Genomic DNA, 55749 nt, shown 5'->3' with positions numbered 1-55749 from the left:
ACGCGGCGGCCGTCGCCGAGCACTGGAAGGGTTCCGCCACCGAGTCCGACGACATCGTGATGGTGCTGGCAGGGCTGAGCCCGGGCGCCGGTTCCCTGATCGGCGGTCGGCTGCACCGGGGGTACGGCGGGGCGGCCGGGGAGATCGGCGCGCTGCATCTGCTGGGCCGTGAGGTGACTCCGGAGACCCTGTTGTCCACGACGGACCAGCCGCTGCACCCATTGGACGAGCAGGCGGTCGCCAAGGTCTTCGCGCAGGCCCGCGAGGGCGACCAGCGGGCCCGGGCAGCCGTCGACCGCTTCATCCAGCGGCTCGTGCACGACGTGGCGGCGCTGGTGCTGGCCCTCGACCCGGAGCTGGTCGTCGTCGGCGGCTGGGCGGTCGGGCTGGACGGCGTACTGGAGCCGCTTCGCCAGGAGCTGGCCCGCTACTGCCTGCGCCCCCCGAAGGTCACCCTCTCCCTCCTCGGTGAGGCAGCCGTGACGACCGGTGCGCTACGGCTGGCGCTCGACCACGTGGAGGAACAGTTCTTCGCGGTGGAGGGGACGGTCACGGCACGCCGCTGAGGGGACGCGGCCCGAGCGAGGTACAGGGCGGGCGCGGCGTGGGCGGCTGCGGCGTCGTCGTGGTTGTTCGCGCAGCTCCCGCGCCCCGAAGGGGCGCGGGGAATCTGCTGGTCAGGACGCCTGGCGTTCCGGACCGTGGGTGATCTCGACGCCGCCGGACGCGCCGAAGGTGAGTCGGCAGGTGTCCGCGCGGTAGGTGGCGACGGAGAGCGCCGCGGTGCGGCCCTCGGCGAAGAAGCGGGTGGTGACGACCAGGACGGGCGCCCCCGGGAGCCGGTCGAGCTCCTTCGCGTCGTCCGCGCGGGCCGAGCCCAGTTCGACGGCGCGGTCCTGGCCCTCGAGCTCCAGACGCTGCAGCTCGCGCAGGACGGAACGCGCGCGTGCCACCGAGGACGGGGCGTCGATGGCAGAGAGGTCGGGCACCGACGCCTCCGGGATGTAGAGGAGCTCGGCGGCGACGGGCTGACCATGGCTCATCCGGGAGCGGCGCACGGTGTGTACGGCCTCGTCACGGCCGGTCTCCAGCGCGTCGGCGACGGCCGCCGGCGGAACCGCCTCGGCACAGTCGACGGGCTGCCACGCGTCACCGGCCGCCCCCGGCCAGGCGTGCGACTCCGTGCCCACGGCCACGCCCATGCGGGGCGGGGCGACCGTCGTGCCGACTCCGCGACGGCGCTGGAGCCTGCCTTCCAGTTCGAGCTGTTCCAGGGCCTGACGGAGCGTCGCGCGGGCGACCCCGAACCGGGCGGCGAGATCGCGTTCGTTGGGCAGGATCTCGCCCACCGCGAACTCCGAGTCCAGTGCCTCGCTGAGCACGGTCTTGAGGTGCCAATACTTCGGTTCCGGCACCGTTTCCAACTGCGTGGTCCCCACCCTGTCCTCCGCAATCGCCGTGATCCGGCGGCCTTTTAGCGCCCTTGTTTATTAAAGGTTGTTGCACTTGTCTGCGACCATAGGGCGGCCCCCACCCTTGGTCAAGACCAATGCTCGAGCGCCCCGCGCGGGCGGTGGTCCACGCGTCCAGTACGGCTGGACCACTCATCCGTGCACCCGAGTCGGCGTGGTGGTGACAGCGACTCCAGGTCGGCAGCCACCGTCTCATCCCATCCGACACGCTCAGCCGTGTCCAGGCGAACCATGCCGTTCCGGCGCAGAATGGCCGGGAAGCCGGGGGTGACCCGAACCACGAGAGGACACGCATGCGGTACGCGGTGCTGGGCACGGGCGAGGTCGGCCGCACACTCGGCGGAAAACTGGTGGAGCTGGGGCACGAGGTGACGCTGGGCTCACGGACCGCGGACAATCCCGTCGCCCTGGAGTGGGCCCGAGACGCGGGTGAGCGGGCCGGCGTCGGCACGTTCGCGGCGGCGGCCTCGGGCGCCGAGGTGGTCGTGAACGCGGTCGGCGGCCGGGTGGCACTGACCGCGCTGCGGGACGCCGGGGCCGAGAACCTGGCCGGGAAGGTGCTCATCGACGTCTGCAACCCGCTCGCGTTCGAGGACGGCCGGCTGCGGCTGTCCCCCGTGGAGTCGGACAGTGTGGGCGAGCAGATCCAGCGGGCGTTCCCGGACGCGCGCGTGGTGAAGGCCCTCAACACGGTGAATTGCCGGGTGATGGTGGCTCCGCACCTGGTGCCGGGGGACCACGCCCTCTTCTTGTGCGGTCAGGACCCGGACGCCAAGGAGCTGGTGACCGCGCTGCTCGGGGAGTTCGGCTGGCCGCGCGGGCGTGTGATCGACCTGGGTGACATCGAGGGGGCCCGTGCGATGGAGATGCTGATGCCGCTGTGGATCCGGCTGTTCCAGGGTTTCGGGCACGCGGAGTTCAACTACGAGCTGCGCCGGGCGCGCTGACAGCCGTACGGGCGCGGTCCTGGCGGCAACTTGGGGCTACCCGTCGGTAGTAATTGCTGACAAGCTGTCTTGCACGCGTCCGCCGCGAGTCGGCGAACCGGTCGATCGGCCATCCGGCGACCAGGCGAACCGGCGAGTCCCAGACGAGGAGCACCCATGTCCGACACCGTCTCCTTCAAGGTCCCCTCTCCGCACGGCCCGCAGAGCGTGACCGTCTCCTACACCCGTGCGGGCACCGGCGACCCGCTGCTCCTGTTGCACGGCATCGGCCACCACCGCCAGGCCTGGGACCCCGTGGTGGACATCCTCGCCACCGAACGCGACGTGATCGCGGTGGACCTTCCCGGCTTCGGCGTCTCGCCGGGCCTGCCGGACGCCCTCGCCTACGACCTGCCCACGACGACCGCCGTGTTCGGCGCCTTCTGCGAGGCTCTGGGGCTGGAACGACCGCATGTGGCGGGGAACTCGCTGGGCGGCCTGCTGGCCCTGGAACTCGGCCGTGAGAAGCTCGTACGGTCCGTCACGGCCCTCTCTCCTGCCGGATTCTGGTCCGAGGCCGAGCGGCGCTACGCCTTCGGTGTCCTGCTGGCGATGCGGCACATCTCCCGGCGGCTGCCGCTGCCGCTGGTCGAGCGGCTGTCGCGGACCGCGGCCGGCCGTACGGCACTGACGAGCACGATCTACGCCCGGCCCGGCCGCCGTTCACCCGAGGCCGTGGTCGCCGAGACGCTCGCGCTCGCGCGGGCGACCGGATTCGACCAGACGCTGCGGGCCGGCGCGACCGTCCAGTTCACCGACGACATCGTCGGACTGCCGGTCACCGTTGCCTGGGGCACCAGGGACATGCTGCTCGTGCGCCGCCAGGGCCTCCGCGCCAAGCGGATCATCCCGCAGGCCCGACTGGTACGGCTGCCCGGCTGCGGCCACTGCCCGATGAACGACGACCCGGCGCTGGTCGCGCGCGTCATCCTCGACGGCAGCCGCTGAGAGACCGCTCCGCCCGGACGGTCCCCTGCCCAGGCGCAAGGCGCCCGAGCCGAGGGCGACTCCGGCGCCCACCAGGGCGCTGCCCGCGACCTGGTGGGCAGCGCCGTAGGAGCCGGTGCCGACGAGAGGGGCTGTGCAGGCGGCCGCGACGGGGATCAGACCGGAGAAGAGGGTGGCGCGTTCGGCGCCAATGCGCTGCATGCCCCTGTACCAGCACACGAAGCCGACGACGGTGACGACGGCGGCCTGCCACAGCAGCGCGGCGGCCTCGCCGGCGTCGGGCAGCCGCAACCACCCGGCGCCGTCGACGAGCAGACCGGCCGCCGCCGACTCGAGTGCGGCGAGGCCGCACACCGTGGCCGACAGCAGCCGGGGACCGAGCGGCCGCAGCACGGGCACGGCGAGGACCGCGAAGCCGACCTCGCCGGCCAGCGCGCACACCGAGAAGGCGATGCCCGCACCGTCCGTACGCCCCCACCCCTGAACCGCGCAGGCGCCGGCGGCGACGAGCAACGCCCCGTACAGGACCATGCGTCGGGGACGGCGGCCGTCCAGGGGGACGGTCCCGTACGCCTGGTCCTCAAATACGCACATCTGTCACCGGCGCGGATACGGGACGGGGTGGGCCTGATGGCGGAGGCCACGAGCGGCTGACGTGACCTCCGAAGCGCAGCTTCCCCGGTCAGTTGTTCACCCGTGGTTTCCGTGTGCGCCGCGCCGCCCCAGTAGGTGTGGGAGTGCACACTGGCCGGTTCCCGTCCCTGGAGGCGCACCCATGTCACACCGTCCGTTCCCGGGCCGCCGCAGCGTTCTGCGCGGCTCGCTGGCCGCGTCGGCGGCCCTCACCGTGCCCGTCGGCCTCGGCGCGGCACCGGCGTTCGCCCGCTCTGGGCGCCCCCGGGCGAGCTGGGGCGCGCAGTCCGGGGACGTGACGACCGACTCCGGTCTGGTGTGGGTGCGTTCCGACCGCCCGGCCCGGATGATCGTCGAGACGTCGGCGACGGAGTCCTTCCGCGACCCGCGCCGATGGCACGGCCCGCTGCTCGGCTCGGATACCGACTTCACCGGCACGACCAGGCTGCGCGGGCTGCCGGCCGGCGAGCAGATCCACTACCGCGTGCTGCTCTCCGACCCGGACGACCCGCGCCGCACCGGCGAACCCGTCACCGGCACCTTCCGGACGGCGTCCGCACGGCGGCGCGACGGCGTGCGGTTCGTCTGGTCCGGCGACCTGGCCGGGCAGGGCTGGGGCATCAACCCGGAGCTCGGCGGCTACCGGATCTACGACGCGATGGCCGCCCTCGACCCCGACTTCTTCCTGTGCAGCGGCGACAACATCTACGCCGACGGCCCGCTCACGGAGACCGTGGCCCTGCCCGGCGGACGGACCTGGCGGAACGTCGTCACGGAGGAGAAGTCGAAGGTCGCCGAGACGCTGGCGGAGTTCCGCGGCAACTTCCGCTACAACCTGCTGGCGGAGAACCTGCGCGCCTTCAACGCCAGGGTCCCCTCGATCATCCAGTGGGACGACCACGAGGTCACCAACAACTGGTTCCCGGGCGAGATCTTCGCGGACACCCGGTACACCGAGAAGAACGTCGACGTGCTCGCCGCGCACGCCCGGCAGGCGTTCTCGGAGTACTTCCCGATCTCGACGCTGCGCCGTCCCGACGGCCGGATCTACCGGGTGCAGCACCACGGCCCGCTCCTCGACGTCTTCGTCCTGGACATGCGCACCTACCGCGACGCCAACTCCCCCGACGACCAGGCCTCCGACCCGGTGGGCATCCTCGGCCGCGAGCAGCTGGAGTGGCTCAAGCGCGAGCTGGCCCGCTCCCGCGCGGTGTGGAAGGTGATCGCCTCCGACATGCCGCTCGGCCTGGTCGTGCCGGACGGCACCGACGGCAGGCCGAACATCGAGGCGGTCGCGCAGGGCGACCCGGGTGCCCCGCTCGGCCGTGAGCTCCAGATCGCCGAGCTGCTGCGGTTCGTCAAACACCGGCGGATCACCGGCACGGTGTGGCTGACGGCGGACGTCCACCACACCTCGGCCCAGCACTACGACCCGTCCCGGGCCGCGTTCAAGGACTTCGAGCCGTTCTGGGAGTTCGTCTCCGGTCCGCTCAACGCGGGCGCCTTCCCGGCGAACGCGCTGGACGGCACGTTCGGTCCGGACCGCGTCTTCGTCAAGGCGCCCACCACGGCCAACGTCTCACCGGCGGACGGCTTCCAGTTCTTCGGCGAGGTCGACATCGACGGTGACAGCGGGGAGCTGACGGTGCGGCTGCGCGAGCAGGACGGCACCGTACTGTTCACTCAGGTGCTGCAGCCCGGGCGCGTGGGGCAGTAACTCCCGTAGGCTTGACGGGGCCGCGTGCCGGAGTCATCCCTCGGCGCGCGGCACACCCGTCAAAAGCGCAATAATATAGGGCAGAAGCATGCTTTACCCATCAGTCACAGAGCGTTCGTGATCACGCAACACGCTTCCTCCACAGTGGCTGCATGACTCACGATCTGTCCCGTGTGGCCCTGCTGATGATCTCGGCCGTTCTCCTGACCGCCGCGGTGGCCTTCTTCACCTGGTGGTCACGCCGCCACGGCCACGCCCCGCCCGCGAGTGATACCGACACCCGGCCGCCGGCCGGGGAGAGCGGCCTGTGGCGGATGCGGGCCACCGTGAAGGACGAACCGGGCTCGCTGGCCGCGCTGTGCACGGCCCTCGCCGGACACCGGGTCGACATCCTCAGCCTGCAGACGCATCCGCTCGGCGCTGACACCGTCGACGAGTTCCTGCTGCGCGCCCCCGGCGAACTCTGCGGGGACGACATCGCCCGGGCGGTGTCCGCGGCGGGCGGCACCGGCACCTGGATCGAGCGGGCCGACGCCCACGACCTGGTGGACGCGCCCACCCGGGTCCTTGGCCTGGCCACCCGCACCGCGCTGGACGCGGCGGAACTCCCGATGGCGCTACGGCAGTTGCTCGGTCGTTGCACGATCCGCTCGGTGCCCGCGCGGCCCCCGGGCGGCGGCCGCGCGACGGAGAGCGTCCCGGTCGAGGGAGCCCTGGAGGACACCGTGATGCGGCTGCGCGCGCCGGAAGGCGGAGTGATCACGGTGGAGCGGCCCTATCTGCCGTTCACCCCGACCGAGTTCGCGCGGGCACGCGCCCTGGTGGAACTGGACGCCCGCCTCGGCCCGCGCGTCCCGCGCAGCCACGACGTGCTGACCCTGCCCGAGGGCAACGACATCACCATCCGCCGGGCCGACACCGGCGACCTGGCGGCCGCGAAGGCGATGCACACGCGGTGCTCCCCCAGGACCCTCGGGATGCGCTACCACGGGCCGGTCGGCGACGCGGACCGCTACCTCAACCACCTGCTCAGCCCGCGTTTCGGCCGCACCCTCGCGGCCCGGACCGCCTCGGGCCGGGTCGTCGCACTCGGCCACCTGCTGTGGGACGGCGACGAGACGGAGGTCGCCCTGCTCGTCGAGGACGACTGGCAGCGGCGGGGCCTCGGCAGTGAACTCCTCGCCCGGCTGGTCGCGATGGCCGAGGAGGCGAACTGCGCGAGCGTGTACGCCGTGACGCAGTCGTCCAACACGGGCATGGTCGCGGCGATGCGTGGCCTGGGGCTGCCCCTCGACTACCAGATCGAGGAGGGCACCCTCGTCGTCACGGCCCGCCTGGACGCGGCGCCGGCAGAACGGGGGCACGCGGCGGGGGTTGCGAGGCGGTTGTCGAGTGCGGGTGAGTGAGGGGCGACCGGAGCGCCGTGGGAGCTGAGGGCGACTGGCGACTGCGGGTACGTCGTGGCTCTTCGCGCCCACGCGGCGGAGCCGCAGATGTCACAGCCCCGCGCCCCTATCGGGGCGCCGCCAACGCGCCGTCCAGATCGGCCCACAGGTCATCGACGTCCTCCAGGCCCACCGACAGGCGCAGCAGGCGGTCGCTCACCCCAGCGCCCCGGCGGTCCGCCGCGTCGACGATGCGGTGGCTGATCGAGGCGGGGTGCTGGATGAGGGTGTCGACGCTGCCGAGGCTTACGGCGGGCGTGATCAGGCGGACGCTCGCGATGACCTCGTGCGGGTCGCCGGCCACCTCGAAGGCGATCATCGCGCCGCCGATACGCGGGTAGTGGACTCGGGTGACCCGGGGGTCGGCGGCCAGGCGGCGGGCGAGTTCCGCGGCGTTCGCGGAGGCGGCCCGCACCCGGACCGGCAGCGTCGACAGGCCCCGCAGCAGCAGGTAGCCGGCCAGCGGGTGCAGCACCCCGCCGGTGGCGAACCGCACCTGCCGCAGCCGCCCGGCGAACTCCTCGTCGCAGGCCACCACCCCGGCCATCACGTCCCCGTGCCCGCCCAGGTACTTGGTGGCGCTGTGCAGCACCAGCCGCGCGCCCTGCTCGGCGGGACGCTGGAGCACGGGCGTGGCGAAGGTGTTGTCGGCGAGCAGCGGCACGCTGCCGCAGGCGTGGGCGACCGCCCGCAGGTCGAGTTCGGCGAGGGTGGGGTTGGCCGGGGACTCGACCATCACCAGGCCGGTGTCCGGCCGCAGCGCGTCCGCGATCCCGGCAGGGTCGGTCCACGTGACCTCCGAGCCGAGCAGCCCGGCGGTCAGCAGGTGGTCGCTGCATCCGTACAGCGGGCGTACCGCCACCACGTGGCGCAGGCCCATCGAGGCCCGTACCAGAAGTACGGCGGTCAGCGCGGCCATCCCGCTGGCGAACGCGACCGCGCTCCCGGTGCCCTCCAAGCGGGCCAGGGCCGCCTCGAAGCGGGCGACGGTCGGGTTGCCCAGGCGGGCGTAGACCGGCGGGCCGTCGGGTTCGGCGCCGGTGGTGGCGAAGGCGTCGATGCGGGCGGCCTCGCCGCGGCTGTCGTAGGAGGGGTAGGTGGTGGACAGGTCGATCGGCGGGGCGTGCAGGCCCTGCCCGGCCAGGTCGTCCCGCCCGGCGTGCACGGCCTCGGTGGCCAGTGCGCGGGGTGCTCTCGCCGCGGTGCGGCGTACGTCGTCGTACGCGTGCGTGGTCGCTGAGTCCATGGTCGGAAAGGGTGAACACCGACCGGGTCGGATCGGGGCACAGCCGTGTTACGTTCGGCCGGTGACCGAATCCGTCGTACTGGATCCGGTGGATCTCCAGCTGCTGCGGCTGCTGCAGAACGACGCCCGGACGACCTACCGTGACCTCGCCGCCCAGATCGGGGTGGCGCCCTCGACCTGCCTGGACCGCGTGACCCGGCTGCGCCGGGCCGGCGTGATCCTCGGGCACCGGCTGCGGGTCGATCCGGCCAAATTGGGGAGGGGGTTGGAGGCGCTGCTGTCCGTGCAGGTCAGGCCGCACCGGCGGGAACTGGTGGGACCGTTCGTGGAACGGATCCGGGCGCTGCCGGAGGCACGGACCGTCTTCCACCTCACGGGTCCCGACGACTACCTGGTCCATGTGGCGGTCGCGGACATGGCGGACCTGCAGCGACTGGTCCTGGACGAGTTCACCGCCCGGCGCGAAGTGGCCCGCGTGGAGACCCGGTTGATCTTCCAGCAGTGGGAGTGCGGGCCGCTGCTGCCACCCGCTACGCCGTCGGCGCAATCCGGGTGACGTGCCGCGGGCCCCGTACCAGGATGGTCCGCATGTCTGAGACGAACATCCCGCTGCCCCGCGAGGTCGCCGACGCCTACGTCGACGAGCTCATCGCCCTCGATCCGGTCACCGGTACCTACCTCGGCGTACGGGAGAGTTCGAGCCGTCTCCCCGACCTCTCGCCGGCCGGTCAGGACGCGCTCGCCCAGTTGGCGCGGACCACCCTCGCGCGGCTCGACGAGGCGGAGCGCCGGCCCGGCGCCGACAGTGACATCGAGCGGCGCTGCGCCCGCCTGTTGCGTGAGCGGCTGACCGCGGAACTCGCGGTGCACGAGGCCGAGGAGGGCCTGCGCGCGGTCGGCAACATGGCGACCCCCGCGCACCACGTCCGCGAGGTTTTCACGGTGACGCCCGCGGAGACGGACGAGGACTGGGCGGCGATCACCGAGCGGCTGCGCGCGGTGCCGGCCGCGCTGGCGGGCTACCGCGCGTCCCTGACCGTCGGCCTGGAGCGCAAGCTGTACGCGGCGCCCCGCCCGACCGCCACGTTCGTCGAGCAGCTCGCCGAGTGGGCGGACACGGGGGCGGGGCGCGGCTGGTTCGAGGACTTCGTGTCCGTCGGTCCCGAGTCGCTGCGCACGGAGCTGGACGAGGCCGCCCGTACGGCGACCGCCGCCGTCGGGGAGCTGCGCGACTGGATGCGTGACGTCTACGTACCGACGATCGAGGGCGCGCCGAACACGGTGGGGCGGGAGCGCTACGCCCGCTGGGCGCGCTACTTCAACGGCACGGACCTCGACCTGGACGAGGCGTACACGTACGGCTGGGCGGAGTACCACCGCCTGCTCGCCGCGATGAAGGAGGAGGCCGAGAAGATCCTGCCCGGTGCCGCCACGCCGTGGGCCGCGCTCGCGCACCTCGACGAGCACGGTCGGCACATCGAGGGCGTGGACGAGGTCCGGACGTGGCTGCAGGGTCTGATGGACCAGGCGATCGAGTCCCTCGACGGCACCCACTTCGACCTCGCCGAGCGGGTCCGCAAGGTGGAGGCGCGCATCGCCCCGCCGGGCGGCGCGGCGGCCCCGTACTACACGCCCCCGTCGGTGGACTTCGCCCGGCCCGGCCGCACCTGGCTGCCGACGATGGGCGAGACCCGCTTCCCGGTCTACGACCTCGTCTCGACCTGGTACCACGAGGGTGTCCCCGGCCACCACCTCCAGCTCGCCCAGTGGGTGCACGTGGCGGAGGACCTCTCCCGCTACCAGGCCACCGTCGGCATCGTCAGCGCGAACGCCGAGGGCTGGGCGCTGTACGCGGAGCGGCTGATGGACGAGCTCGGCTTCCTCACCGACGCGGAGCAGCGGCTCGGTTACCTGGACGCGCAGATGATGCGGGCGGTGCGGGTGATCGTCGACATCGGCATGCACCTGGAGCTGGAGATCCCGGCCGACTCCCCGTTCCACCCGGGCGAGCGCTGGACCCCCGAGCTGGCCCAGGAGTTCTTCGGGGCGCACAGCAGCCGTCCGGCGGACTTCGTCGAGAGCGAGCTGACCCGCTACCTCACGATCCCGGGCCAGGCGATCGGCTACAAGCTCGGCGAGCGGGCCTGGCTGCTGGGCCGGGAGAAGGCGCGCGAGCGGCACGGCGACGCGTTCGACCTGAAGGCCTGGCACATGGCGGCCCTCTCCCAGGGGTCGCTGGGCCTGGACGACCTGGTGGACGAGCTGGCGGCTCTCTGACCGGTCGTTCCCTCATCCGCGCCGGAACCCGCCCTCCGAGTCGATCACCTGCCCCGTGACCCAGCCCGCCTCGTCCGTCGCCAGCCAGGCGATGAGGCGGGCCGGGTCGTCGGGCCTGCCCCAACGGCCTGCGGGGAAGCGGGCCGCGACGGCCGCGTGGACCTCGCCGGTCAGGTAACCCGTGTCCACGGGGCCGGGGTTGACCGTGTTCACCGTGATGGCGTGCTCGGCGAGCGTGGTGGAAAGGGAGCGAGTGATCGAGGCGAGGGCCCCCTTCTGCAGGGCGTACGCGATCTCGCCGGGCATGCCGCCCGCCTTGTCCTGCCCGGACGTCATCATCACCACGCGCCCGCCCGGCCCGGGCGATGCGGCGCGCGCCCTGGCGTACGCCTGCACGAGCAGCACCACCGAGCGGGTGTCGACCGCCCAGTGGGCGTCGAGCATCGCCGCGTCGATCTCGTCGAGGGTGCCGTCGGAGCCGCTGCGGGCGTGGTTGGCGACCAGGATGTCGAGCCGTCCGCCGAGGGCCGCGGACGCGGTGGCCACCAGCTCGGCGGGCGCCGCCGGGTCGGACAGGTCACCAGGGCCCGCGACGACCAGCGCGTCGGGGGCGCCCTGGGCAGCACGGACGGAGGCGGTCACCTCCTCGGGCCGGTCGGCGCCCCAGGGCATCTCGGCGTCGTGCGGCACGTGGTGGTGCAGGTACACGCTCGCCCCGTAGGCGACGAGCCGCCGTGCCACCGCGTGTCCGATTCCGGCCCGTCTGCTCGCGCCGGTGACCAGAGCGGTCCGGCCGCGCAATGGCAGGGGGTCACGGCGGAGGTCTTCGGGCGTGGGGTGCGGAAGGTGGGACATGGTCGTCCATGATGGGGAGGCGGGTGCGGGCGACGCACTTGGTTTTCACGGCGCCCGTCCTCGCCACGACTCAGTCCGCCAGCTTCCTCACCTGCACCAGACCCAGCCAAGTCTCCGGCCCCGGCTGCACGTTGGCCGCGCGGACGGCGTAGTGACCGGGCGTCAGCGCGATCCTGACATGGTCGGTACCGGCGGAGTCGTTGCCGGGCCAGGCCGCGTCGAACAGGAGCACCGGGCCGGGGACGGTCCAGCGGACCTCCGGCTCCCACAGGGCCGTTTCGAGTGCCGTCTGCACCTCGGCGAGGAGTTCCTCCTCGGAGTCGGCGGCGGACCACCGTACGAAGGTGCCGTGGTCCGGAAGGTACGTGGTGGAGGCCGGTTCGTCGCCGAACACCAGAGCCGCGCTGTCCCCGACGGGCAACAGCCCGATGAAGCCGTCCACCTCGCAGGCCCGGTCGTAGTCCGAGGCCGTCTCCTCCCCGTCGGCACCCGTCCAGAACGGCAGCACCGCCTCGGGTACCGCGATGAGCGGGCCGCCGCCCGACTCCACCCATTCCGCCGCGCCCGGTTCCGCGTATCTCACCATGGCGCAAAAACCTACAGGCGAGGCGGGCGCACCCGGCAACCGGGCGGAACCGGGCCGGGTCAGGCGGGTTGCGCCCACTCGACGAACTGGACGACGACACCGTTGGGGTCGGTGACCTGGAAGAGCCGCTCGCCCCAAGGCTCCTCGCGCAGGGGCATGGTGATGGCCACACCCTGCTTGTGCAGTCGCTCTTCCTCGTCCGCGAGACCGGTGACGGTGAACGCCAGGATGAGCCCCGACGCACGCTGGTTGCGCTGCTCGGCCGGCAGGACGTCGGTGCCCCGGCGCAGCAGAACGATGTCCGCAGCGGCATCCTCGCGGCTCAGCGAGGCGAATCCGTCGGCGGCGGCCACCTCGGTGTAGCCGAGGTGGGTGGTGAAGAACGCGTGGGACGCGGCCACGTCGTCGACGGTGAGCGAGACGGTTGAGGCGGTGATCTGCAAGGTGCCCTCTCCAGAGAACGAAGGAAAACTTATGACGGACGTAAAATTACACGCAGCGCACCATGGCGGTCAACATATTTTTACTACGAGCGTAAGATTGCCATCATGGCTATCGACACGACGGGACTCCGAGAGTCCAAGAAGCGCGAGACACGGCAGCTGATCTCGGACCATGCGACCCGGCTCTTCCTCGACCAGGGCTTCGAGCAGACGACCATCGCGGAGATCGCCGCCGCCGCCCGGGTCGCGAAGAAGACGGTCACCAACTACTTCCAGCGCAAGGAGGATCTGGCCCTCGACCACCAGGAGGAGTTCGTCGCCGGCCTGGCCGAGGCCGTGGCGGGCCGCGCGACGGGAGAGTCCGCGCTGAGTGCGCTGCGCGGCGGATTCCTCGCCGCGGTCGAGGAGCACAATCCCGTGGCAGGCTTCAGCGGCCCGGACTTCTCCCGGATGATCGCCGAGAGCCCCACCCTCACCGCCCGGCTGCGCGACCTACACGACCAGCGAGAGCACGCGCTGGCCGAGACGCTCACGGAGGCCACCGGCGCCGCCGACGACGACATCACCCCCCGCGCCGTCGCCGCCCAACTCGGCGCCGCCCACCGACTGCTGTTCCGACGCATCCAGGACCTGACCCTCGCCGGCCACGACAACACCCACATCGCCGCCGTGATCACCCGCGAAGCCACCCAGGTGTTCGCCCTGCTGGAACCGGCCCTCGGCGACTACGCCATCGCCCCTTGAGCCCTCGGTGCAACGAAGGAGCCCGGATTCAGCAGCCGCAGTCCGCCGCGTCCACGGGCGCCGTCAGCGGATCGGCCGCACGCCGCTCGCGGCCCTGCCAGGTCTCGAACTCGAAGCCCTCACGCACCCAGTACTCGAACCCGCCCAGCATCTCCTTGACCTGGTAGCCGAGTTCGGCGAGGGCGAGCGCTGCGCGGGTGGCGCCGTTGCAGCCGGGGCCCCAGCAGTACGTCACCACGGGCACGCTCTTGTCCAGGAGCTGTCCGGCCTGCTCGGGGATGAGCGCGGTGGGCAGGTGGACCGCGCCGGGGATGTGGCCCTGGTCCCAGGACGCGGTGGAGCGGGAGTCGAGGACGACGAATCCGGGGTCGCCGTCGGTGGCGAGCGCGGCGGCGACGTCGGAGACGTCCGCGTGGAAGGCGAGGCTCGCGCGGAAGTAGGCGGCCGCCTCGGCGGGGGCGGCGGGGGCGGTGCGCAGGACGGGGCCGGCGGTCGTGGGGGTCATCGTGGGCCTCTCTGGGCTGATTGCCCGGGCTGCTTTCCGGGCTGTCCCGGGGCTGCGTTCCGGGCTGGTTTCCGGGCTGGTTTCCGATGACCAGAAATCTACGGTCGGAGCACCGCTCCCAGAAGGAGCGTTCCACGGCCCAGGTCTTGCTTCGCCGGGGATTCCCCTGCTATCCCCGTCTCATGACCGCGTTTTCCCCGGACGCCACCGACTGGCGCATCCTCGATGTCCTCCAGCGGGAGGGCCGGGCCAGCTTCGCCGAGCTGGCCCGGGCCGTCTCGATGTCCCCGAGCGCCGTGACCGAGCGGGTGCGGCGGCTGGAGGAGGCGGGTGTCATCCAGGGGTACGCGGCGGTCGTCGACCCCGAGCGGCTCGGCCTGCCGATCCTGGCGTTCGTGCGGCTGAGGTACCCGAACGGCAACTACAAGCCGTTCCACGACCTGGTCGCCGTCACGCCCGAGATCCTGGAGGCGCACCACGTGACGGGCGACGACTGCTTCGTCATCAAGGTCACCGCCCGCTCGATGCGCCACCTGGAGGAGGTGTCGGGCAAGATCGGCACGCTGGGCTCGGTCACCACCAGCGTCGTCTACTCCTCCCCACTCCACCGTCGCCCGCTGGGTCAGTGACCGCGCTGCTGCACCACCGATCCCGACCGGCCCTTCACGACCTCCAGCTGGGCGTGGATGCGCCGCCGCAGGTCGCCCACATGGCTGACGATGCCCACGCTGCGGTCGCGTTCGCGCAGGGAGTCGAGGACGTCGAGGACCTCGTCGAGAGTCTGGTCGTCGAGGCTGCCGAAGCCCTCGTCGATGAAGAGCGTGTCCAGGCGGACGCCGCCGGCCTCGTCGGTGACCACGTCGGCCAGACCGAGGGCCAGGGCGAGCGAGGCGAAGAACGTCTCACCGCCCGACAGCGTGGCCGTGTCGCGCTCACGGCCGGTCCAGGCGTCGACGACGTGCAGCCCGAGGCCGCTGCGGCCGCGTCCGGCCCGGTCGGCGGAGTGGACGAGGGTGTAGCGGCCTGACGACATGCGCTGCAGGCGTACGGTCGCGGCGGCGGCCACCTGCTCCAGACGGGCGGCGAGGACGTACGACTCCAGGCGCATCTTCCGCTCGTTGTCGGCGGAGGTGCCCGCCGTGAGGGAGGCCATACGGGCCACCCGGTCGTACTCCTCACGCAGGGGTCCGAGGCGTCGTACGCCCGTCTCCGCGCGCGCGGAGAGCCGGTCGAGTTCGGTGCAGCGGCGGGCGGCCGCGTCCCATGCGGAGGCGGCCGCCCGCAGGCGTCCGGCCGCGTCGGCGGCGGCCCGCTCCGCCGCGGCGAGGTCGGCGGGCGGCTGCTCGGCGGCGGCCGCGGTGTCTGCCTCGGCGAGGACGGCGCGGACGGCCGTCTCCTCGGTCTGCCACACGTCCAGGCGCCGTTGCAGCTCGCGGTGGGCCGCGTCGTCGAGGAGCGCCGCGGCCGCGTCCCGTGGGGTGTCGAAGCCGGCACGGAAGGCGGCCTCGGCGAGCCGTCCGTCGGCGGCCTTGAGCCGCTCGGCGCTCTCCTCGGCGGCCCGCGCGGCATCGGCCGCGTCGGTGAGCCGGGAGACGTGCCGTTCCAGCTCCGCGGCCCGCGCGGCCACGCTGTCCTGGGCGCCGCGGGCCTGCGCCAACTCGGCCTCCAGGGTGGCGCGTTCCCGTTCCAGGGTGTCCCTGCGGGCGGACCTGGTCGCGGTGGCGAGCGCGGCCTGCTGCCGGTCGGCGGTCCGCCGCTCGTGCTCCTGCTCGGCCCTGCGCAGTTCCTCGAGCGCGGCGTGCAGTGCGGAGGCGTCCCGGCGGGCCTGCGCATGGAGCCGTTCCAGCTCGTCGGCGTCCTCGGCGAGCCGGGCGGCCGGGGTGTCGCCGGCCTCGGCGGTGGCGGCGGCGAGCGCCTCGCGTACGACGCCGAGGCGCCGCTCGTCCTCGGCGTGCCGTTCCTCCTCGCGCCGGCAGGCGGCCAGGGCCTGTTCCTCGGCCTCGCGGTCGACGTGCCCGGCGTCCTTGCGCGCGGGGGCGGGGTGTTCGGTGGCGCCGCAGACCGCGCAGGGTTCGCCGTCCGTGAGGTGGGCGGCGAGTTCCGCGGCGATGCCGTCGAGACGCTGCTCCTTGAGGTCGAGCCAGTGCCTCTTGGCTTGGAGCGCGCGCCCCTCGGAGGCGACGACCTGCCGCTGGGCGTCCTCGGTGTCCCCGGCGAGCCGGTCGCGCAGCCGGGCCGCGCGCAGCCGCTTCTGGGCGGGCTCGCGCTGGACGGCGAGCTGCTCGGCCCGAGCCGCGGCCTCCTGGGCGGACTCGATACGGGTCTGGAGTGCCGCACGGGTCGTCTCCCACCCGGCGAGCCAGCCCTCGGTCTCCGCCAGCACCTCCTCGTCGGCGCGCTCCTGGCGGTCCAGGTCGGCGCGCTCGGCGACGAGCCCGGTCAGACGCTGTTCGGCGCGGCGGGCCGACTCCAGGGAGCCCAGTTCCTCGGCGGCCCGGCGTGCGGCGGCGGCGAGTCCGCCCGCACCGGCGTCCGCGTCGCTCCCCGTGAGCAGGGCACGCGCCTGTGCCTCGGTCCGGGCCGCCGCGCGGTGCTCGTTCTCGGCCGCCTCGCGCAGTTCCAGCGCCGGTGCGACCGCCTCCGCCTTGCGGGCCCGCTCCATGCGTGCCTGGGCCTCCCGGTGGGCGTCGGCCCGATCCTCCAGCCGCTGCGCCCGTTCCCGAGCCTCGGTGAACCGCCGCTGCAACCGGGCCACTTCGCGTACATCGTCCAGGGCGCGCTCGGCGGTGGCCTGGGCGGCCTCGGCGGCGGCGCGACCGCGGTGGGCGATGGTGAGCTGTTCCCGCGCGGTGCTGCGGGCGACGGCGGCCGCGGCGAGGACCGCCTCCGCGAGGCCCGGCTCCCCCGGTGCCAGGTCCGGCAGTTCCATGGCGTCGCCCGCGGCCTGCTGCATGCGGTGGGCGTCGGCGAGCAGCTCGGCGTCCCCCTCACGCACCCGTGCCTCGGTTGCGCGCCGGCGCTCCGCCAGGCGTTTCTCGACCTCGGCGAAGCGCTGGGTGTCGAAGAGCCGGCCGAGGAGCCGGCCGCGGGCCTCGGCGTCGGCGCGCAGGAAGCGGGCGAAGTCGCCCTGGGGTAGCAGCACGACCTGGCAGAACTGCTCGCGGCTCATCCCGAGGAGCTGGGTGATCTCCTCGCCGATCTCCTGGTGGGAGCGGCTGAGGTCCTTCCAGGCGCGGGCCGTGGCGTCGTACTCGCGCAGCCAGCTCTGCGCCTTGTCGAGGGTGGTGCCCGAGCCGCGCTTCTTCGGCCGCTCCCAGGGCGGCTGCCGGGTGACCTCCAGCCGTCGTCCCGCGACGGTGAGTTCGAGCGTCACTTCGGTGCGGGTGCCGGCCGCGGCGTGGTCGCTGCGCAGGGTCAGGCCCTGGCCGCTCTGCCGGGCGCCCGGCACGGAGCCGTACAGGGCGTAGCACACGGCGTCCAGGATTGAGGTCTTCCCGGCGCCCGTCGGTCCGTGCAGCAGGAAGAGCCCGGCGGCGGAGAGCTCGTCGAAGTCGACGCTCTGGGAGCCGCCGAAGGGCCCGAACGCGGTGATGTCCAGCCGGTGCAACCTCACCGTGCCACCTCCCGCACCGCGTCGTCCGCGCGGACGGCGTCGAAGGCGTCCCTCAGCACTTCCTGTTCGCGGTCGTCGGGGCCGGCGCCGCGCACATGGCTGACGAAGTCCTCGGCGATCTGCTGGTCGCTGCGGCCGGCGAGGCGGCGGGCGTACGACAGGTCCGGGTCGTCCGGCGCCCGTTCCGGGGCGAAGACGAGGCTGAGGGTGTGCGGGAAGCGTTCGGTGAGCCGGGCCATGGGGTCGGCGGGGCGGACGGCGTCGGTGAGGGTGGCCTCGACCCACGCCTCCTCGTGCCGCGCCAGCTCCGGGTCGGCGAGCAGGTCCTCCAGCGTGCCGCGCAGCCGGACCAGTGCGCGCGGCACGGGACAGTCGATCCGCTCGGCGGTGACCGCCCCGTCGGCGTCCAGGTCGACGAGCCACATGGTCTTGCGGTGGTCGGCCTCGGAGAAGGAGTACGGCAGCGGGGAGCCGGAGTAGCGCACGCGCTCGGTGATGGTCTGGCAGCCGTGCAGGTGGCCCAGGGCCGCGTAGTCGGCGCCGTCGAAGACGCCTGCGGGCACGGCGGCCACCCCGCCCACGGTGATGTCCCGTTCGCTGTCGCTGGCCTCGCCGCCGATGACGAAGGCGTGGGCGAGGACGACGGAGCGGGTGTGGGGCGCGCGGGTGGCGAGGTCGGCGCGGACCCGGTCCATGGCGGCGGCGAGCACGGCCTCATGACCGGCCTTCTCCACCCCGAACTCCTCCTTCACCAGGGCGGGTTCAAGGTAGGGCAGCCCGTAGAACGCCACGTCGCCGAAGGCGTCCGCGAGCACCACCGGTGTCCCGGCGGCCGACGGCTGGGTCCGCAGGTGGATGCCCGCGCGGCCGATGAGCCCGGCGCCCACTCCGAGCCGCCGGGCCGAGTCGTGGTTCCCGGAGATCATCACCGTGGGCACGCCGAGGCCTGCGAGCCGGTGCAGGGCGTCGTCGAAGAGTTCGACTGCGGCGAGCGGAGGCACCGCACGGTCGTACACATCCCCCGACACGACCACCGCGTCGACCTCGCGCTCCCGCACGGTCGCGACGAGCTGCGCGATGAAGTCCGCCTGGGCACCGAGCATGTTCACCCGGTGGAAGGCACGGCCGAGGTGCCAGTCGGACGTGTGCAGGATCCTCAAGACGCCACTCCGACCCGCATGTCTCCCCTTGCTCCACCCCTGGCCCGGGCCCCGATCCGCGCCCGGCCCTCACCAACCATCGGCACCGACCACGCTAACCCCTGCCGAGCGCTGATCCTCACGGACCTCAGTCTGCCATCGCCGCCCGGCGTCGGACGACGGAGGACCGGGACCCCTGAAACATCGTGTTCACGACAAGAGAAACCGGCGGTAACAAGCGGTTTCTAGCGTGCCCCTGGGATCGGAGCCGTATACAAGCCCGCACACGACTCATGACGGTCCGTCGACTGTCCCGCTCCGGCGACGACGCCGAGCGGGTTCTCCACTCCCCCAACCCCCGCACCCAGCCCCACCGGGAGGCGCGTCATGAGTACCACCGAGTCACCGCTGACAACGCCAGGAAGCACGAAGGCCGCCACGGACCAGGCGGTGAAGGAGACCCTGGAGGACTACACCCTCCGCTTCGCACCCCGCAGTTACCGCCGCTGGACCCCGATGGTCGTGGCCACCACGGCGCTCGGCGGCATCGCCTATATGGCCGACTTCTCCATCGGCGCGGGCATCGGCCTGGCCCACGGCACCGGCAACGCGCTCGTCGCGATCGCCGTCGCCGCGGTCGTCATCTTCGTCACCGGCTTCCCCCTCGCCTACTACGGCGCCCGCTACAACATCGACCTCGACCTGATCACCCGCGGCTCCGGGTTCGGCTACTACGGCTCCGTCCTCACCAGCGTCATCTTCGCCAGCTTCACCTTCATCTTCTTCGCCCTCGAGGGCTCGATCATGGCCCAGGGCCTCAAACTGGGCCTAGGACTGCCGCTCTGGCTGGGCTACCTGGTCTCCACGCTGATGGTGATCCCGCTGGTGATCTACGGCATGAAGGCGCTCAGCAAGCTCCAGGTGTGGACGACGCCCGTCTGGCTGCTGCTGATGGTCGGCCCGCTGGTGTACCTGGTCGCCACCGACCCGGGCACGGTCGACCGCTTCCTCGCCTACGCCGGCACCGACGGCGAAGGCGGCGTCAACACCGCCTCCGTCCTCCTCGGCGCGGGCGTGTGCCTCTCGCTCATCGCGCAGATCGGTGAGCAGATCGACTACTTGCGCTTCATGCCGCCCAAGACCGAGGCGAACAAGCGCACCTGGTGGACCGCGGTCGTCATGGCCGGGCCCGGATGGGTCGTGCTCGGCGCGCTCAAGCAGGCCATCGGCGTCTTCCTCGCCGTCTACATCCTGGCCGAGGTCGGCGCGGACGCGGCGCCCGAGCCGATCCAGCAGTTCCGCGGCGCGTTCGACGCGATGATGCCGTCCTGGATGGTCGTCCCGCTGGCCGTCGCCCTGGTCGTCATCAGCCAGATCAAGATCAACGTGACGAACGCGTACTCCGGATCGCTGGCGTGGACGAACTCCTTCACCCGCGTCACCAAGCACTACCCCGGCCGCATGGTCTTCGTCCTGGTCAACCTGGCGTTCGCCCTGGCCCTGATGGAAGCCGACATGTTCAGCTTCCTCAACGACATCCTCGGCTTCTACTCGAACTGCGCCATCGCCTGGGTCGTCACCGTCGCCACCGACATCGGCGTCAACAAGTACCTGTTGAAGCTCTCCCCGCTCCAGCCGGAGTTCCGCCGCGGCATGCTGTACGCCGTCAACCCGGTCGGTGTCGTGGCGTTCGTCGCCGCCTCCGGGCTGTCGATCGCCATGTACTTCCACGCGCTCGGCGACACCCTCCAGCCGTACTCCCCCGTCGCCGCCGCCGTCATCGCGTTCGTCCTCACGCCGCTCATGGCGGTCGTCACCAAGGGCAGGTACTACCTGCGCCGCACCGACGACGGCATCGACGAGCCCCTCCTGGACGCGGACGGCAACCCGAGCGCGCTCACCCTGGACTGCCACGTCTGCCGGCAGCCCTACGAGCGCCCGGACCTGACCGCCTGCGCCACCCACGACGCCGTCGTCTGCTCTCTGTGCCTGAGTACGGACAAAGTCGGCGACCATGTGCTGCCGGTGGAACCGGCGGGAATCTGACAGCGAGTTGGCCTTCCGGGTCCGTGGTCGGTGAGGGGCAGCGGCACGAGATCGCCGCCGCCGCCCCCTCACCTCACCTCACCTCACCTCACCTTCAGCGTGGTCCACGCCGACCGCGGGCGATCGCGAACCCGGCCGACACCAGGCCCAGTACACCCACGACCAGCCCAGCCGCCCCGAGGCCACGAGCGGTCGAGTCGCTCGCCGATGCGACCTGCCCGGGGTTCTGACTCGGGCGGGGAGTGCCGGTCCCGGTGTCGCCCCCGTCGGTGCCCTTCGCCGTTAGCCTCACGACCGGCGCCGGGTTCTCCGGCTCGTCCCCGCCCTGTTCGGGCGCCTCGATCCAGCGGACCACCTTGCCGTCGGAGTACGTCTGGAGCGCCTTGAAGGTGAGTCGGCCGGTGTCGTCGGGCAGCTGCCCGAAGGCGACGTCGAAGTCCTCGTACTGGCCCGGGGCGATCCTGCCACCGGTCCACGTGATCTCGGAGACGGCGTCGGTGATGGTGCCGTCGTCGGTCTTGACCGGCGTCTTGAGCTTCGTGTCGGTCACCTTGGCGGTCCAGCCGTCCCGCGGCGAGACGAGCACGCCGAGGACGGGGTGGTCGGTGGGCAGGAAGACCTGGACCTTGGTGGTGGCGGCGCCGTCCTCCTCGTCGGGGACGCGGAAGGTCAGGGTGCCGTCCGTGGCGCCCTTGGCGTAGCTCTCCGGATGGACGGTGACGTGCGCGGCGGCCACGCCCGCGGTTGTGAGGACGCCCGCGGCGGCGAGCGCGGTGACGGCGCCCGCGCGGCGGAGGACGGTGTGGATCGGGGACATGGGTGGTCGGTCTCCGTACTGGGAAAGGGCGTGCAGGGTCAGTTCGCGTACGTGACCGACACCGGCGGGCCGCGCCGGTGGACCGCGTGCCGCAGCAACGCCTGCCGCACCGCCCTCGCCCCGTCCGCGGTCCGACCCACGAAACGGTGGACGCCGTGAACCGCCCCTGGCCCTCCCCGCACCCGCCACCAGGCGACCAGGCCCGGCACGAACGCGACGGCCCAACGCAGCAGCGACCACAGCGCGGCCTCGCCCCGCCGCAGCCACCAGGTCATGACGAGCGCCGCGGTGATGTGCGCGGCGGTGGCGTGGGGCATCAGGGCATGAGGGTGAACCATCCGCATGCCGTGCGTCAGCGCGTGGGACGGGGCCATGCGCATGCCCTGCATCCGTGTCATGCCCTGCATCCGTGTCATGCCCTGCATCTCTGTCATGGCATGCGTCCGAGCGGCGCCGAACGCGAGATGCAGCCCGCCCTGGGCGGCGAGCGTGGCGCCGCCGATGCCGGTGAGCGACCGCTCCCGTCCGCCCAGCAGCCAGCCGACGACGAACAGGGGCACGGACCCGGCGGCCTGGACCCACACGGGCGGCGCGACACCCGTCGCCACCAGATGTCCGCCGGCGGCCAGCAGCACGCACAGCGCGGCGAACACCGCCGCGCGCACGCTCCGTACCGCAGGGGACGCCTGGGACGCCCGGGACGGCTTCATGGCGCCCGATCCTGCCATGCGACACCCGGCGCGTTCAGCCAGCCTCCCGATCTGGCTCCGCCCGGCGGTACGAGCGCGGCAATCCGTCAGGCGTCCCCGTACGCCTCCCCGCCGAGCTCGAACCCCGCCGTCCCCGCCGTCGCGTCCGCGAGCCAGGCGCGGAAGGCGTCCACGTCGGCGTCCGGGAGCCCGATCTCCAGGGTGACCGCCTCGCCGTAGCGCACGTCGCGCACCTCGCGGCCGGTCGTGCGGAGGTCGTTCTCGAGTTTGCCCGCACGCTGGTGGTCGACCGTCACCGTGGCGAGCCGGAACCGGCGCCGGGTGATCGTGCCCAGCTCGTCCAGGGCCTCGCCGACCGCGCCGCCGTAGGCACGGATGAGGCCGCCCGCGCCGAGCTTGACCCCGCCGAAGTAGCGGGTGACGACAGCGACGACGTACCTCATGTCGCGGCGCAGCAGCATCTGGAGCATGGGGACGCCGGCGGTGCCGCCGGGTTCGCCGTCGTCGCTCGCCCTCTGGACGGCCGCGTCGGCCCCGATGACGTACGCCCAGCAGTTGTGGGAGGCGTCGGAGTGCTCCTTGCGGACGGCCGCGATGAAGTCCTGGGCCTCCTGTTCGGTGGCCGCCGGGGCCACCGCGCACAGGAAGCGGGAGCGGTTGACCTCGGTCTCGTGCGCACCCGCGCGGGCGACGGTGCGGTACTCGTCCTGCATCCGGCCAGCGTAGTGGGCCGGATCAGCCGCCCTTCCCTCCCCTGGGCACGGCCGTCCAGGTCAGCAGGGCCGTGCCGGGGGCGAGGTCGCGCCAAGTGGTGCCGCGCCAGGAGAGGAGCGCGATCGCCGAGGTCGGGAACTTCAGCCGGACGTCGTCCAGCAGGTCGTCCAGGCCGTCCCCGGCCAGGGCGAGGACCAGTTCCTCCAGGCCGGGGTTGTGCCCGACCAGCAGCAGGGTGGCGACTTCGGCCGGCGTCTCCTGGACGACCCCCAGCAGCTCGGGCATTTCGGCCGCGTACAGGCGAGGGTCGTAACGGACCGGGGGCGGGGTGCCCCACTGGGCGGAGGCGAGTTCCCAGGTCTCACGCGCGCGTCTCGCCGTCGAGCACAGGGCGAGGTCCGGCAGGCAGTCGACCTCGGCGAGCGCGCGCCCGGCGGCCGGAGCGTCCCGGCGGCCGCGCGGGGCCAGGGGGCGTTGACGGTCGGGTACGCCCTCCGGCCACGCGGACTTGGCGTGCCGCAGCACGGCCAGGCGGCGCAGCGGTCCCGCTCCTGTGCGCGGTGTCATGCCCAGGCTCCCAGGTCGCGGGTGAGTTCGAGACCGAGGAGCCGGTCGGCGTACGCGTACGTCTCGAACCGGGCGCCGTCGGGCAGCTCCGGGCCGGCCTCCTCCACCCGGCGCAGGACTCCGAGCACGCCGGGTACGTCCAGGTCGTCCTCCCAGGCTGTACGCAGTTGTCCGCGCACGTCCTCCGGCACCGGCCGCGAGGGCTGCCGCGCCCACTCGGCGACGGCGCGGCGCCACCGTACGAGCGTGGCCCGAGCCTCCTCCAGCGCCGGGTCGTCCAGCCGCACGGGGGCACTCCGTGGCCGCGAGAGCAGGGCCATGCGCAGGACCGCCGGGTCGGTGCCCCGCCCGTGCTCGGGGGCGCCCGGGTCGGCGCCGGACGCCGGTACGAGATCGGTCGGCTCGACGGGCGCGACGGTGATCCGCACGCCGTCGGGGGTCGCGTCGCCCTCGCCGACCACGTGGAGGGTCTGCGCCTCCCGCAGGCCGGTGTCCCGGCCCTCCTCGAAGGGTCGGACGCCCAGTGCCGCCGCACCCGCCCGGACCCGCGTCCGGTCCCCTTCGCCGGTGAGGAGCGCCCGAACGGGCGTACCGCCGAGTTCCAGGGCGCGGACGAGCAGGTCGGCGACGAGCAGCACGCGCAGCGTCCCCGTGTCGTAGCGCGTCGCGTGCGCCTCGACCCGGGTCAGGCCGCGGCGGACCGGGGCGGCGTCGAGGGGCTCACCGGTTCGGGCGTCGATGATGCGGAGCACGAGCCGAGCGTAGGCGCCCTGGCGGCGAAGCGCAGGTATGCGGCACGGATCCCGGACACGACGGCGCGGCGCGCGGGGACCGCCGTCCGGCGCCTCGGGGGCGCCGCGCACCCCGGAATCTCCCCGCGCCCGGCACTGTTGTCCGACACGACACCCTTTCCCGAGGTCACAGGAGGCCCAAGGATGTACGGCGACGAAGCGACGGTCCGCAAGATCCTCACGGGGCTCGGCGACACCTGGGCGATCGTGGGGCTGTCGTCGAACCGAGGACGCGCGGCCCACGGCGTCGCCGAGGTGCTGCAGCGCTTCGGCAAGCGGATCGTGCCCGTGCACCCCAAGGCGGAGACAGTGCACGGCGAGCGGGGCTACGCCTCCCTCGCGGACATCCCCTTCGAGGTGGACGTCGTGGACGTCTTCGTCAACAGCGACCTCGCCGGAGCCGTCGCCGACGAGGCGGTGGCGAAGGGTGCCAAGGCGGTCTGGTTCCAGCTGGGCGTGATCGACGGGGCCGCGTACGACCGGACCCGGGCGGCCGGCCTCGACATGGTCATGGACCGCTGCCCGGCGATCGAAATCCCCCGCCTGCACTGATATCGAGCTGAGAATTCCGAACACCCCTGGAAATTCTGAAAGGTTGCCCAGGAAACGCCCGCGTGCGGGTCAAAACTCCTTCCGTGCCCTTCAGTACAAGGGTCGGCGATTCCTAGCCTGAGGCCTCTGAAACACGGCGCACGATCGCTGTGTAAATTCTATGAGAGGCCCCTGAGAGAATGGTAAGCGTCGATCGCATTCCACAGGCCACGGGGAACTCCGGCGGCCTGAGACGAGATGTCGGACTGATCGGACTGATGTGGGCGTCGGTCGGATCCATCATCGGCTCGGGCTGGCTGTACGGCGCGGAGAAGGCGGTCGTGGTGGCCGGTCCCGCCGCGGTCGTGTCGTGGGGGATCGGGGCCGTCGCGATCGTCCTGCTGGCCCTGGTGCACGCGGAGCTGGGCGGCATGTTCCCCGTCGCGGGCGGAACGGCGCGCTATCCGCACTACGCGTTCGGCGGGCTGGCCGGCATGTCGTTCGGCTGGTTCTCCTGGCTGCAGGCGGCGACCGTCGCACCGATCGAGGTCGAGGCGATGATCGGATACGCCGGGCACTGGAGCTGGGCGCACGGATTCCAGCACGCCGACGGCACGCTCACGACGTCCGGATTCATGGTCGCCGTGCTCCTGATGGCTGTCTTCGTGGCCGTCAATTTCTTCGGTGTCCGGGCGCTCGCGCACACCAACAGCGCGGCCACCTGGTGGAAGATCGCGGTGCCGCTCGTCGCCATCTTCGTCATCGCGGCCGGCAACTTCCATCCCGGCAACTTCACTTCGGAGGGCTTCGCCCCGTTCGGCGCCAAGGGCGTGCTGAGCGCGATCAGTTCGAGCGGCATCATCTTCGCGCTGCTGGGTTTCGAGCAGGCGATCCAGCTCGCGGGCGAGAGCCGCGACCCTCGGCGTGACCTGCCCCGGGCGACCCTGGGCTCGGTGGCGATCGGCGCCGTCGTCTACGTCCTGCTCCAGGTGGTGTTCATCGCCGCCCTCCCGCACAGCGCGTTCGCCCACGGCTGGGCCAAACTGCACTACGAGGGCATCAGCGGCCCCTGGGCGGGTCTGGCGACCCTCGTGGGCCTGGGCTGGCTGAGCGTGGTGCTGTACGTCGACGCGGTGGTATCCCCCGGCGGCACCGGCCTGATCTACACGACCGCGACCTCCCGCGTCTCCTTCGGCCTCGCCAGGAACGGCTACGCCCCGAAGGTGTTCGCCCGCACGGACAAACGCGGCGTGCCGTGGTTCGGTCTGATCGTCTCGTTCGTGACCGGCGTGGTCTGCTTCCTGCCCTTCCCGAGCTGGCAGGAGCTGGTCGGCTTCATCACCTCGGCGAGTGTGCTGATGTACGCGGGCGCGCCCCTGGCGTACGGCGTGTTCGCCGACCGGCTGCCGCACCACGAGCGCCCCTACCGGCTGCCCGGCGGGAAGGTGGTCGCCCCGCTGTCGTTCGTGGTGGCCAACCTCATCGTGTACTGGGCCGGTTGGGACACCCTGTGGCGGCTGGGCGTGGCCATCGTCATCGGATACGTGCTGCTGGGGGCGTACGCCTGGTACGCGGTCACCGCGGGACTCCCCGACGCGCCGAGGCTGGACTGGAAGGCCGCACAGTGGCTGCCGGTGTACCTGCTGGGCCTCGGACTGATCTCCTGGCAGGGCGGTTTCGGCGGTCAGGGACATCTGGGCCTGTGGTGGGACATGCTGCTCATCACCGCGTTCTCGCTGGTGATCTACTACTGGGCGAAGGCGTCCGCGTCCTCCGCCGAGGACATCGAGCGGGGCATCGACGAGGTGGCGGTGGTGGCGACCCCGGCGCACTGACACCCCGTGAGGGAACACCCATAATGTGCGGGTGACCACCGACTCCCTCTCTTCTCGTCACAGTTCGGTCGTCGTCGTGGGCGCCGGGCCCGCCGGGCTCACCCTGGGCAACATCCTGCGGGCCGCCTCCGTGGACTGTGTGGTGCTGGAGACCGAGAGCCGGGAGTTCGTCGAACGGCGGCCGCGGGCCGGCGTGATCGAGGAGTGGGCCGTACGGGAGCTCGGGCGGCGGGGCCTCGCGGAGAACCTGCTGCGGCGGGCCCAGCCGCACACCGCGTGCGAGTTCCGCTTCGGCGGCGAACGTCATCGCTTCGACTACACGGAGACGACGGGACGTCATCACTACGTCTATCCACAGCCGTTGCTGGTCACCGACCTGGTGCATGAGTACGCGGACGTCCGGGGCGGCGACGTCCGTTTCTCCGTGCGGGACGTCCAGTTGCACGACCTGGACACCGACCGGCCGTCCGTGTCGTACACCTGCCCCGAGACCGGCGTGCGGCAGGTCCTCGACTGCGATTTCGTCGCCGGCTGCGACGGGGCGCGCGGAGTGTCACGGGCCGCGCTGCCGGCGGAGCGGACCCGTGTCGCGCGGCACGACTACGGCGTCGGCTGGCTCGCGCTGCTCGCGGAAGCGCCACCCTCCTCCGACTGTGTGCTGTTCGGGGCGCATCCGCGCGGGTTCGCCGGGCACATGGCCCGCAGCCCCGGGGTGACCCGCTACTACCTCCAGTGCCCGCCCGGCGACGACCCGGAGAACTGGCCGCACGACCGCGTCTGGGCCGAGTTGCAGGAGCGGCTGGGAGCGGCCGGCGCCGCGCCGCTCACGGAGGGACCGCTGATCGAGAAGCGCGTGCTGGCGATGCACGATTACGTCGTCGAGCCGATGGCGTCCGGGCGTCTGTTCCTCGCCGGGGACGCGGCACACCTCGTCGCACCGATCGCCGCGAAGGGCATGAACCTGGCCCTGCACGACGCGTTCCTGCTGGGGGACGCGCTGGCCGCCCGGCTCACCTCGGGCGACGACAGCGGGCTCGCCGGCTACTCGGAGGCGTCGTTGCGACGCGTGTGGGACTACCAGGAGTTCTCGCAGTGGCTCTCCGAGCTGTACCACGGCAGCGCGGCGGGTGACCCGTTCCGGGCCGGAACCACCCTCGCCCGGCTGCGCCGCCTGTTCACCTCACCCACCGCCGCGGCCGCCTTCGCGGAGCAGTACCTCGGCACGGCCGCCCGCTACTGAGCCCCGGCCCGGAACCTGCCGTCGGCGGTAGACGCCGTCAGTCGTGCAGGGGCTGGTCGCCCAGCCGGTGGTCCGCCACGTTCAAGGACTCGTCGACCAGTCGGCGCAGATGGCCGTCGCGCAGGGAGTAGATCACCCGGCGGCCCTCCTTCCGGGTGTTCACCAGGCCGGCGAGCCGCAGCCGGGCCAGATGCTGGCTGACGGCCGGCCGCGCGGCCCCGCACGCCTCCGTGAGGGTGCTGACGTCGGCCTCGCCGGCGGTCAGGGCGTGCAGCAGAGCGAGGCGGGTGCGGTCACCGAGCAGGGCGAGGAGTTCCGCGGCGAGCGCGAACTGCTCCTCGCCGGGGCTGCGCGGGTGCGCATGATGTGCAGCTGATAGGTGCATGCGTGCGCTCATACGCACATAATGGCGTCGTGGACGTCCGCGCGTCCACCTCCGCGCACCGGAAGGGGATCCACGTGAGCGACCGGCACGAGCACACACATGGGGACGGGCACACGCACGAGCACTCCCACGGTCACGAACACGCGCACGGCCACGCCCACCCGCCTCACCGCCACGACCCCGCCCCCGCGCCCGTCCTCGTTCGGGTGACGCACCGCCTCGCCCACCTCCTCACCCCTCACTCCCACGAGACCGCCGACAAGGTCGACCCCGCCCTGGAGGCCTCGGCCCGTGGGATGCGCGCGCTCTGGGTCTCGTTGGCGGTGCTCGGAGTGACCGCGCTCGTCCAGGGGGTCGTGGTGGCCGTGTCCGGGTCGGTGGCGCTGCTCGGCGACACGGTGCACAACGCGGCGGACGCGCTGACCGCCGTACCGCTCGGGATCGCGTTCGTCCTGGGCCGGCGCGCGGCGACGCGCCGCTTCACCTACGGTTACGGTCGCGCGGAGGACCTGGCCGGTCTGGTGATCGTCCTGACGATCGCCGCGTCGGCGGCCTTCGCCGGCTGGGCCGCGTTCGACCGGCTCCTCGATCCGCGTCCCGTCAGCCAGGTCCCGGCGGTCGCCGTGGCCGCCCTCGTCGGCTTCGCCGGCAACGAGTGGGTGGCCCGCTACCGCATCCGTGTCGGCCGGGCCATCGGGTCGGCCGCACTCGTCGCGGACGGACTGCACGCCCGTACGGACGGATTCACCTCACTCGCCGTGCTCCTGGGCGCGGGCGGCTCCGCCCTCGGCTGGCAACTCGCCGACCCGATCGTGGGGTTGGCGATCACGGCGGCGATCGTGCTCGTGCTGAGGGACGCGGCGCGCGAGGTCTTCCGGCGGGTGCTGGACGCCGTGGACCCGGCGCTGGTGGACCGGGCCGAGCGGGCACTGCGGGAGGTCCCGGGGGTGCGTGAGGTGGGTGAGCTGCGGCTGCGCTGGATCGGGCACCGGCTGCGTGCCGAGGTGGCGGTCGTCGTGGACGGTGAGGTGACCGTGCGGGAGGCGCACGCGATCGCCGTGGACGCCGAACACGCCCTGCTGCACGCGGTGCCCCGGCTCACCGCGGCCCTCGTGCACGCGGACCCGGCGCCGGTGCCTGGCGAGGCGGATCCCCACCTGGCTCTCGCCCATCACACGGCGGCCTGAGCCAGGGCCTGTCCTGTGCGACCCGACCCGAACGGATGACCCTAAGGGGTCCGCCCTAAGGGGTCCTTTCACTATGAGCACCCGATCAGGCCGCGTGGTCTGGTGCCGTGCATCGCAAGGCGCCGGAGAGCCCTCGTAGCGGAGCTACTAGGGCTCTCCGGCAACGCGGCGAGGCGCGGTGCCAGGCCGCGCGGCCCGGGTGGGCATAGTGAAAGGACCCCTAAGCCACGCCCAGCCCCTCCAGGACCACCGCCCCGGGCAGCTCCCCGAACGCCTTGCCCGGCACCAGCAGTTTGCCGCGTCGGCGGCCGCTGCCGACGAGGACGTACGGCAGGTCGACGACGGCCGGGTCCAGCAACACCGGCCAGTCGACGGGCAGTCCGAGCGGGGTGATGCCGCCGTATTCCATGCCGGTCTCCCCCGTCGCGGTGTCCATCGAGGCGAACGAGGCCTTGCGGGCGCCGAGTTGGCGGCGCACCACACCGTTGACGTCCACTCGGGTGGTGGACAGGACGAGACACGCGGCGAGTGTGGTCCCGCCGCCCCGCTTGCCCGCCACGACCACGCAGTTGGCCGACCTCTCCAGCACGTCCCGCCCGTAGTGCTCGACGAAGACCGCGGTGTCGGCCCACTCCGGGTCGGTGTCGACGTAGAGGATCTCCTCCGCGGGAACGCTGCCCCTCCAGTGGCGCACGGCCTCGGCGACCGGGGCGGTCAGCTCGTCGAGGCAGTCCGGGGCGGGCGTGGCGTGGTCGAAGTCTCCGATGGGTGCGCGCATGGCCGCACGGTAACAGCCCTGCCTCAGCCGACGGGCGGGACGGAGACGGCCATGACGACCTCTGTCGGCACGTCGCCGTCGTTGCCGTACGTGTGTGGGGTGTTGGCCTCGAAGGTGGCGCTCCCGCCGGCGTCGACGCGGTACTCCACACCGTCGACGGTGAGCGTCAGCTCCCCCACGGTGACATGGACGATCTCGACGGTGCCGGCCGGGTGGGGGTCGGACGTGCTGCTCTCGCCGGGCATGAGCCGCCAGTCCCACATCTCCAGCGGGCCGGGGGCCTCGGTGCCCGCGAGGAGCCGGTTGTAGCTGCCCGACTCCGTGTGCCACAGCCGTACCGTCTGGGCGGCGGTGACCACCCGGACCTTGGGGCCCCGTTCGTAGTCGAGCAGGGTGGTGATGCTGACGCCGAGTGCGTCGCCGATCTTGACGACCGTGCCGAGACTGGGGTTGGTGCGGGCCTGCTCGATCTGGATGAGCATGCCGCGGCTGACCCCCGCGCGCGCGGCGAGCGTCTCCAGGGTGAAGCCGCGTTCGGTGCGCCAGCGCCTCACGTTGCGCGCCAGGGACTGGGTCAGCAGGTCGAGGTCCGACACGTCGGGGCCACCACTCCTCACTCGTTGAGTCCAATGTGCTGGATGACGACGTACATCGCGGCGCACTGCGGTGAGGCGCATCCGATCATCCACCGAACTGTACTGCGAGGCGTCCGGTGGCCACGGTTTCCGCCCTGGCGTGAGGGCTCGTCAGGCCTCGAGGTCGAGGCCTCGGAGTCCTTCCTCGGCTCGGGCGTCGAGGGCGGCCAGTTTCGCGGCCGTCTCCTCGTCCAGCTCCGACAGCGCCACCAACTGCTCGGAGGTGACCCCGTCGGGGATCGGCACCGGGGCCGGCGTCCGCAGCGGCGGCTGCCAGCCCTCGACGGGCGTCCAGCGCCGTACGACCCGGGCGGGCGCCCCGGCCACCACGGCGTGGTCGGGCACGGTGCCCCGGACCACCGCCCCGGCCGCCACCACCACGTTCCGCCCGATCCGCGCGCCGGGCAGGATCACCGCGCCCGTGCCGATCCAGCACCCGGAGCCGATCTCCACGGGTTCCATGCGGGGCCACTGCTTGCCGATGGGCTCGTGCGGGTCGTCGTAGGAGTGGTTGGTGGAGGTGACGTAGACATAGGGACCGAAGTAGCAGTCGCTGCCGATGGTGACCGTGGTGTCCGCGATGACGTGGCTGCCCCGGCCCAGGACGACGCCGTCGCCGATGCGCAGGATCGGTTCGGGGCCGAGGTCGAGGTCGGGCATCAGACCGGCGGTGAGCGTGACCTGCTCGCCGACGATGCAGTGGGCGCCGAGGTGGATCCATGGTTCGCCGAAGACCGTGCCCAGCGGGAAGGCGAGCCGGGTGCTCTCACCGAGCGATCCGAACCGGAAGCGTCCAGGGCGCTCCGGGGTCACCGAGCCCGTGCGCTGCACCCAGGCCCAGCCCGCGTGGACGGCGCGCTGAGTGAGGCGACGCCGCCATGATGAGAACGTGTTCTTACTCTTGGGCACCCGCTCACCGTACTCAGCGCGCCGGCCGCCCACGGGGCGGCAGCCCTGTGATCTTCACCCCACTGGGTGGCGTACGGTGCGGGTATCACCGACCAGGAGGCGAGATGACGCACAAGGCGCTGATCACCGGCATCGGCGGCAAGGACCCCAAGATCCACGAGGAGGCGTTCGTCGCGCCCACGTCCTCGGTGATCGGGGACGTGACCCTGGAGGCGGGCGCCAGCGTCTGGTACGGCGCGGTGCTGCGCGGCGACGTCGAGCGGATCTCCGTCGGCGCGAGCAGCAACGTCCAGGACAACTGCACGCTCCACGCGGACCCGGGCTTTCCGGTGACCGTCGGCGAGCGGGTCTCCATCGGGCACAACGCGGTCGTGCACGGGGCGACCGTCGAGGACGACTGTCTGATCGGCATGGGGGCCACGGTGCTGAACGGTGCGGTGATCGGGGCGGGGTCGCTCGTGGCCGCGCAGGCGCTGGTGCCGCAGGGGATGCGGGTGCCGCCGGGGTCGTTGGTGGCGGGGGTACCGGCGAAGGTGCGGCGGGAGCTGACGGAGGAGGAGCGTCAGGGGGTCACGTTCAACGGGACGTCGTATGCGGAGTTGGCGAAGGCGCACCGGGATGTGCATCGGGGGTGACCGCCGAACGCGGGCTGCCGGCCCTGTTCGGTTGATCGCGCCCACGCGGCGGAGCCGCATGTCGACGCGGGCCCCGCGCCCCTTTTCGGCGCGTTCAGTCGCCCGCGGGGACCGGTTCCGGTTCCTGGTGCGCCGCCTGGGCCTTCTTCGCCTTGCGCTTCAGGATCAGCATGGACGTGAGGCCGATCCCCACCGCGAGGACCAGGCCCAGCCACGAGAAGCGCTTCAGCCAGGACTCGGCGACGACGCCGACGTAGTAGATGACGGCGGTGGTGCCGCCCGCCCAGAGGATGCCGCCGAGGACGTTGGCGATGAGGAACTTCCAGTACGGCATCCGCAGGACGCCCGCGAGGGGGCCGGCGAAGATGCGGAGCAGGGCGACGAAGCGGCCGAAGAAGACGGCCCACATGCCCCACTTCTCGAAGGACCGCTCGGCGGTGGCGATGTGCCCCTCGCTGAAGTGCTTGGGGAACTTCTTGCCGAGCCAGGCGAGCAGCGGGCGCCCGCCCTTGCGGCCGATGGCGTACCCGATGGAGTCGCCGACGATGGCGCCGAAGCTCGCGCACGCGCCGAGGATCACCGGGTTGATCCCCGCGTGCTGGGAGGACATGAGCGCCGCCGAGACCAGGATGATCTCGCCCGGCAGCGGGATGCCCAGGCTCTCCAGACCGATGACCAGCCCCACCACCGCGTAGACGGCGGCCGCGGGCACCGAGTCGAGCCACTCCTGGACGTGCACCGCCGGTTCCTCCCGATTTCGCGTCCCTGCATTCCGGGCGCGCGCCCGAGTGGGCGCACGCCCGGAAGCCTACCCGGTCATCGGGAGGCTCCGCGGTGTCCCGGAGCGCATCGGCGCCACCTCGCCTCGGCTCACCGTTCGTGCGAGCGACCCGGGACCGGACCGAGAAGCGTGGACACGTGGTGCGGAACGTCGAGCGTGGCCGGGAGTTGGCGCACGGTGTCCACCGGAGCAGGAAGCGCGATCGGCGGCAGAGCCGGGGGTGCGGCCGCAGGAATGTGGTGATCTGGTGTCTCACAGCAGGCCACTTGGGCGATGCGCGGCTCGTAGCCCGGTTGCGGCGGCGCGGGGCGCACAGGCGCGGGAGCCGCCCCGGGCGGCACGGGCAGGTCGGCCGGAGGTTCCGCCGAGGGGGTCACCTGCGGTCTGTCGCGCGGTTCGTCGCGCTGCCGCGATCCCGGATTCGCGTCCCGCTCTCCGTCAGCACCCCTGCCGGTGCCCGGCTCCAGGCGCCACCGCTGCTGCCGGGACCCGTCGCGCGCGGTGACGACGATGCTGGGGGGCGATCCGGCGCGTGCGGGAGCGACGATCAGCCCCTTGGTGTGGCGGAGCAGGAGTTCGCCGCGGACGGTGAGGTCGTAGGACACCGCCCCGGAGTGGACCAGGCAGCCGGCGAGGGTCACCGTCTTGCGGACGGCGTCGGAGTCGAGGCAGAGGGTGGGGTCGGCGGCGCTGCGCAGCAGTCCGTCCTCCTGGTACGACCACTGCTGCGACCCGGCGGAGGAGCACGCCACCAGCACCGCCGTCACGCCGGCCTCGGCCCGGCCGCCGCGCGCGTCGAGACAGAGGCCCTCGGTGAGGCTGCGCAACCGCCCGCGCGCGACCTCCTCCGACTGCCCCGCGACGGAGGCGGCGGAGGAGCCTGCCGGGGACGGCTCGTCGCTGGTGCTCGCACGGCCGGAGTTGCCGACCGGCGCTCCCCAGGTCATGCCGGGCCCGGGCGGGGCGCCGGTGTCCTCGGACCAGCCCTTGGCGACGAGGACGCTCGCGAGCAGGGCGAGCGTGCTCAGAGCGACCCCTACGAGGACGGCCTTGGGATGCCGGCGCGGTGTGTCGATCACGCGGGCGTGGGCGCTGCGGTGACGCCCGCCGCCGGGGCTCGCCGCCCCCGCGGGAACGGGCCCCGCCGGCCCGGTGGCGCGCCCGGGGCGCGAGTCGAGATAGCGGCGGGCGCCCCAGCCGAGCACCGTCTCCGCGAGCAACACCTCCAGGCCGCCGTCGAAGTGGCCGAGCTGTTCGGCGGCCCGGCGGCAGTACTGGCACTCCGTCAGATGCTTGCGCACATCGGGCAGCAGTTCCCCGCCGCGGCGCATGGCGACGTCGAGGAGTCGGTTGTAGTACCGGCATTCCGCGGTCGGCGCGAGTTCCCGGTGGGCGCGCACACAGCCCGCGCGGAATTGCTCCCGCGCCTGTTCCCGGGCTGCCGTCGCGGTGCCGCTGTCGACGCCCAGCAAACCGGCCGGTACGGATATGGGTTCGGCCTCGACCTCCGTGTGCCACAGCAGGCATTGCGAGGCTCCGGGAAGGGTCCGGAAAGCCCGTTCGGCGATCTGCCGCTTTTCGGGCGTCGCCCGACCGGAGGCACGCAGTCCGCGTCCGCCGACGGTTTTGCGCAGTTCCGGCAGGATCGTGGAAATGGCTTCGTCCCCGGCCCACTCGCGCACCGTCTCCCGTACGGCGACGAGCAGTTGTGGACGCAGCGCGCCGCTGACGGCGCCGCCCGCCGCCCGGCCGAGGACGCGGTTGAACGCGGTGGTGGCCACCATCCGGGCGGAGTCCTCGGCCGAGGCGAGGCAGACAACGGCGTAGTCGAAGGTCGCCCGCCAGTGCCGTGCCAGCAGCAGGGCGACCGCGCAGGCACCCGGGCCGCTGTCGGCGCCGCTCGCGCCCAGCTGGGCGAGGAGGTTGCGGTCGGAGTCCCCGGGGCTCCAGCCGGGGCGCGGCGGGTACGGCGGTCGTGGGGGGTTGGGGGACTGCACTGAACCATTTCCTTCCCGGCCGAAGGACGGAACACGGAATGCACGTCCTCGGAAAGCAGGGGCCTGATTGGTGCGTACCTATGGCCTGACCTGGCCCTCCCCGAAGGGAGGCTCACCTTCGCACATACGCCTCACAGGAAACAAGGAGTTCGAGTGACCCAAGTTCAAAACGCGGGAAATTCAGATATGTTACCGGCGGTATCCGCACCCGCATTCGAAATTTGTCGCCCGCGCTGCACCCAACTCGTGCAGGGAGAAAGGCGGATGGCACACGAAATCTCCAACTTGCGCCCCACGCACAGCGGACTCCCACGCGACTCCCGGCCCGCTCTCATCCCCGTGGGTCAGCATGACCCGCATGATCACCCCCCGCTCCGCAGCCACGCCCCCGTCCTCCCCCGCGGTCCGCAAGGCCGTCGTCCCGGCCGCCGGGCTCGGCACGCGCTTCCTGCCCGCCACGAAGGCGACACCGAAGGAGATGCTGCCGGTCGTCGACAAGCCGGCCATCCAGTACGTCGTCGAGGAGGCCGCGGCGGCCGGGCTGGACGACATCCTCATGGTCACCGGCCGGCACAAGCGGGCCATCGAGGACCACTTCGACCATGCCTTCGAGCTGGAGCAGGCGCTCGCAGCGAAGGGCGACACCGTACGGCTGGACGCGGTGCGCGACCCGGCCAGGCTCGCCGACATCCACCACATCCGGCAGGGCGACCCGCTGGGCCTCGGCCACGCGGTGCTGTGCGCCCGCCGGCACGTGGGCGACCAGCCGTTCGCCGTCCTCCTCGGGGACGACCTCATCGACCCGCGCGAGACGCTGCTGAGCCGGATGCTGGAGGTCCGCGAGCAGCATGCCGGCAGCGTGGTCGCACTGATGGAGGTCTCCCCGGAGCAGATCCACCTCTACGGCTGCGCCGCGGTGGAACCGAGCGCGGACGCGGGTGTCGTCCGCGTCACCGGACTCGTGGAGAAGCCGCCCCGCGAACACGCCCCGAGCTCCTACGCGGTCATCGGCCGCTACGTCCTCGACCCGGCCGTCTTCGGTGTCCTCGACCGCACTCCACCGGGGCGCGGCGGCGAGATTCAGCTCACCGACGCCCTCCAGGAACTCGCCACGCACGACATCGTCCACGGCGTGGTCTTCACGGGCCTGCGCTACGACACCGGCGACAAGGCCGACTACCTCCGCACGGTCGTCCGCCTCGCCTGCGAACGCCCCGACCTCGGCCCCGAGTTCATCGCCTGGCTCAAGGGCTTCGTCGCCGCCCTGGAGAGCCCCGGCCACGAAGACGGGGAGACGTTGGCAGCGTGAGGCACGGACGCCCCGTACCGGGCACGGCACCCGCCGGACCGGCCGGCCCCGCCGCCCGTTCCTCAGCCGTTGGGGCGGAGCGTCCAGGTCACCTTCATCTCGCCGGTGACGGCGCCGTCACCGCGACGGATCTCGATGGCCACCGGGAACTCGGGACGTTCGCCGGCGTCGAGTTGGGCGACGACCTCGGCGGCGGGGCGGCCGAGGGTGGCTGTGGCGGTGACCGCGCCCATCGCGAGCTTCTTGTAGGTGATCTCGGCACTGACAGCCAGCGGCACCGCCCGCGCGAGCTGGTCACCGAACGCGGCGAGCACGATCGCCCCGCTCGCGGACTCACCGAGCGTGAACATCGCACCGGCGTGCGGGCCGCCCACGTGGTTGTGGTAGTCGCCCTGGTCCGGCAGGGAGACCACGGCCCGGTCGGCGGAGGTCTCCAGGAACTCGAGGTTCAGGGTCCGAGCCATGGGCACCGTGGCGGCGAGCATCTCGCCGATGGACATCTGGTCTGCGCTCATGGCAGCTATGTTACCCGCGAGTAGCGGTGACTGGCCAGGGCGGTGTGATGATCCGCCGTATGATTTCCGCCCATGTGGCCAGGAGAGCAACCACCGGCCGGCGACCCGAATCAGCCGGCCCAGCAGCCGAATCCGTACCAGCAGCCCGGTTACCAGCAGCCCGGCCCGGACGCCCAGCAGCCCGGCCAGGGCTATGGGTACCCCCAGCAGCCCGGTCACGGCTACGGCTACCCCCAGCAGCCCGGCTATGGCTATCCCCAGCAGCCCGGCCCGGAGGCACAGCAACCCGGCTCCGGTTACGGCTACCCCCAGCCCGGCTCGGACGCGCAACATCCCGGCTACCAGCAGCAGCCCTTCGTCCAGCGGCCACCCGCCCCGTGGGAGTCCCCCGACTACGACTACGAGGACCCCGAGCGCCGTAGTCGCCGTATCAAAGTGATCGCGATCACATCGGCCGTGGTGGTCGTCGCGGCCGCCGCCGTGACCGGGGTCGTGTTCCTGGGGGGCAAGGACGACGACAAGGCCGCACCCGGCCCGACGGCTTCCCCCACCACCTCCAAGGCCTCCCCCTCGCCGTCCCCGTCCCGCAACCCCCTGAAGCCGACGATCGCCGGCTGGAAGGTCGTGGTGAACCCGGGCCTCGGCGTCGCCTTCGACGTGCCGGCCGACTGGGTGCCGCAGCCCAGGGACCACGTCACGTCCATCGCGGAGGACAAGGATCCGAAGCACAAGCCGCTGGTCGGCATGCGCGCTCCGGCCGTCCTGAAGTCGAAGTGGTGCATGCAGGACAAGAACAAGGACGGCAAGGTCGAGTACACGGCGCTGGCCGGCGCGGGCACCCGCGGCAACAACGGCGCGAAGAGCACCGCGCAGATCGCCGCACAGGACTCGGCGAACTGGGCCTACGGCGCCTACGCCCAGCCGGACCACAAGAACGTCAAGACCGGCCCGGTGACGTCCTTCACCACCGCCTCCGGCCTCAAGGGCAGCGTCGCCACCTCGCACGCGGTCCTCGTCACGGTGCGGGGCAAGTGCGACACCGCGGGCAAGGCCACGACGTTCGCCTTCAAGAACAAGTACGGCAGCTTCTCGTCCTGGTCGTTCTACGGCGCCGAGGGTGTCGAGGAGGAGGTCACGGACGCCACGGTCAAGAAGATCCTCAGCACGGTACGGGAGTTCAACCGGGTCCGCTCCGGCAAGGGGCGGTGACCTGCCCCTGTCCTGGACGGCACTATGGTTTCTCCGCATGTGGCCAGGACAGCAGCCGCCCGGGGGCGAGCAGAACCCGCAAGGGCAGAACCCGCAAGGGCAGAACAACCCGTACCAGCAGCCCGGATACCAGCAGCCGGGATACCAGCAGCCGAATCCGTACCAGCAGCCCGGCTTCCAGCAGCCCAACCCCTATGCGCAGCAGCAACCGCAGCCGCAGCAGCAACCGCAGTGGGGCGCGCCGACGCACGTGGGCGGGCCCCACCCGCCGCAGGGCGGAGGCGGTGGCGGCAACCGGACCAAGCTGATCGCGATCATCGCGGCCGCGGCCGTCGTCGTGGCCGCCGGTGTCACCGGCTTCCTGGTCCTGGGCGGCGACGAGGACACCCCCGCCAAGGCGGACGACAGCGCGAGCCCCTCCGCGTCGGCGTCACCGAGCGACACGGCCACGGGCTCGGGAACGGACGGCAACCCCCGGGGCGGTGACACCGAGAAGGCGACCGTCGCGGGCTGGAAGGTCGTGGTGAACCCCAGGCGGGGCATCGCCTTCGACGTGCCCGCCGACTGGGAGGTCCAGAAGGTCGGACTCAGCCAGGGCTTCGACCTGGAGGGCGTCGAGGACGACGCGATCATCATGTCGGCCACCGCCGAGCTCAAGTCGAAGTGGTGCACGGACGACGACGACAAGGACGGCAGGATCGACAAGACCCCGCTGGCCATGGTGGGCAGCAAGGGTGCCTCCGGCGCGAAGAACACGGACGAGATCGCGATCAACACCGCGCCCGTGTGGGTCTACGGCGGTTACACCCAGCCGGACAAGAAAAGCATCACCTTCCCCGAGAAGGCCACGCCCTACACGACCACCTCGGGCGTCAAGGGCAGTTACGCCTGGGCCCAGTCCAACAACACGCCCCAGAAGGGCAAGTGCGACAGCGACGGCAAGGCGATCACCTTCGGCTTCAAGAACTCCGCCGGTGACTACGTCTCGTGGAACCTGTACGGCGCCAAGGGCGTGAAGGACGAGCTGTCCAACGAGACGATCATGAAGATCCTCAGCACGGTCCGGCTGGCCGGAGAACCGACGGAGTGATCCGCCGGCGAGCGGTCCCGCCGGGCAAATCGTTTGGCACCTCGGCGCCCGGGCGGGGATAGTCGGCCGGTGACCTCAGCCGCCGACTCCCCCCGCCCCCCGCGCAGTTTCGGCTGGGCGGGGCGCAACTACAGCCTGCTGACCGCCGCGGCGGTCGTCACCAACCTCGGCAGCCACGGCTCCCTGATCGCCGCCGCGTTCGCCGTCCTCGACGCGGGTGGCGACGGCGGCGACGTGGGCCTGGTGGCCGCCGCCCGCACCCTGCCGCTGGTGCTGTTCCTGCTCATCGGCGGGGCGGTCGCGGACCGCCTGCCGCGCCACCGCGTGATGGTCGCGGCCAACGCCCTCAACTGCCTGTCCCAGGGAGCCTTCGCGACGCTCGTCCTGGCGGGCGAACCGCAACTGTGGCAGATGATGCTGCTGACCGCGCTCGGCGGCACCGGCCAGGCGTTCTTCAGCCCGGCCGCCGAGGGCATGCTGATGTCCTCGGTCGACGGGGAGCAGGCGGGCCGCGCGTTCGCCCTGTTCCGGATGGCGATGCAGGGAGCGGCCCTCGGCGGCGCTGCCCTGGGCGGCGCGCTGGTCGCCGCGATCGGCCCCGGCTGGGTGCTCGCGGCGGACGCCGCGGCCTTCGCCGTCGCCGGTGCCCTGCGCTCGTTCCTCGACGTGAGTCACATCCCGCCGCGCGAGCCGGGCGGCGGGATGCTCGCCGATCTGCGCGAGGGCTGGCGGGAGTTCGCGGGCCGTCCCTGGCTGTGGGGCATCGTCGTGCAGTTCTCGATCGCCAACGCGGTCGTCGGCGCCGCCGACGCGGTCTACGGCCCCCTGGTCGCCCGGGACCACCTGGGCGGAGCGGGCCCCTGGGGCCTGGCCCTGGCCTGCTTCGGAGCGGGCACGGTCGTCGGCGCGTTGCTGATGACCCGCTGGAAGCCCCGCCGCCTGCTCCTCGTCGGCACTCTCTGTGTCTTCCCGCTGGCCCTGCCGTCCGCCGCGCTCGCCGTCCCGGTGCCCGTCACCGTCCTGTGCGCCGTCATGGTCTTAACCGGCGTCACGGTGGAGGTGTTCGGCGTGTCCTGGATGACCGCCCTCCACCAGGAGATCCCGGAGGACAAGCTCTCCCGGGTCTCCGCCTACGACTGGTTCGGCTCCGTCGCCCTGGTCCCGCCGGCGACCGCGCTGGCGGGCCCGGCGGAGCTGGCGTTCGGGCGGACGTCGGCGCTGTGGGGCTGCTCGGCCCTGGTCGTGGTGGTCACGGCGGCGGTCCTGTGCGTGCCGGGCGTACGGAACCTGACCCGGCGGACCAAGCAGGTGGCGCTGAACGCGCCCGCCCCGGGCTCAGCCGATGCCGAACGCCCCGTCGGGGGGCTCGGGTGACGGTACGGCGTCCTCGTCGCGCACCGGCCGCGCCCCGCCGATGAACTCCCGCAGCTGCGGCCCGTACTCGACCCGGGCCGGGAAGGCGTCGGAGGCGGTGCGCCGGGCCAGGGCGGCCGTGTCGACGGGCCGGTGCGCCGCGACGAGCACCGCGTTGCCGAAGCGGCGCCCGCGCAGCACCCCTGGTTCGGCGATGAGCGCGAGCTCCGCGAACGCGGTACCCAGTGTGGCGAGCTGGGACCGCAGGAAGGCGAAGGGCGCCGAGTCCGGGAGGTTCGCCAGGTACACGCCCCCGGGGCGCAGCACCCGCTCGGCCTCCCGCGCGTAGGCGACCGACGTCAGATGCGCGGGGACCCGCGACCCGCCGAAGACGTCGGCCACCAGGACATCGGCCGAGTCGTCCGGCGCGGCCTCCAGCCACGCCCGCGCGTCCGCCGCGTGCAGCGTCACATCGGCGCCGTCGGGGAGCGGCAGATGCTCCCCGACCAGCTCCAGCAGCCCCTTGTCGGCCTCCACGACGTCCTGCCGCGACCCCGGCCGCGTCGCGGCGAGGTACCGAGGCAGCGTGAGCCCACCCCCGCCCAGGTGCAGCACGTCCAGCGGCTCCCCCGGCTCCGCCACGACATCCAGCACATGCCCGAGCCGACGCGCGTACTCGAACTCCAGATGCGCCGGCTCGTCGAGGTCCACATACGACTGCGGCGCCCCGTCGACGGTGAGCAGCCAGGCCCGCTCCCGATCGACATCGGGCATGAGCTTGGCGGTACCGAAATCAACGGCACGGAAGACGGGAAGGGACTCGTTCACCATTTCATTGTGCCTGGATGCAGCGCCCGAAAGGGGCGCGGGGAACTGCGCGACCAGCCACAACGGTCCCGCAGCCCCCCGCGCACATCAGCCACCCTCACAGAACAGCCGTCACGGTCCCCGCCCCCACAGTGCGACCGCCTTCACGAATGGCGAACCCGAGCCCCGCCTCGATCGGCATCTCACGCCCCAACTCCACGGTCATGACAACCGTCTCCCCGGGCCGCGCGAGAGCCGCCTCCCCCAGGTCGATGTCACCGACCACATCCGCAGTCCGGATGTAGAACTGCGGCCGGTACCCGGTGGTGACCGGCGTGGAACGCCCGCCCTCCCCCGTGGACAGCACATACACCTGCGCCGTGAACCGACGACTCGGACTCACACTCCCCGGCGCGACCACGACATGCCCGCGCCGCACCACGTCCCGCGCCACCCCTCTCAACAGCAGCGCCACACTGTCCCCGGCCTGCGCCTCCTCCATCGGCTTTCCGAAGGTCTCGAGCCCGGTCACCACCGTCTCGACGCCCGCACCGAGCACCTCGACCTTGTCACCGACCCGGACCGTCCCCCTCTCCACCGCACCGGTCACCACGGTCCCGCGCCCCGTGATGGTCAGCACGTTCTCCACCGGCAACAGGAAGGGCGCGTCGAGATACCGCTCGGGCATCGGCACATACGTGTCCACCGCGTCGAGCAGCGCGTCGATCGACGCCGTCCAGCGCGGGTCGCCCTCCAGGGCCTTGAGCCCCGAGACCCGTACGACGGGCGCGGAGTCACCGCCGTAGCCGTGCGCGGTGAGCAGGTCGCGGACCTCCAGCTCGACGAGGTCGGTGAGTTCTTCGTCACCCGCGTCGGCCTTGTTGAGGGCGACGACGATGTGGTCGACGCCCACCTGCCGGGCCAGCAGGACGTGTTCGGCGGTCTGCGGCATGATCCCGTCGAGCGCGGAGACGACGAGGATCGCCCCGTCGAGCTGCGCGGCGCCGGTGACCATGTTCTTGACGTAGTCGGCGTGACCCGGCATGTCGACGTGCGCGTAGTGCCGGGTGTCGGTCTCGTACTCGACGTGCGCGATGTTGATGGTGATGCCGCGGGCGGCCTCCTCGGGGGCGCGGTCGATACGCTCGAACGGTACGAAGGCGGAGGAGCCCCGCTCGGCGAGGACCCTGGTGATGGCGGCGGTCAGGGTGGTCTTGCCGTGGTCGACATGACCCATCGTGCCGATGTTGAGGTGCGGTTTGGTGCGTACGTACGCGGTCTTGGGCATGGCTCTACCTCGAAGCGTGTCCGTGTGAAGTGGGGACCCCGAGGAACCGGCCGACCCTCCCCCTGCGGGGTCCGCCGGACGATCCGGGGAGGGTCAGCTTCGGGCGCCGTCGACAGCGGCCGCGAAAAAGGGAACGGCAGCCTTCGGCGCGTCCGCGACGGCGGATGCTGCGAGGAGGAAGGCGTACCGGAACATGACGTCGATCATCGTCGGCCGCACGCGCCACGTCGAATGCTTTTCGGGGCGGTCGGGGCGACGGGAAACGGGCGTTCCGTGACGAGCGTGAGACGAACCATACGGCGATCACACACATATGTCGGTTAGGGTCGCCGGATGCTCGATGCCACCACCCGCTCTGGCGGCACCGCTACGGTCACTCCCCGGGCCGTCGCCACACCCGCGCCCGTAGCCGTAGCCGCAGCCACACGACCGGCACCCGCCGGCCTCGCCGCGCGCTGCAAGAGAGCCCTGCTCTCGCCGTGGGCCCGCTTCTCGCTGCTGCTCGCGCTGCTGGTCGGCGCCGCGTGCACCGTGCTGCTCTTCGAACCGCAGAGAGTGCTGTCGGACGGCTGGCCACCGCAGTTGGGCGGTGCCGCGGCGGCCGTGGTGTTCGCCGCGGCGTACGGGCTGTGCACCGTGGCGTTCGTACCGCGGCCGCTGCTGAACCTGGCCGGGGGCGCGCTGTTCGGCTCGCAGCTCGGACTGGGTGCCGCGCTCACGGGCACGGTGCTCGGGGCGGGGCTGGCCTTCGGCCTGGGCCGGATCCTCGGGCAGGACGCGCTCCGGCCGCTGCTGCGGGGGCGCTGGCTCAAGGCCGCGGACGGGCAGTTGAGCCGACACGGCTTCCGGTCGATGCTGGTGGCGCGGCTGTTCCCCGGTGTGCCGTTCTGGGCCGCGAACTACTGCGCGGCGGTCTCCCGGATGAACTGGCCCTCGTTCCTGCTCGCGACGGCACTCGGGTCGATCCCGAACACCGCCGCGTACGTCGTCGCCGGCGCCCGTGCGGCCACGCCGACGTCCCCCGCCTTCCTGATCGCGATGGCCTGTATCGCCCTACCGGCGCTGGTGGGCGCGGTGGTGGCGTGGCGCAAGCGCCACCGGCTGCGCCTGCGCTAACGGCTCGTCACGAGGTCTACGAGGGTCTACGAGGGCTGCGCCGCTTCGAGAACCATCGCGTCGGCCGGCACCCTCGTAGACCTCGCGGAGCTGCGTCACCCGCCGCCCGTCACGTACGGTGCGTCACACCCCCGTCACCCAAGTGGCCCCTGTTCCCGGCTTGTCACACCGGACCGCTACGCTGCCCTTCGACACCCCGCGATCACCGCACGCGGCGGCCCGGTGTGTCCATCGCCCTTTCCACGATCGGCACTTGGACTCCGTAACTTCATGTCTTGGTTTGAATCCCTCATCCTCGGACTCGTCCAGGGGTTGACCGAGTTCCTGCCGGTCTCCTCCAGCGCGCACCTGCGGCTGACCGCCGCCTTCTCGGGCTGGAAGGACCCGGGTGCCGCCTTCACGGCGATCACCCAGATCGGTACCGAGGCCGCGGTGCTGATCTACTTCCGCAAGGACATCGGCCGCATCATCTCGGCGTGGACCCGCTCGTTGTTCAACAAGGAGATGCGCGGTGACCACGACGCCCAGATGGGCTGGCTGGTGATCGTCGGCTCGATCCCGATCGGTGTGCTCGGCGTGACGCTGAAGGACCAGATCGAGGGCCCCTTCCGGGATCTGCGGATCACCGCCACGATGCTGATCGTCGTGGGCATCGTCATAGGCATCGCCGACCGGCTGGCCGCGCGCGACGAGACGGGCGGCAAGCACCGGGCACCCAAGCAGCGCAAGACGCTGGAGAACCTCGGTGTGCGGGACGGCCTGATCTTCGGCCTGTGCCAGGCCTGCGCCCTCATCCCGGGCGTCTCCCGCTCCGGCGCCACCATCAGCGGCGGCCTCTTCATGGGCTACCGGCGTGAGGCCGCGGCCCGTTACTCCTTCCTGCTCGCCATCCCGGCCGTCCTGGCGTCGGGCGTCTTCGAGCTCAAGGACGCGATGGAGAGCGACCATGTGTCATGGGGGCCGACGATCTTCGCCACGGTGATCGCGTTCGTCTCCGGATACGCCGTTATCGCCTGGTTCATGAAGTTCATCTCCAACAAGAGCTTCATGCCGTTCGTCTGGTACCGCATCGCGCTCGGCATCGTGATCATCGCCCTGGTGGCGACAGGTTCGCTGAGCCCGCACGCGGCCGAGTCGTCGGGCTGACGCGCCCTTCCCGATCGACTGATCCCCCGGGACACCGCCCACCGTCGCTCCGTCGGCCCGTGACCAACCCCATACGGCACGCGTAGCCACGCGGTAGCGTACGGTCAGTGATTGCCCCTACGCTTGTTCGCATGTCCCCCGAATCCGTCGCCCCTGGTTCCGTGCGGTCTCCTGAAGAAGTGAACGAGCAGATCCGCGCCCTCTGGCGGCGCGCGGGCGGCTCCCTCTCGGCCCAGGAGCGCGTGGAGTACGAGCTGTTGGTGGTGGAGTGGGCCGCGGCGATCCGCAGTGCGGTCATCGCGGCGGCCTGAGTCTCACCGCCCGCCGGAGACCCTCAGCACCGCCCCCGTCGTGTACGAGGCGTCCGGTGACATGAGCCAGGCCACGGCGGCCGCGACCTCCTCGGCCTGCCCGGGACGGCGCAGGGGAATCGCGGCGGAGGCCCGGTGTGCGCGGTCCGGGTCACCCATCGCCGCGTGCATCTCGGTGTCGATCATGCCGGGGGCGACCGCGTTGACGCGGATACCGTCCGGGCCGAGCTCCTTGGCGAGACCCAGGGTGAGGGCGTCGACGGCGGCCTTGGTCGCCGCGTAGTGGACGTAGTCGCCCGGGCTGCCGAGCGTGGCGGCCGCCGAGGAGACGTTGACGATCACACCCTCGCCGCGGGGCGCCATGAGCTGGGCGGCGCGCCGCGCACACAGCAGCGTGCCGAGCAGGTTGACGTCGACGACACGCCGCAGATCGGCCGTGTCGGTGTCCGCGAGGCGCCCGAGCGGTCCGGTGACGCCGGCGTTGTTCACCAGCCCGGTCACCGCCCCCACCTCTTCTTCCGCCGTGCCGAAGAGTCGTTCCACGTCCGCCTCCACGGACGTGTCCACCCGCACGGTGACACACCGTCCGCCGACCCCGCGCACCCCCTCGGCGACCTCCTCGGCAGCCGCGAGATCCCGGACGTAGCCCACCACCACGTCATGCCCGTCCGCCGCGAGACGCAGGCAGGTCGCAGCTCCGATACCCCGGCTGCCACCGGTGACAACAGTGACGGGACGCGTCACACGGGCCTCCTGATCTCTTGGGCCGACGACTCCGGCAGTCGACCTCTGACAGGGGGTCAAGGTCAAGTCGGCACCCCAAGCCTGCGGTGATCCGACAGCGGGCGATCTAAGGAAGTCCAATGTCCCGCACGGCACTTGGCTTCGTGCGGCGCAGGGCCAACACTCGGGCCATGACGCAGCGCGTGGAGCTCGCTACCGTGATGGACCGGCTGGCCGTGGACGGGGTGATCACCGACTACGCGGTGGCCGTCGACGACGGGGACTGGGAGGCGTACCGGGGGCTCTTCACCCCGGACGGGCGGGCGGACTACCGCTCGGCCGGTGGCATCGAGGGGGACGCGGGGAAGGTGGCCGCGTGGCTGGCGGAGAGCATGCTGCTGTTCCCGATGCGCCAGCATCTGATCGTGAACCGGAGGGTGCGCTTCGGGATGCTGGAACGGGACACCGGGGACACTGCCCTGGTCCGGGCGGACTACGTCAATCCGATGCGGTTCGCCGCCACGGGTGACGCCCCCGCCACTCCCGACACCGCCGCGCCCGCCCCCGCCGCCCCCGACTTCATCTGCGGCGGCCGCTACGCCTTCGGACTACGCCGCACGGACGACGGATGGCGGCTGAACGAGGTGATCGTCCAGGAGAAGTGGCGCAGCCTGCCGGCCCGGCCCGCGGCACCCGTGGCCGACTGAGTCGACATCGCTGTCCCGGCCGGAATCACGGGGCCGAATGTCGTAGATCGTCTGCAGGGCGCACACTGAAGCCACCGCTGGGTAGAAGAGACGGTATATGAAGACGTTCGACCACTGGCTCACTTCCTCGTGGCGGCGCTCGACCGTCGCCGCGCTGTCCGGCGCCCTGCCCGTCCTCGCCTTTCCCGCCCCGTCCCTGTGGTGGCTCGCCCCCGTGGCCCTGGTGCCATGGATCCTGCTCACCCGAACGGCCCCGACCTGGCGCCGGGCGGCGTACGACGGCTGGTGGGGCGGGGCCGGCTTCATGCTGGCCATGCACCACTGGCTGATGCCGTTCCTGCACGTGTTCACGCTCGTCATCGCGGTGCTGCTCGGCGCCCTGTGGGCCCCGTGGGGCGTGCTCGTACGCCGCTTCCTGGGCGGCAGGCCCTCACACGCACGGACGGCCGCCGCCCTGTTCGTGCTGCCGTCGGGCTGGCTCGCCGTCGAACTCGTCCGCTCCTGGCAGGGGCTCGGCGGCCCATGGGGCATGCTGGGCTCCAGCCAGTGGCAGACGGAGCCAGCGCTGCGGCTGGCCTCGGTCGGCGGGGTGTGGCTGCTGAGCTTCCTGCTGGTGGCCGTCAACGTGGCCGTCGCCGTGCTGATCGCGGTGCGCGAGTCCCGGGTACCCGCCGTGGCCGGCCTGGTCGCCACGGCCGCCGCGACCTCGGCCGCCTGGGCGTGGTCACCGCGCCCCGACGTCGACGGCCACGCCCGCGTCGCCGTGGTCCAGGCCGGTGTCCTCGACGGCGCCGACCCCCGCTTCGACCGCGAGGAACGGCTGACCCGCGAACTCGCCGGACGCGACGTCGACCTGATCGTCTGGGGCGAGAGCAGCGTCGGCTACGACCTGGAGGACCGGCCGGACCTGGCCCGCCGCATCGCGGCCCTGTCCCGCGAGACCGGCGCGGACATCCTCGTCAACGTCGACGCCCGCCGCTCCGACCGGCCCGGCATCTACAAGAGCTCCATCCTCGTCGGCCCCGGCGGCCTCACCCGCGACCGCTACGACAAGATGCGGCTGGTCCCCTTCGGCGAGTACGTCCCGGCCCGCTCACTGCTGGGCTGGGCGACCTCCGTCGGCAAGGCGGCCGGCGAGGACCGCAGGCGCGGCAGTGAGCAGGTGGTGATGGACGCGGGGCGCGGGCTGCGCGTCGGTCCCATGGTCTGCTTCGAGACGGCGTTCCCCGACATGACCCGCCACCTCGCCGAGGGTGACGCCGACGTCCTGGTGGGGCAGTCGTCCACGTCGACGTTCCAGCACAGCTGGGCCCCCGAGCAGCACGCCTCGCTGGCCGCGCTGCGTGCCGCGGAGACCGGCCGCCCGATGGTGCACGCCACCCTGACGGGTGTCTCCGCCGCCTATGGTCCGAGCGGGCAGCGCATCGGCTCCTGGCTGGGCACGGACGTGAGCGAGAGCGCCGTCTACGATGTGCCACTGGCCGACGGTGTCACCCCTTACGTCCGCTTCGGTGACTGGCCGGCGCACGCGGCCCTGCTGGTGCTCGCCGCCATGGTCCTGCTGGAGGGCGGACGGGCGGTCAGGACGCGCCGGCGCGCTCCCGAACCGCACGCACGACCCGCTCGCACAGCTCATGAGTCTCCAGTGCGTCCCGGGCGCTGAGCACCTTGCCCGCGCGCACGGCGTCCAGGAAGGCCAGCGCGGCCTGCTCGATGCCGCGCTGGCGGGCCACCGGCACCCAGTCGCCGCGCCGCCGCAGGGTCGGCTGGCCCTTGTGGTCGATCACCTCGGCGAGGTTGAGCACCTGCCGCTTGGTGTCCTGCCCGGACACCTCCAGAGTTTCCTCGGCCGAGCCGCTGAGCCGGTTCATCACGCCGAGCGCGGTGAACCCGTGCCCGGAGAGCTGGAGCACGACGTGGTGCAGCAGCCCGCCTTCGACGCGGGCGCGCACGGTCACGTCGTCGACCGGCCCGGGCACCAGGAAGCGCAGGGTGTCGACGACGTGGATGAAGTCGTCGAGGATCATCGCGCGCGGTTCCTCCGGCAGCCCGACGCGGTTCTTCTGCATGAGGATCAGCTCGCGCGGGTGGTCGGCGCACTGCGCGTAGGCCGGGGCATGACGCCGGTTGAAACCGACGGCGAGGGCAACACCACGCTCCTCGGCGAGCGTCACCAGCCGCTGGGAGTCGGCGAGTTCGTACGCGAGGGGCTTGTCGACGTACGTCGGTACGCCAGCCTCCAGCAGTCTGCCGACGATCTCGGGGTGGGCCGCGGTCGGCGCGTGCACGAACGCGGCGTCGAGGTCCTGGGCCAGCAGGGAGTCGAGGTCCCGGTGCCGCTGCGATTCGGGCAGATGCAGACCGTCGGCGACCCGGACGAGGGTCGCCGGGGTCCGGGTCTGCAGGTGCAGCGTGATCCCCGGCTGCACGCCGAGCACCGGCAGATACGCCTTCTGAGCGATGTCACCGAGCCCGATGCACCCGACCTTCATGGGGTTCCCTCCCTGCCTGCCCGCCTGCTTCCCCGGCAGCATACGGCGGCCGCGGCGGCCGTCGGCGTGGGTAAACCGCTGGTCGGGGCCGAGCGGGGTGGGCAATGATGCCGAGCATGACGACACAGCGCAGGGGGCCGGCCCTGAACGCCGACGAACGGACCATGCTGGAGGGCTGGTTGGAGTACCACCGGCAGACCCTGGCGTGGAAATGCGAGGGGCTGACCGACGCCCAGCTGCGGACCGCCGCCGTGGAACCGTCCGAGCTGTCGCTGATGGGGCTCGTGCGGCACATGGCCCAGGTGGAGCGCAGCTGGTTCCGCAGGGTGCTGGCGGGTGACGATCCGGGCCCGGTCTACACCTCCGAGGGTCGGAACGGTGAGTTCCACCTCACCGAGGCGGACACCTGGCAGGAGGCGTACGACACCTGGCAGGCCGAGATCGAGACAGCCCGGCGGTACGCGGCCGGCTTCGGTCTGGACGACCTCTCCAAGGGCCAGAGCCGTTTCACGGACGAGCCCTTCAGCCTGCGGTGGATCTACACGCACATGATCGAGGAGTACGCCCGGCACAACGGGCACGCCGATCTGATCCGCGAGCGCCTCGACGGCGCGAGGGGCACCTGACGTCAGCTCGTCGGGGCCGCGTCGCTCGTACGGGGGCTCGGATCACCCGTATGGGGCATTGTCCGCTCGTCCGCTGGGCCTCGGGATGCCTGACCCAGCAGAGTGGCGCGGGTGCATCGAACGACGACCACCGCAACGCTTCTGGTCACCGTGGCCGTCTCGGCCCTCGCGGGCTGCGTGACGATCCAGCAGCCGCCCGCGCCCGTGCAGCCGTCGGCACCGGCCCGGCCGCCCGGGCCCCCGCAGCCACAGCCCGTGGTGCCGCCGCCGGCGCCCGAAGCGCAGCCGCAGATCGTGCAGGCGCCGGCCCGCGAGGCGCTGGAGAGGGTCGGCACGCCCCGGAAGTCCGAGCCCACCCCGGACGCCACGGCCGAGGCACCCCCCGCATTGCACACCCCGTCCGACCGCACCCATCCGCACCCCCATCACCCCGCGCCCCCGCCACACCCTCAGCATCCGCAGCCCCGAGCCCCACGCCATCCCGAGCAGCGCCACCACACCCGCCCACGGGCCGACGTCCCCGACGTTCCCAAGGCCGGCCCAAAGGGCTCCGACGTCTGCTCCCTCGGCAAGAAGTACGGTGGCTGGCGCCCGGGCAGCCCGGAGGCGTCGATCTGCGAGCAGACCTACGGCCGCTGAGGGGGGCCGCCGCCGTGAAGATGCCTCCGCCGCGACTCGGGTCCCTCCTAGGGCCGCTGTCGCGGTGGCTCCCAGTCGCCGCCACCACCGCTCCCTCCTGCCGCCTCCTCCCCCGCCCCAGGTTCCAACCGTGACTCCAACCGGCTGATCGCCGCCCGTACCCCGTCGCCGTAGCGGTCGTCGCGCAGCGCGTCGGCCGCGCCGCGGGCCCGGCGCACATGGACGCGAGCGGCCTCGCGGCGGCCGAGTCTGACGTAGTCGGCGGCGAGGTTCAGGTGCAGGGAGGGATAGAGCGCCCGTACCGCAGAGGCGTCCTCGTGCTCGTGCCGCTGCCCGCCGGGCCGGTCGTCGGTGACCTCCTCCGCGGCGGTGAGCGCCCTGAGGTCCCAGGCGAGCTCGTCCGCGGGGTCGTCCTGCGTGTCGGCGAGGTAGTGCGCGAGGGTGCAGCGGTGCAGCGGATCGCCGTGCTCGCCGATCTCTGCCCACAGCTCCAGGAAACGGCGCCGGGCCTCCTCGCGGTCCCCTCCGTGATGCAACATCACGACCTGTCCGATCCGCGTCAACACCGCGTCCGGCGCCGCCTGCCCCTGCCGCTCCGCCACCGCGTCCTCCACACCCTCGCCGACTGCCCTCCGACGAAGCTAAGCCACCCGACCCGGAACCCCCCTCAGGCACCACCGGCCCGCCCCGCTCCGCTCAGACCAGGTTCGGGATCGTCCAGTCGATCGGGGTGTGGCCCTGCTGTGCCACGGCCGAGTTGATCTGGGTGAAGGGACGGGAGCCGAAGAACTTCTTGGCGGACAGGGGGGAGGGGTGCGCGCCCTTGACCACCACGTGCCGGGTCTCGTCGATGAGCGGGAGCTTCTTCTGGGCGTAGTTGCCCCACAGGACGAAGACCGCCGGGTCGGGCCGGTCGGCGACCGCGCGGATGACGGCGTCGGTGAACTTCTCCCAGCCCTTGCCCTTGTGCGAGTTCGCCTCAGCGGAGCGGACCGTGAGCACCGCGTTCAGCAGCAGGACGCCCTGCTGGGCCCACGGCATCAGATAGCCGTTGTCCGGGATCGGCGTACCCAGCTCCTCGTGCATCTCCTTGTAGATGTTGCGCAGGGACGGCGGGATCTTCACCCCGGGGCGAACGGAGAAGCACAGGCCGTGGCCCTGTCCCTCGCCGTGGTAGGGGTCCTGACCGAGGATCAGGACCTTGACCTGGTCGTACGGCGTCGCGCCGAGCGCGGCGAACACCTCCTCGCGCGGAGGGTAGACGGGCCCCCTGCCCCGCTCCTCCTCGACGAACTCCGTCAGCTCCTTGAAGTAGGGCTGCTGGAGCTCCTCGCCCAGGACCCCGCGCCAGGACTCGGGCAGCATGGAGGTGTCGGTCACGTCAACGTCCTTCAGTCGTACGGTCGGTTCCAGGCCACAGAACCTACAGGCGACCACTGACAACCGGCCGCCCGCACCGTCGCCTGGCGACCTACCAGCTCGTCTTCCGGGACAGCTCCCACACCATCATGATGGTCGACGGGTCCAGCGCCCGCTCGGCGCCGGAGACGTCCTCGTTGACGGCCAGGTACTGCCGGCCCTGCCACAGCGGGATCAGCCGCGCGTCGTTCACGAGGATCTGCTGGGCCTCTTCAAAGTCGTCCACCACCTCGGCGCGGTCGGCCTGCTGGCGGGAGCGGGGCAGCAGCACCTTGGTGATCTGCGGGGAATCGTAGGGCGTACCGAGCGCGTTCTGCCGGCCGACGAACGGCGCGATGAAGTTGTCGGCGTCCGGGAAGTCCGGGAACCAGCCGCGCCCGAACACCGGGTAGTCACCCTTCTGGTAGCCCTTCACGTAGGTCTTCCAGGGGCGGCTCTTGAGCGTGATCCGGAACAGCCCCGAGGCCTCCAGTTGCCGCTTGAGCTCCTTGAACTCCGTGGCGGTCTCGGAGCCGTAGCGGTCGGTGGTGTACCAGAGGGTGAGCGGGACGGGTTCGGTGATACCCGCGTCGGTGAGCAGCTTGCGGGCCTTGTCCTTGTCCGGGTCGCCATAGTCGTCGAAGTAGCCGGTGGTGTGTCCTACCAGGCCCTTCGGCACCATGGAGTACAGCGGGTCCACGGTGTCCTTGTAGATCTTGTGGGTGATCGCCGGGCGGTCGACGATCTGGGCGACGGCCTTGCGGACCTCGGTCTTTCTCGCCCAAGGGTCCTTGGGGTTGAACACCAGGTAGTTGATGTCGGTGCCGGAGCCCTCGACCAGGTCGAGGCCGTCGGCGTCGGGGCCCTTCTTCTGGAGGGCGACGATGTCGTCGGCGCCGAGCCCCCGGTAGGTCGCGTCGATCTTCTTGTCCCGCAGGGCCTTGACCATGGCGGCGGAGTCCTGGAAGTAGCGGATGGTCACCGCGTCGTTCTTGCGCTCCGCGAAGCCCTTGTACTTGTCATTGCGGACGAGTTCGGCCTGCTTGCCGTCGTCGTAGGAGGCGAGCCGGTAGGGCCCGGAGCCGGCGATGCCGCCGTCCTGGCGCAGCTTGTCGGCCGGGTAGTCCTCGGGGTCGACGATGGACATGGCGGGAGTGGCGAGGACGAACGGGAAGGTCGCGTCGGGCTGGTTGAGATGGAAGATCACTTCATGTTCGTCGCGTACCTGGACGCGTTCGAGGCTGCCGAGGAGTCCGGCCGGGCCGCTGATCGCGTTGATCTTCCGAATCCGGTCGATCGAGTACTTGACCGCCTCGGCGTCGAGCGTGTGACCGTCGGAGAAGGTCATGCCGTCGCGCAGCTCGCACCGGTACGTGCGCTTGGAGTCGTCCGTGAACTCACAGCTCTTGGCCGCGTCGGGCTGGGGCTCGCTCGCCCCGACCGGGTAGGCGAGCAGCGTCTGGTAGACGTTGCGGAACAGCTCCCAGGAGCCGTCCCAGGCCGCGGCGGGGTCCAGCGTGCTGGGCGCGCTGGTCGTGCCCACGACGATCGGTCCCGCGTCGTCGGACGCCTCGTCCCCGAAAACACCACATCCGGTCGCGAGGGATATGGACACGACAGCCGCCACCTGCTGCAGGCATCGGTTCCGGTTGAACACGCGCACGCTCCTCGATCTGCCATACCAAGGGTCGGCAGACCATACCGCAGTGCCACGCCGGACGAACCGGGTCGTCCACGGGGCCTTGATCACCCCTTCTGTGACGACGTTGTCATCGCTCTGTGAACCTTTCGCGCGCCCGATACACCCAGGTATGTCCCGTATGACGAAGGGGCGCCGCTTCCCGTCGGGAAATGGCGCCCCACGCTTGCGCCGGGACGTGTCAGGCGACGCCGGCGTTGAGGAAGATGCCGCCGTCCACGACGAGGGTCTGGCCGGTGATCCAGTCGGACTGCGTCGAGGTGAGGAACGCGGCGGTGCCGCCGATGTCGGAGGGCACGCCGAGACGGGCCAGCGGGTAGGCCGCGGCGGCCTCCGCCTCCCGGCCCTCGTACAGGGCCTGAGCGAACTTGGTCTTCACGACGGCGGGGGCGATCGCGTTGACCCGGACCTTGGGCGCGTACTCGTGCGCCAGCTGCTGGGTCAGGTTGATCATCGCGGCCTTGCTGACGCCGTACGCGCCGATGAACGGCGAGGCCGACAGGCCGGCGACGGACGCGATGTTGACGATCGCGCCGCCGTTGTCCTTCTGCCAGGCGTGCCAGGTGCGCTGGGCGAAGCCGAGCGCCGAGATCACGTTGGTCTCGAAGACCTTGCGCGCCACCTGGAGGTCGAGGTCGGCGATCGGTCCGAACACCGGATTGGTGCCGGCGTTGTTGACCAGGAAGTCGACGCGGCCGAACGCCTCCATGGCGCGCTCGACGGCCTCGGCCTGGTGGGCCTCGTCGTGCGCCTTGCCGGCGACGCCGATGGCCCGGTCGGAACCGAGCTTCTCGACGGCCTCCTTGAGCGCCTCCTCGTTGCGGCCGGTGATGCAGACGCGGTCGCCGCGCGCGACGAGCGCCTCGGCGACGCCGTACCCGATGCCGCGGCTCGCGCCGGTGACGAGGGCGACCTTGCCGGAGAGTGCGGGCAGTTCAGTCATGTCAGTGATCCCTAGTCGAGCGGTCCGCCGGCGACGTACAGCACCTGGCCGGAGACGAAGCCGGCCGCTTCCGCGGTGAAGAAGGCGATGGCGTTGGCGATGTCCTCGGGCTCACCGACGCGCTGCACGGGGATCTGCGTCGCGGCCGCGGCCTTGAACTCCTCGAAGCCCATGCCGACGCGGTCGGCGGTGGCCTTGGTCATCTCGGTGGCGATGAACCCGGGGGCGACGGCGTTGGCGGTGATGCCGAACTTGCCGAGCTCGATGGCGAGGGACTTGGTGAAGCCCTGGAGTCCGGCCTTGGCGGCGGAGTAATTGGCCTGGCCGCGGTTGCCGAGGGCGGAGGACGAGGACAGGTTGACGACCCGGCCGAAGCCCGCGTCGACCATGTGCTTCTGGACGGCCTTGGTCATCAGGAACGAGCCGCGCAGGTGCACGTTGAGGACGGTGTCCCAGTCGGAGGCGCTCATCTTGAACAGCAGGTTGTCGCGGAGCACACCCGCGTTGTTGACGAGGATCGTCGGCGCGCCGAGCTCCTCGACGACCCGTGCGACTGCGGCCTCGACCTGGGCCTCGTCCGAGACGTCGGCGCCGACCGCGATGGCCCTGCCGCCGGCCGCGGTGATCTTCTCCACGGTGTCCTTGCAGGCGGCCTCGTCGAGGTCGATCACGGCGACCGCGCGGCCCTCGGCCGCCAGCCGTACGGCGGTGGCGGCGCCGATGCCGCGCGCCCCGCCGGTGACCACGGCGACCCGCTGCTCAGTGGTGGACATTGCTGGTTCTCCTCGCCCTTGAGAATCCTGGTGCGCACCGGTGGTGAGCGACCGCTTAGTACCTTCAGCAGACGTGACGCTAGAAGCCCTGGCACGCGGTGTCAACGGCACACGGGCCGCGTGTGATCCATTACCTCACCAGGAGGTCCAACAACCGCTCCACCTCGGCCGCCGGATCGGCGGTCAGTCCGGTGTGTACGGATCCCGGCTGCACCACCGCCGAACGAGGCGCGACCAGCCAGCGGAAGCGGCGCCCGGCGTCGTCGCGGGCGGCCTGCCCCGCCTCCGGACCACCCGCGCACACGCGCTCCACGGCCCGCAGCGCCGCCCGGACGCCGGCCACGTCCACGTCCGGGTCGAGGGCGAGCAGTCGGGCTTCGTCGAGGTGGATGCGGACGCCGACGTAGGCCCGTGCGCGGCAGTAGACGAGCACACCCG

Annotated in this window: 57 protein-coding genes (2 of these 57 cut by a window edge); 27 read left to right on the top strand and 30 right to left on the bottom strand. The window is 72.0% G+C overall.

Translation table 11 applies throughout. The features are described from left to right. Positions 1-566, top strand: the 3' portion of a protein-coding gene (locus IG99_RS11460; protein ID WP_037672524.1) for an ROK family transcriptional regulator. The gene continues 592 nt to the left of window position 1, outside the view; only the last 566 of its 1158 coding nucleotides appear in the window; the start codon falls outside the window, past its left edge; the stop codon is at positions 564-566. Positions 567-677: 111 nt separating this feature from the next. Here the strand turns inward: IG99_RS11460 and IG99_RS11455 are convergent, their stop codons facing one another. Next, on the bottom strand, positions 678-1439 hold the full coding sequence (locus tag IG99_RS11455) for a GntR family transcriptional regulator (RefSeq protein WP_037672523.1): 762 nt from the start codon (positions 1437-1439) through the stop codon (positions 678-680). A 326-nt stretch (positions 1440-1765) separates the two neighbouring features. Between IG99_RS11455 and IG99_RS11450 the strand changes: the two genes are divergently transcribed. The 5 genes from IG99_RS11450 to IG99_RS11430 all read left to right on the top strand — a co-directional run bounded on the left by IG99_RS11450 (position 1766) and on the right by IG99_RS11430 (position 7162). After that, positions 1766-2419: an NADPH-dependent F420 reductase gene (locus IG99_RS11450; protein ID WP_037672521.1), complete on the top strand. Its 654-nt coding sequence runs from the start codon at positions 1766-1768 to the stop codon at positions 2417-2419. A gap of 156 nt (positions 2420-2575) precedes the next feature. Continuing rightward, on the top strand, positions 2576-3406 hold the full coding sequence (locus tag IG99_RS11445) for an alpha/beta fold hydrolase (RefSeq protein WP_037672519.1): 831 nt from the start codon (positions 2576-2578) through the stop codon (positions 3404-3406). A 93-nt stretch (positions 3407-3499) separates the two neighbouring features. Then, positions 3500-4060, top strand: a complete 561-nt coding sequence (locus IG99_RS52370) for a hypothetical protein (RefSeq protein ID WP_463607309.1) — start codon at positions 3500-3502, stop codon at positions 4058-4060. 121 nt (positions 4061-4181) lie between these two features. Then, the gene (locus tag IG99_RS11435) at positions 4182-5756 is read left to right on the top strand and encodes an alkaline phosphatase D family protein (RefSeq protein ID WP_037672518.1); all 1575 of its coding nucleotides are present in this window, start codon (positions 4182-4184) and stop codon (positions 5754-5756) included. 152 nt (positions 5757-5908) lie between these two features. After that, entirely contained in the window at positions 5909-7162 is a 1254-nt protein-coding gene (locus IG99_RS11430) for a GNAT family N-acetyltransferase (RefSeq protein WP_051865211.1), read from the top strand. A gap of 106 nt (positions 7163-7268) precedes the next feature. Here IG99_RS11430 and IG99_RS11425 read toward each other — a convergent pair whose 3' ends face one another. Then, positions 7269-8447 (bottom strand): trans-sulfuration enzyme family protein, encoded by a 1179-nt coding sequence (locus tag IG99_RS11425; RefSeq protein WP_051865207.1) that lies wholly within the window; start codon positions 8445-8447, stop codon positions 7269-7271. 61 nt (positions 8448-8508) lie between these two features. On the opposite strand from IG99_RS11425, the gene IG99_RS11420 reads away from it, so the two are divergent. Together IG99_RS11420 and IG99_RS11415 are read left to right on the top strand one after the other, a co-directional pair. After that, the gene (locus tag IG99_RS11420) at positions 8509-9003 is read left to right on the top strand and encodes an Lrp/AsnC family transcriptional regulator (RefSeq protein ID WP_037672517.1); all 495 of its coding nucleotides are present in this window, start codon (positions 8509-8511) and stop codon (positions 9001-9003) included. Between the two features lie 32 nt (positions 9004-9035). Further along, on the top strand, positions 9036-10724 hold the full coding sequence (locus tag IG99_RS11415) for a DUF885 domain-containing protein (protein ID WP_037672515.1): 1689 nt from the start codon (positions 9036-9038) through the stop codon (positions 10722-10724). Between the two features lie 12 nt (positions 10725-10736). Here IG99_RS11415 and IG99_RS11410 read toward each other — a convergent pair whose 3' ends face one another. From IG99_RS11410 to IG99_RS11400, 3 genes are all read right to left on the bottom strand, one after another. After that, the gene (locus tag IG99_RS11410; protein ID WP_037672513.1) at positions 10737-11579 is read right to left on the bottom strand and encodes an SDR family oxidoreductase; all 843 of its coding nucleotides are present in this window, start codon (positions 11577-11579) and stop codon (positions 10737-10739) included. Between the two features lie 70 nt (positions 11580-11649). Then, on the bottom strand, positions 11650-12165 hold the full coding sequence (locus tag IG99_RS11405; RefSeq protein WP_037672511.1) for an immunity 21 family protein: 516 nt from the start codon (positions 12163-12165) through the stop codon (positions 11650-11652). Positions 12166-12224: 59 nt separating this feature from the next. Beyond that, positions 12225-12608 carry a VOC family protein gene (locus IG99_RS11400; RefSeq protein ID WP_037672509.1) on the bottom strand — a complete coding sequence of 128 codons (384 nt, stop codon included), beginning with the start codon at positions 12606-12608 and terminating at the stop codon, positions 12225-12227. A 105-nt stretch (positions 12609-12713) separates the two neighbouring features. On the opposite strand from IG99_RS11400, the gene IG99_RS11395 reads away from it, so the two are divergent. Next, positions 12714-13352 (top strand): TetR/AcrR family transcriptional regulator, encoded by a 639-nt coding sequence (locus IG99_RS11395; protein ID WP_037672506.1) that lies wholly within the window; start codon positions 12714-12716, stop codon positions 13350-13352. Between the two features lie 28 nt (positions 13353-13380). Here the strand turns inward: IG99_RS11395 and IG99_RS11390 are convergent, their stop codons facing one another. Continuing rightward, positions 13381-13857, bottom strand: coding sequence for a rhodanese-like domain-containing protein (locus IG99_RS11390; RefSeq protein WP_037672503.1), 477 nt, complete (start codon positions 13855-13857; stop codon positions 13381-13383). A 182-nt stretch (positions 13858-14039) separates the two neighbouring features. Here IG99_RS11390 and IG99_RS11385 point away from each other — a divergent pair, with 182 nt between their 5' ends. Then, positions 14040-14486, top strand: a complete 447-nt coding sequence (locus tag IG99_RS11385) for an Lrp/AsnC family transcriptional regulator (RefSeq protein ID WP_037672500.1) — start codon at positions 14040-14042, stop codon at positions 14484-14486. Here IG99_RS11385 and IG99_RS11380 read toward each other — a convergent pair. Continuing rightward, the gene (locus IG99_RS11380) at positions 14480-17470 is read right to left on the bottom strand and encodes an AAA family ATPase (RefSeq protein WP_037672498.1); all 2991 of its coding nucleotides are present in this window, start codon (positions 17468-17470) and stop codon (positions 14480-14482) included. The two genes, IG99_RS11385 and IG99_RS11380, sit on opposite strands and share 7 nt — an antisense overlap. Continuing rightward, the gene (locus IG99_RS11375) at positions 17467-18630 is read right to left on the bottom strand and encodes an exonuclease SbcCD subunit D (RefSeq protein ID WP_037672496.1); all 1164 of its coding nucleotides are present in this window, start codon (positions 18628-18630) and stop codon (positions 17467-17469) included. Before IG99_RS11375 ends, IG99_RS11380 begins: the two co-directional genes overlap by 4 nt. Before the next feature lie 366 nt (positions 18631-18996). Between IG99_RS11375 and IG99_RS11370 the strand changes: the two genes are divergently transcribed. After that, the gene (locus IG99_RS11370; RefSeq protein WP_037672494.1) at positions 18997-20655 is read left to right on the top strand and encodes a purine-cytosine permease family protein; all 1659 of its coding nucleotides are present in this window, start codon (positions 18997-18999) and stop codon (positions 20653-20655) included. Between the two features lie 94 nt (positions 20656-20749). Here IG99_RS11370 and IG99_RS11365 read toward each other — a convergent pair whose 3' ends face one another. The 5 genes from IG99_RS11365 to IG99_RS11345 all read right to left on the bottom strand — a co-directional run bounded on the left by IG99_RS11365 (position 20750) and on the right by IG99_RS11345 (position 24215). Continuing rightward, the gene (locus IG99_RS11365; protein WP_037672492.1) at positions 20750-21472 is read right to left on the bottom strand and encodes a YcnI family protein; all 723 of its coding nucleotides are present in this window, start codon (positions 21470-21472) and stop codon (positions 20750-20752) included. Between the two features lie 38 nt (positions 21473-21510). After that, positions 21511-22182 (bottom strand): hypothetical protein, encoded by a 672-nt coding sequence (locus IG99_RS11360; RefSeq protein ID WP_051865204.1) that lies wholly within the window; start codon positions 22180-22182, stop codon positions 21511-21513. A gap of 86 nt (positions 22183-22268) precedes the next feature. Continuing rightward, the gene (locus IG99_RS11355; protein ID WP_037672490.1) at positions 22269-22895 is read right to left on the bottom strand and encodes a YigZ family protein; all 627 of its coding nucleotides are present in this window, start codon (positions 22893-22895) and stop codon (positions 22269-22271) included. A gap of 22 nt (positions 22896-22917) precedes the next feature. Next, positions 22918-23463, bottom strand: a complete 546-nt coding sequence (locus IG99_RS11350; RefSeq protein ID WP_037672489.1) for a SixA phosphatase family protein — start codon at positions 23461-23463, stop codon at positions 22918-22920. Then, positions 23460-24215, bottom strand: a complete 756-nt coding sequence (locus IG99_RS11345) for a cysteinyl-tRNA synthetase (protein ID WP_037672487.1) — start codon at positions 24213-24215, stop codon at positions 23460-23462. Before IG99_RS11345 ends, IG99_RS11350 begins: the two co-directional genes overlap by 4 nt. Before the next feature lie 183 nt (positions 24216-24398). On the opposite strand from IG99_RS11345, the gene IG99_RS11340 reads away from it, so the two are divergent. The 3 genes from IG99_RS11340 (at position 24399) to IG99_RS11330 (ending at position 27860) form a co-directional block, all read left to right on the top strand. Beyond that, complete coding sequence (locus IG99_RS11340; RefSeq protein ID WP_037672484.1) at positions 24399-24806, top strand: CoA-binding protein; 408 nt, start codon at positions 24399-24401, stop codon at positions 24804-24806. Between the two features lie 179 nt (positions 24807-24985). Continuing rightward, positions 24986-26620 (top strand): APC family permease, encoded by a 1635-nt coding sequence (locus IG99_RS11335; RefSeq protein ID WP_037672481.1) that lies wholly within the window; start codon positions 24986-24988, stop codon positions 26618-26620. A gap of 31 nt (positions 26621-26651) precedes the next feature. Continuing rightward, the gene (locus tag IG99_RS11330; protein WP_037672948.1) at positions 26652-27860 is read left to right on the top strand and encodes a 4-hydroxybenzoate 3-monooxygenase; all 1209 of its coding nucleotides are present in this window, start codon (positions 26652-26654) and stop codon (positions 27858-27860) included. Positions 27861-27897: 37 nt separating this feature from the next. Here IG99_RS11330 and IG99_RS11325 read toward each other — a convergent pair whose 3' ends face one another. Then, a complete protein-coding gene (locus tag IG99_RS11325; protein ID WP_078947655.1) occupies positions 27898-28257 on the bottom strand; it encodes an ArsR/SmtB family transcription factor in 360 nt (119 codons plus the stop codon). Between the two features lie 62 nt (positions 28258-28319). Between IG99_RS11325 and IG99_RS11320 the strand changes: the two genes are divergently transcribed. Then, positions 28320-29432, top strand: coding sequence for a cation diffusion facilitator family transporter (locus IG99_RS11320; protein ID WP_037672945.1), 1113 nt, complete (start codon positions 28320-28322; stop codon positions 29430-29432). Between the two features lie 220 nt (positions 29433-29652). Here IG99_RS11320 and IG99_RS11315 read toward each other — a convergent pair whose 3' ends face one another. The 3 genes from IG99_RS11315 to IG99_RS11305 all read right to left on the bottom strand — a co-directional run bounded on the left by IG99_RS11315 (position 29653) and on the right by IG99_RS11305 (position 31754). Then, a complete protein-coding gene (locus IG99_RS11315) occupies positions 29653-30210 on the bottom strand; it encodes a YbaK/EbsC family protein (RefSeq protein ID WP_037672476.1) in 558 nt (185 codons plus the stop codon). A 23-nt stretch (positions 30211-30233) separates the two neighbouring features. Continuing rightward, complete coding sequence (locus tag IG99_RS11310; protein ID WP_037672474.1) at positions 30234-30806, bottom strand: helix-turn-helix domain-containing protein; 573 nt, start codon at positions 30804-30806, stop codon at positions 30234-30236. 150 nt (positions 30807-30956) lie between these two features. Beyond that, positions 30957-31754 carry an acyltransferase gene (locus IG99_RS11305; RefSeq protein WP_199815492.1) on the bottom strand — a complete coding sequence of 266 codons (798 nt, stop codon included), beginning with the start codon at positions 31752-31754 and terminating at the stop codon, positions 30957-30959. A gap of 104 nt (positions 31755-31858) precedes the next feature. Between IG99_RS11305 and IG99_RS11300 the strand changes: the two genes are divergently transcribed. Next, positions 31859-32389 carry a gamma carbonic anhydrase family protein gene (locus IG99_RS11300; protein WP_037672466.1) on the top strand — a complete coding sequence of 177 codons (531 nt, stop codon included), beginning with the start codon at positions 31859-31861 and terminating at the stop codon, positions 32387-32389. A gap of 94 nt (positions 32390-32483) precedes the next feature. Here the strand turns inward: IG99_RS11300 and IG99_RS11295 are convergent, their stop codons facing one another. Then, positions 32484-33128 carry a DedA family protein gene (locus IG99_RS11295; protein WP_037672463.1) on the bottom strand — a complete coding sequence of 215 codons (645 nt, stop codon included), beginning with the start codon at positions 33126-33128 and terminating at the stop codon, positions 32484-32486. Between the two features lie 131 nt (positions 33129-33259). Next, positions 33260-35167: an RICIN domain-containing protein gene (locus tag IG99_RS11290; protein WP_078947654.1), complete on the bottom strand. Its 1908-nt coding sequence runs from the start codon at positions 35165-35167 to the stop codon at positions 33260-33262. Between the two features lie 358 nt (positions 35168-35525). On the opposite strand from IG99_RS11290, the gene galU reads away from it, so the two are divergent. Next, positions 35526-36476: a UTP--glucose-1-phosphate uridylyltransferase GalU gene (galU, locus tag IG99_RS11285; protein ID WP_037672460.1), complete on the top strand. Its 951-nt coding sequence runs from the start codon at positions 35526-35528 to the stop codon at positions 36474-36476. A gap of 62 nt (positions 36477-36538) precedes the next feature. Here galU and IG99_RS11280 read toward each other — a convergent pair whose 3' ends face one another. Continuing rightward, a complete protein-coding gene (locus IG99_RS11280; protein ID WP_037672457.1) occupies positions 36539-36976 on the bottom strand; it encodes a DUF4442 domain-containing protein in 438 nt (145 codons plus the stop codon). Positions 36977-37063: 87 nt separating this feature from the next. On the opposite strand from IG99_RS11280, the gene IG99_RS11275 reads away from it, so the two are divergent. From IG99_RS11275 to IG99_RS11265, 3 genes are all read left to right on the top strand, one after another. Further along, positions 37064-38200 carry a hypothetical protein gene (locus tag IG99_RS11275; protein ID WP_037672456.1) on the top strand — a complete coding sequence of 379 codons (1137 nt, stop codon included), beginning with the start codon at positions 37064-37066 and terminating at the stop codon, positions 38198-38200. Between the two features lie 37 nt (positions 38201-38237). Further along, positions 38238-39290: a hypothetical protein gene (locus IG99_RS11270; protein ID WP_037672454.1), complete on the top strand. Its 1053-nt coding sequence runs from the start codon at positions 38238-38240 to the stop codon at positions 39288-39290. Positions 39291-39359: 69 nt separating this feature from the next. Next, entirely contained in the window at positions 39360-40664 is a 1305-nt protein-coding gene (locus IG99_RS11265; protein ID WP_037672452.1) for an MFS transporter, read from the top strand. Here IG99_RS11265 and IG99_RS11260 read toward each other — a convergent pair. After that, positions 40626-41471, bottom strand: coding sequence for a spermidine synthase (locus IG99_RS11260; RefSeq protein ID WP_037672938.1), 846 nt, complete (start codon positions 41469-41471; stop codon positions 40626-40628). The genes IG99_RS11265 and IG99_RS11260 overlap by 39 nt on opposite strands. A gap of 97 nt (positions 41472-41568) precedes the next feature. Beyond that, positions 41569-42738, bottom strand: a complete 1170-nt coding sequence (gene tuf / locus IG99_RS11255) for an elongation factor Tu (RefSeq protein WP_037672449.1) — start codon at positions 42736-42738, stop codon at positions 41569-41571. A 333-nt stretch (positions 42739-43071) separates the two neighbouring features. Between tuf and IG99_RS11250 the strand changes: the two genes are divergently transcribed. From IG99_RS11250 to IG99_RS11240, 3 genes are all read left to right on the top strand, one after another. Beyond that, positions 43072-43854, top strand: a complete 783-nt coding sequence (locus tag IG99_RS11250; RefSeq protein WP_037672443.1) for a TVP38/TMEM64 family protein — start codon at positions 43072-43074, stop codon at positions 43852-43854. Between the two features lie 270 nt (positions 43855-44124). Continuing rightward, positions 44125-45000, top strand: a complete 876-nt coding sequence (locus tag IG99_RS11245; protein WP_037672441.1) for an undecaprenyl-diphosphate phosphatase — start codon at positions 44125-44127, stop codon at positions 44998-45000. A gap of 131 nt (positions 45001-45131) precedes the next feature. Further along, the gene (locus tag IG99_RS11240; RefSeq protein WP_037672439.1) at positions 45132-45311 is read left to right on the top strand and encodes a hypothetical protein; all 180 of its coding nucleotides are present in this window, start codon (positions 45132-45134) and stop codon (positions 45309-45311) included. 3 nt (positions 45312-45314) lie between these two features. Here the strand turns inward: IG99_RS11240 and IG99_RS11235 are convergent, their stop codons facing one another. Further along, positions 45315-46055, bottom strand: a complete 741-nt coding sequence (locus IG99_RS11235; RefSeq protein WP_037672437.1) for a glucose 1-dehydrogenase — start codon at positions 46053-46055, stop codon at positions 45315-45317. A gap of 170 nt (positions 46056-46225) precedes the next feature. On the opposite strand from IG99_RS11235, the gene IG99_RS11230 reads away from it, so the two are divergent. Both IG99_RS11230 and lnt read left to right on the top strand, forming a co-directional pair. Beyond that, entirely contained in the window at positions 46226-46741 is a 516-nt protein-coding gene (locus IG99_RS11230; protein WP_037672935.1) for a nuclear transport factor 2 family protein, read from the top strand. Positions 46742-46838: 97 nt separating this feature from the next. Continuing rightward, a complete protein-coding gene (gene lnt, locus IG99_RS11225; RefSeq protein WP_037672435.1) occupies positions 46839-48404 on the top strand; it encodes an apolipoprotein N-acyltransferase in 1566 nt (521 codons plus the stop codon). Here the strand turns inward: lnt and IG99_RS11220 are convergent. After that, the gene (locus tag IG99_RS11220) at positions 48322-49233 is read right to left on the bottom strand and encodes a Gfo/Idh/MocA family protein (protein ID WP_037672433.1); all 912 of its coding nucleotides are present in this window, start codon (positions 49231-49233) and stop codon (positions 48322-48324) included. The two genes, lnt and IG99_RS11220, sit on opposite strands and share 83 nt — an antisense overlap. 116 nt (positions 49234-49349) lie before the next feature. On the opposite strand from IG99_RS11220, the gene IG99_RS11215 reads away from it, so the two are divergent. Both IG99_RS11215 and IG99_RS11210 read left to right on the top strand, forming a co-directional pair. After that, positions 49350-49859, top strand: a complete 510-nt coding sequence (locus tag IG99_RS11215) for a DinB family protein (RefSeq protein WP_037672432.1) — start codon at positions 49350-49352, stop codon at positions 49857-49859. Positions 49860-49970: 111 nt separating this feature from the next. Beyond that, positions 49971-50498, top strand: a complete 528-nt coding sequence (locus tag IG99_RS11210) for a hypothetical protein (RefSeq protein WP_037672932.1) — start codon at positions 49971-49973, stop codon at positions 50496-50498. Between the two features lie 47 nt (positions 50499-50545). On the opposite strand, the gene IG99_RS11205 is transcribed toward IG99_RS11210, so the two are convergent. From IG99_RS11205 to IG99_RS11180, 6 genes are all read right to left on the bottom strand, one after another. Beyond that, positions 50546-51100, bottom strand: a complete 555-nt coding sequence (locus IG99_RS11205; RefSeq protein WP_037672930.1) for a hypothetical protein — start codon at positions 51098-51100, stop codon at positions 50546-50548. Positions 51101-51194: 94 nt separating this feature from the next. Beyond that, on the bottom strand, positions 51195-51878 hold the full coding sequence (locus IG99_RS11200) for a uracil-DNA glycosylase (protein ID WP_037672431.1): 684 nt from the start codon (positions 51876-51878) through the stop codon (positions 51195-51197). A gap of 91 nt (positions 51879-51969) precedes the next feature. After that, complete coding sequence (locus IG99_RS11195) at positions 51970-53553, bottom strand: ABC transporter substrate-binding protein (RefSeq protein WP_037672429.1); 1584 nt, start codon at positions 53551-53553, stop codon at positions 51970-51972. 223 nt (positions 53554-53776) lie between these two features. Continuing rightward, positions 53777-54538, bottom strand: a complete 762-nt coding sequence (locus IG99_RS11190) for an SDR family oxidoreductase (RefSeq protein WP_037672428.1) — start codon at positions 54536-54538, stop codon at positions 53777-53779. Positions 54539-54549: 11 nt separating this feature from the next. Next, on the bottom strand, positions 54550-55311 hold the full coding sequence (gene fabG, locus IG99_RS11185) for a 3-oxoacyl-ACP reductase FabG (RefSeq protein WP_037672427.1): 762 nt from the start codon (positions 55309-55311) through the stop codon (positions 54550-54552). Between the two features lie 130 nt (positions 55312-55441). Next, positions 55442-55749, bottom strand: the 3' portion of a protein-coding gene (locus IG99_RS11180) for a DUF3037 domain-containing protein (RefSeq protein ID WP_199815502.1). It continues 109 nt past the right edge of the window; 308 of the gene's 417 nt are visible here — the last part of the coding sequence; its start codon lies beyond the right edge, outside the window; its stop codon occupies positions 55442-55444.

Origin of the sequence: Streptomyces griseus subsp. griseus, assembly GCF_000720255.1 — a bacterium.
In the GTDB taxonomy this organism is placed as follows: Bacteria; Actinomycetota; Actinomycetes; order Streptomycetales; family Streptomycetaceae; genus Streptomyces; species Streptomyces griseus_I.
This window is presented reverse-complemented; position numbering and strand designations above follow the sequence as displayed.

Excerpts from the sequence above, each read along its gene's own strand:
- IG99_RS11315 (WP_037672476.1), bottom strand. The coding sequence starts at position 30,210 with ATGCGCGCACCCATCGGAGACTTCGACCACGCCACGCCCGCCCCGGAC.
- IG99_RS11240 (WP_037672439.1), top strand. The coding sequence starts at position 45,132 with ATGTCCCCCGAATCCGTCGCCCCTGGTTCCGTGCGGTCTCCTGAAGAA.
- lnt (WP_037672435.1), top strand. The coding sequence starts at position 46,839 with ATGAAGACGTTCGACCACTGGCTCACTTCCTCGTGGCGGCGCTCGACC.
- IG99_RS11435 (WP_037672518.1), top strand. The coding sequence starts at position 4,182 with ATGTCACACCGTCCGTTCCCGGGCCGCCGCAGCGTTCTGCGCGGCTCG.
- IG99_RS11355 (WP_037672490.1), bottom strand. The coding sequence starts at position 22,895 with ATGCAGGACGAGTACCGCACCGTCGCCCGCGCGGGTGCGCACGAGACC.
- IG99_RS11365 (WP_037672492.1), bottom strand. The coding sequence starts at position 21,472 with ATGTCCCCGATCCACACCGTCCTCCGCCGCGCGGGCGCCGTCACCGCG.
- IG99_RS11215 (WP_037672432.1), top strand. The coding sequence starts at position 49,350 with ATGACGACACAGCGCAGGGGGCCGGCCCTGAACGCCGACGAACGGACC.
- IG99_RS11340 (WP_037672484.1), top strand. The coding sequence starts at position 24,399 with ATGTACGGCGACGAAGCGACGGTCCGCAAGATCCTCACGGGGCTCGGC.
- IG99_RS11425 (WP_051865207.1), bottom strand. The coding sequence starts at position 8,447 with ATGGACTCAGCGACCACGCACGCGTACGACGACGTACGCCGCACCGCG.
- IG99_RS11410 (WP_037672513.1), bottom strand. The coding sequence starts at position 11,579 with ATGTCCCACCTTCCGCACCCCACGCCCGAAGACCTCCGCCGTGACCCC.
- galU (WP_037672460.1), top strand. The coding sequence starts at position 35,526 with ATGATCACCCCCCGCTCCGCAGCCACGCCCCCGTCCTCCCCCGCGGTC.
- IG99_RS11360 (WP_051865204.1), bottom strand. The coding sequence starts at position 22,182 with ATGAAGCCGTCCCGGGCGTCCCAGGCGTCCCCTGCGGTACGGAGCGTG.
- tuf (WP_037672449.1), bottom strand. The coding sequence starts at position 42,738 with ATGCCCAAGACCGCGTACGTACGCACCAAACCGCACCTCAACATCGGC.
- fabG (WP_037672427.1), bottom strand. The coding sequence starts at position 55,311 with ATGTCCACCACTGAGCAGCGGGTCGCCGTGGTCACCGGCGGGGCGCGC.
- IG99_RS11450 (WP_037672521.1), top strand. The coding sequence starts at position 1,766 with ATGCGGTACGCGGTGCTGGGCACGGGCGAGGTCGGCCGCACACTCGGC.
- IG99_RS11270 (WP_037672454.1), top strand. The coding sequence starts at position 38,238 with ATGTGGCCAGGACAGCAGCCGCCCGGGGGCGAGCAGAACCCGCAAGGG.
- IG99_RS11280 (WP_037672457.1), bottom strand. The coding sequence starts at position 36,976 with ATGTCCATCGGCGAGATGCTCGCCGCCACGGTGCCCATGGCTCGGACC.
- IG99_RS11350 (WP_037672489.1), bottom strand. The coding sequence starts at position 23,463 with ATGACACCGCGCACAGGAGCGGGACCGCTGCGCCGCCTGGCCGTGCTG.
- IG99_RS11385 (WP_037672500.1), top strand. The coding sequence starts at position 14,040 with ATGACCGCGTTTTCCCCGGACGCCACCGACTGGCGCATCCTCGATGTC.
- IG99_RS11335 (WP_037672481.1), top strand. The coding sequence starts at position 24,986 with ATGGTAAGCGTCGATCGCATTCCACAGGCCACGGGGAACTCCGGCGGC.
- IG99_RS11300 (WP_037672466.1), top strand. The coding sequence starts at position 31,859 with ATGACGCACAAGGCGCTGATCACCGGCATCGGCGGCAAGGACCCCAAG.
- IG99_RS11220 (WP_037672433.1), bottom strand. The coding sequence starts at position 49,233 with ATGAAGGTCGGGTGCATCGGGCTCGGTGACATCGCTCAGAAGGCGTAT.
- IG99_RS11230 (WP_037672935.1), top strand. The coding sequence starts at position 46,226 with ATGACGCAGCGCGTGGAGCTCGCTACCGTGATGGACCGGCTGGCCGTG.
- IG99_RS11415 (WP_037672515.1), top strand. The coding sequence starts at position 9,036 with ATGTCTGAGACGAACATCCCGCTGCCCCGCGAGGTCGCCGACGCCTAC.
- IG99_RS11250 (WP_037672443.1), top strand. The coding sequence starts at position 43,072 with ATGCTCGATGCCACCACCCGCTCTGGCGGCACCGCTACGGTCACTCCC.
- IG99_RS11445 (WP_037672519.1), top strand. The coding sequence starts at position 2,576 with ATGTCCGACACCGTCTCCTTCAAGGTCCCCTCTCCGCACGGCCCGCAG.
- IG99_RS11405 (WP_037672511.1), bottom strand. The coding sequence starts at position 12,165 with ATGGTGAGATACGCGGAACCGGGCGCGGCGGAATGGGTGGAGTCGGGC.
- IG99_RS11370 (WP_037672494.1), top strand. The coding sequence starts at position 18,997 with ATGAGTACCACCGAGTCACCGCTGACAACGCCAGGAAGCACGAAGGCC.
- IG99_RS11190 (WP_037672428.1), bottom strand. The coding sequence starts at position 54,538 with ATGACTGAACTGCCCGCACTCTCCGGCAAGGTCGCCCTCGTCACCGGC.
- IG99_RS11395 (WP_037672506.1), top strand. The coding sequence starts at position 12,714 with ATGGCTATCGACACGACGGGACTCCGAGAGTCCAAGAAGCGCGAGACA.
- IG99_RS11390 (WP_037672503.1), bottom strand. The coding sequence starts at position 13,857 with ATGACCCCCACGACCGCCGGCCCCGTCCTGCGCACCGCCCCCGCCGCC.
- IG99_RS11275 (WP_037672456.1), top strand. The coding sequence starts at position 37,064 with ATGTGGCCAGGAGAGCAACCACCGGCCGGCGACCCGAATCAGCCGGCC.
- IG99_RS11325 (WP_078947655.1), bottom strand. The coding sequence starts at position 28,257 with ATGAGCGCACGCATGCACCTATCAGCTGCACATCATGCGCACCCGCGC.
- IG99_RS11245 (WP_037672441.1), top strand. The coding sequence starts at position 44,125 with ATGTCTTGGTTTGAATCCCTCATCCTCGGACTCGTCCAGGGGTTGACC.
- IG99_RS11430 (WP_051865211.1), top strand. The coding sequence starts at position 5,909 with ATGACTCACGATCTGTCCCGTGTGGCCCTGCTGATGATCTCGGCCGTT.